At 34.8% G+C, this 57671-nt stretch carries 46 protein-coding genes (2 of these 46 running past the window's edge); 28 read left to right on the top strand and 18 right to left on the bottom strand.

The window, feature by feature from the left end; all coding sequences use genetic code 11:
* The 7 genes in view from DMB65_RS09340 to DMB65_RS09310 are tightly spaced (at most 47 nt apart) and all read left to right on the top strand, a layout consistent with a single transcriptional unit that may run on beyond the window.
* Nucleotides 1–1199, top strand: the 3' portion of a protein-coding gene (locus tag DMB65_RS09340) for a fasciclin domain-containing protein (protein WP_110306383.1). It extends 1006 nt beyond the left edge of the window; only the last 1199 of its 2205 coding nucleotides appear in the window; its start codon lies beyond the left edge, outside the window; its stop codon occupies nucleotides 1197–1199.
* Nucleotide 1200: 1 nt separating this feature from the next.
* Nucleotides 1201–4488 carry a SusC/RagA family TonB-linked outer membrane protein gene (locus tag DMB65_RS09335; protein ID WP_110306382.1) on the top strand — a complete coding sequence of 1096 codons (3288 nt, stop codon included), beginning with the start codon at nucleotides 1201–1203 and terminating at the stop codon, nucleotides 4486–4488.
* 16 nt (nucleotides 4489–4504) lie between these two features.
* Nucleotides 4505–6004, top strand: coding sequence for a RagB/SusD family nutrient uptake outer membrane protein (locus DMB65_RS09330; protein WP_110306381.1), 1500 nt, complete (start codon nucleotides 4505–4507; stop codon nucleotides 6002–6004).
* A gap of 12 nt (nucleotides 6005–6016) precedes the next feature.
* Entirely contained in the window at nucleotides 6017–7717 is a 1701-nt protein-coding gene (locus DMB65_RS09325; RefSeq protein WP_110306380.1) for a fasciclin domain-containing protein, read from the top strand.
* 47 nt (nucleotides 7718–7764) lie between these two features.
* On the top strand, nucleotides 7765–9246 hold the full coding sequence (locus tag DMB65_RS09320; protein WP_110306379.1) for a fasciclin domain-containing protein: 1482 nt from the start codon (nucleotides 7765–7767) through the stop codon (nucleotides 9244–9246).
* A 2-nt stretch (nucleotides 9247–9248) separates the two neighbouring features.
* Nucleotides 9249–12428, top strand: a complete 3180-nt coding sequence (locus tag DMB65_RS09315) for a SusC/RagA family TonB-linked outer membrane protein (protein ID WP_110306378.1) — start codon at nucleotides 9249–9251, stop codon at nucleotides 12426–12428.
* A gap of 30 nt (nucleotides 12429–12458) precedes the next feature.
* The gene (locus DMB65_RS09310) at nucleotides 12459–14201 is read left to right on the top strand and encodes a RagB/SusD family nutrient uptake outer membrane protein (RefSeq protein ID WP_110306377.1); all 1743 of its coding nucleotides are present in this window, start codon (nucleotides 12459–12461) and stop codon (nucleotides 14199–14201) included.
* A 220-nt stretch (nucleotides 14202–14421) separates the two neighbouring features.
* On the opposite strand, the gene DMB65_RS09305 is transcribed toward DMB65_RS09310, so the two are convergent.
* Complete coding sequence (locus DMB65_RS09305) at nucleotides 14422–15066, bottom strand: NrtR DNA-binding winged helix domain-containing protein (protein WP_110306376.1); 645 nt, start codon at nucleotides 15064–15066, stop codon at nucleotides 14422–14424.
* 376 nt (nucleotides 15067–15442) lie between these two features.
* Here DMB65_RS09305 and DMB65_RS09300 point away from each other — a divergent pair, with 376 nt between their 5' ends.
* The 5 genes from DMB65_RS09300 to DMB65_RS09280 all read left to right on the top strand — a co-directional run bounded on the left by DMB65_RS09300 (nucleotide 15443) and on the right by DMB65_RS09280 (nucleotide 21892).
* On the top strand, nucleotides 15443–15796 hold the full coding sequence (locus DMB65_RS09300) for a hypothetical protein (protein WP_230470635.1): 354 nt from the start codon (nucleotides 15443–15445) through the stop codon (nucleotides 15794–15796).
* Nucleotides 15797–16067: 271 nt separating this feature from the next.
* A complete protein-coding gene (locus DMB65_RS09295; protein ID WP_110306374.1) occupies nucleotides 16068–16763 on the top strand; it encodes an ABC transporter ATP-binding protein in 696 nt (231 codons plus the stop codon).
* A 28-nt stretch (nucleotides 16764–16791) separates the two neighbouring features.
* A complete protein-coding gene (locus tag DMB65_RS09290) occupies nucleotides 16792–19095 on the top strand; it encodes a TonB-dependent siderophore receptor (protein WP_110306373.1) in 2304 nt (767 codons plus the stop codon).
* Nucleotides 19096–19101: 6 nt separating this feature from the next.
* A complete protein-coding gene (locus DMB65_RS09285; protein ID WP_110306372.1) occupies nucleotides 19102–20538 on the top strand; it encodes an ABC transporter permease in 1437 nt (478 codons plus the stop codon).
* 1 nt (nucleotide 20539) lies between these two features.
* Nucleotides 20540–21892, top strand: a complete 1353-nt coding sequence (locus DMB65_RS09280; protein WP_110306371.1) for a DUF3526 domain-containing protein — start codon at nucleotides 20540–20542, stop codon at nucleotides 21890–21892.
* Between the two features lie 335 nt (nucleotides 21893–22227).
* Here the strand turns inward: DMB65_RS09280 and DMB65_RS09275 are convergent, their stop codons facing one another.
* From DMB65_RS09275 to DMB65_RS09255, 5 genes are all read right to left on the bottom strand, one after another.
* Nucleotides 22228–22671: a hypothetical protein gene (locus DMB65_RS09275; RefSeq protein WP_123955306.1), complete on the bottom strand. Its 444-nt coding sequence runs from the start codon at nucleotides 22669–22671 to the stop codon at nucleotides 22228–22230.
* A gap of 413 nt (nucleotides 22672–23084) precedes the next feature.
* Nucleotides 23085–23783 (bottom strand): RloB family protein, encoded by a 699-nt coding sequence (locus DMB65_RS09270; protein ID WP_230470634.1) that lies wholly within the window; start codon nucleotides 23781–23783, stop codon nucleotides 23085–23087.
* 7 nt (nucleotides 23784–23790) lie between these two features.
* Entirely contained in the window at nucleotides 23791–25098 is a 1308-nt protein-coding gene (locus DMB65_RS09265) for an AAA family ATPase (protein ID WP_110306368.1), read from the bottom strand.
* A gap of 640 nt (nucleotides 25099–25738) precedes the next feature.
* Complete coding sequence (locus tag DMB65_RS09260; RefSeq protein WP_110306367.1) at nucleotides 25739–26044, bottom strand: hypothetical protein; 306 nt, start codon at nucleotides 26042–26044, stop codon at nucleotides 25739–25741.
* A 215-nt stretch (nucleotides 26045–26259) separates the two neighbouring features.
* On the bottom strand, nucleotides 26260–26883 hold the full coding sequence (locus DMB65_RS09255) for a leucine-rich repeat domain-containing protein (RefSeq protein ID WP_230470633.1): 624 nt from the start codon (nucleotides 26881–26883) through the stop codon (nucleotides 26260–26262).
* Between the two features lie 194 nt (nucleotides 26884–27077).
* Here DMB65_RS09255 and DMB65_RS09250 point away from each other — a divergent pair, with 194 nt between their 5' ends.
* Nucleotides 27078–27566, top strand: coding sequence for a DUF1761 domain-containing protein (locus DMB65_RS09250; protein ID WP_110306365.1), 489 nt, complete (start codon nucleotides 27078–27080; stop codon nucleotides 27564–27566).
* 120 nt (nucleotides 27567–27686) lie between these two features.
* Entirely contained in the window at nucleotides 27687–28832 is a 1146-nt protein-coding gene (locus tag DMB65_RS09245; protein WP_110306364.1) for a GNAT family N-acetyltransferase, read from the top strand.
* 2 nt (nucleotides 28833–28834) lie between these two features.
* Here DMB65_RS09245 and DMB65_RS09240 read toward each other — a convergent pair whose 3' ends face one another.
* Nucleotides 28835–29704 carry a diacylglycerol/lipid kinase family protein gene (locus tag DMB65_RS09240; RefSeq protein ID WP_110306363.1) on the bottom strand — a complete coding sequence of 290 codons (870 nt, stop codon included), beginning with the start codon at nucleotides 29702–29704 and terminating at the stop codon, nucleotides 28835–28837.
* Between the two features lie 119 nt (nucleotides 29705–29823).
* On the opposite strand from DMB65_RS09240, the gene DMB65_RS09235 reads away from it, so the two are divergent.
* Nucleotides 29824–30786 carry an App1 family protein gene (locus DMB65_RS09235; protein WP_110306362.1) on the top strand — a complete coding sequence of 321 codons (963 nt, stop codon included), beginning with the start codon at nucleotides 29824–29826 and terminating at the stop codon, nucleotides 30784–30786.
* A 230-nt stretch (nucleotides 30787–31016) separates the two neighbouring features.
* Here the strand turns inward: DMB65_RS09235 and DMB65_RS09230 are convergent, their stop codons facing one another.
* Nucleotides 31017–32930 carry an ABC-F family ATP-binding cassette domain-containing protein gene (locus DMB65_RS09230; RefSeq protein ID WP_110306361.1) on the bottom strand — a complete coding sequence of 638 codons (1914 nt, stop codon included), beginning with the start codon at nucleotides 32928–32930 and terminating at the stop codon, nucleotides 31017–31019.
* Nucleotides 32931–32995: 65 nt separating this feature from the next.
* Between DMB65_RS09230 and DMB65_RS09225 the strand changes: the two genes are divergently transcribed.
* Complete coding sequence (locus DMB65_RS09225; RefSeq protein WP_110306360.1) at nucleotides 32996–33379, top strand: DUF983 domain-containing protein; 384 nt, start codon at nucleotides 32996–32998, stop codon at nucleotides 33377–33379.
* Here DMB65_RS09225 and DMB65_RS09220 read toward each other — a convergent pair.
* From DMB65_RS09220 to topA, 7 genes are all read right to left on the bottom strand, one after another.
* Nucleotides 33360–34433, bottom strand: a complete 1074-nt coding sequence (locus DMB65_RS09220) for an NAD(P)/FAD-dependent oxidoreductase (protein WP_110306359.1) — start codon at nucleotides 34431–34433, stop codon at nucleotides 33360–33362. The genes DMB65_RS09225 and DMB65_RS09220 overlap by 20 nt on opposite strands.
* A gap of 81 nt (nucleotides 34434–34514) precedes the next feature.
* Complete coding sequence (porN, locus tag DMB65_RS09215; protein ID WP_110306358.1) at nucleotides 34515–35504, bottom strand: type IX secretion system ring subunit PorN/GldN; 990 nt, start codon at nucleotides 35502–35504, stop codon at nucleotides 34515–34517.
* A 44-nt stretch (nucleotides 35505–35548) separates the two neighbouring features.
* The gene (gene porM / locus DMB65_RS09210) at nucleotides 35549–37087 is read right to left on the bottom strand and encodes a type IX secretion system motor protein PorM/GldM (RefSeq protein WP_110306357.1); all 1539 of its coding nucleotides are present in this window, start codon (nucleotides 37085–37087) and stop codon (nucleotides 35549–35551) included.
* 51 nt (nucleotides 37088–37138) lie between these two features.
* The gene (gene porL, locus DMB65_RS09205; RefSeq protein WP_110306356.1) at nucleotides 37139–37786 is read right to left on the bottom strand and encodes a type IX secretion system motor protein PorL/GldL; all 648 of its coding nucleotides are present in this window, start codon (nucleotides 37784–37786) and stop codon (nucleotides 37139–37141) included.
* 60 nt (nucleotides 37787–37846) lie between these two features.
* A complete protein-coding gene (porK, locus tag DMB65_RS09200) occupies nucleotides 37847–39250 on the bottom strand; it encodes a T9SS ring complex lipoprotein PorK/GldK (RefSeq protein ID WP_110306355.1) in 1404 nt (467 codons plus the stop codon).
* Nucleotides 39251–39511: 261 nt separating this feature from the next.
* Nucleotides 39512–40663, bottom strand: coding sequence for a formimidoylglutamase (locus DMB65_RS09195; protein ID WP_110306354.1), 1152 nt, complete (start codon nucleotides 40661–40663; stop codon nucleotides 39512–39514).
* A 3-nt stretch (nucleotides 40664–40666) separates the two neighbouring features.
* Nucleotides 40667–43183 (bottom strand): type I DNA topoisomerase, encoded by a 2517-nt coding sequence (gene topA / locus DMB65_RS09190; RefSeq protein ID WP_110306353.1) that lies wholly within the window; start codon nucleotides 43181–43183, stop codon nucleotides 40667–40669.
* Between the two features lie 478 nt (nucleotides 43184–43661).
* On the opposite strand from topA, the gene miaB reads away from it, so the two are divergent.
* The 8 genes from miaB (at nucleotide 43662) to groL (ending at nucleotide 51603) form a co-directional block, all read left to right on the top strand.
* Nucleotides 43662–45107, top strand: a complete 1446-nt coding sequence (gene miaB, locus DMB65_RS09185) for a tRNA (N6-isopentenyl adenosine(37)-C2)-methylthiotransferase MiaB (protein WP_110306352.1) — start codon at nucleotides 43662–43664, stop codon at nucleotides 45105–45107.
* Nucleotides 45108–45213: 106 nt separating this feature from the next.
* On the top strand, nucleotides 45214–45546 hold the full coding sequence (locus DMB65_RS09180; RefSeq protein WP_230470632.1) for a GxxExxY protein: 333 nt from the start codon (nucleotides 45214–45216) through the stop codon (nucleotides 45544–45546).
* Between the two features lie 196 nt (nucleotides 45547–45742).
* Nucleotides 45743–47002: a sigma-54 interaction domain-containing protein gene (locus DMB65_RS09175; RefSeq protein WP_110306350.1), complete on the top strand. Its 1260-nt coding sequence runs from the start codon at nucleotides 45743–45745 to the stop codon at nucleotides 47000–47002.
* A gap of 91 nt (nucleotides 47003–47093) precedes the next feature.
* Nucleotides 47094–47597 (top strand): LptE family protein, encoded by a 504-nt coding sequence (locus DMB65_RS09170; RefSeq protein WP_110306349.1) that lies wholly within the window; start codon nucleotides 47094–47096, stop codon nucleotides 47595–47597.
* Between the two features lie 85 nt (nucleotides 47598–47682).
* Complete coding sequence (locus tag DMB65_RS09165; protein WP_110306348.1) at nucleotides 47683–49125, top strand: tetratricopeptide repeat protein; 1443 nt, start codon at nucleotides 47683–47685, stop codon at nucleotides 49123–49125.
* A gap of 3 nt (nucleotides 49126–49128) precedes the next feature.
* A complete protein-coding gene (gene secG, locus DMB65_RS09160) occupies nucleotides 49129–49470 on the top strand; it encodes a preprotein translocase subunit SecG (RefSeq protein ID WP_110306347.1) in 342 nt (113 codons plus the stop codon).
* A gap of 141 nt (nucleotides 49471–49611) precedes the next feature.
* A complete protein-coding gene (locus DMB65_RS09155; protein ID WP_110306346.1) occupies nucleotides 49612–49887 on the top strand; it encodes a co-chaperone GroES in 276 nt (91 codons plus the stop codon).
* A gap of 84 nt (nucleotides 49888–49971) precedes the next feature.
* Entirely contained in the window at nucleotides 49972–51603 is a 1632-nt protein-coding gene (gene groL / locus DMB65_RS09150) for a chaperonin GroEL (RefSeq protein WP_110306345.1), read from the top strand.
* Between the two features lie 101 nt (nucleotides 51604–51704).
* Here the strand turns inward: groL and DMB65_RS09145 are convergent, their stop codons facing one another.
* The 3 genes from DMB65_RS09145 to DMB65_RS09135 all read right to left on the bottom strand — a co-directional run bounded on the left by DMB65_RS09145 (nucleotide 51705) and on the right by DMB65_RS09135 (nucleotide 54596).
* Nucleotides 51705–53234 carry a SulP family inorganic anion transporter gene (locus DMB65_RS09145; RefSeq protein ID WP_110306344.1) on the bottom strand — a complete coding sequence of 510 codons (1530 nt, stop codon included), beginning with the start codon at nucleotides 53232–53234 and terminating at the stop codon, nucleotides 51705–51707.
* Nucleotides 53235–53359: 125 nt separating this feature from the next.
* The gene (locus DMB65_RS09140) at nucleotides 53360–53572 is read right to left on the bottom strand and encodes a hypothetical protein (protein ID WP_110306343.1); all 213 of its coding nucleotides are present in this window, start codon (nucleotides 53570–53572) and stop codon (nucleotides 53360–53362) included.
* Between the two features lie 34 nt (nucleotides 53573–53606).
* A complete protein-coding gene (locus tag DMB65_RS09135) occupies nucleotides 53607–54596 on the bottom strand; it encodes a hypothetical protein (protein WP_110306342.1) in 990 nt (329 codons plus the stop codon).
* Nucleotides 54597–54758: 162 nt separating this feature from the next.
* Here DMB65_RS09135 and DMB65_RS09130 point away from each other — a divergent pair, with 162 nt between their 5' ends.
* The 4 genes from DMB65_RS09130 to DMB65_RS09115 all read left to right on the top strand — a co-directional run.
* Complete coding sequence (locus tag DMB65_RS09130) at nucleotides 54759–55757, top strand: sensor histidine kinase (protein ID WP_110306341.1); 999 nt, start codon at nucleotides 54759–54761, stop codon at nucleotides 55755–55757.
* Nucleotides 55730–56440: a LytR/AlgR family response regulator transcription factor gene (locus DMB65_RS09125; protein ID WP_110306340.1), complete on the top strand. Its 711-nt coding sequence runs from the start codon at nucleotides 55730–55732 to the stop codon at nucleotides 56438–56440. Before DMB65_RS09130 ends, DMB65_RS09125 begins: the two co-directional genes overlap by 28 nt.
* Nucleotides 56441–56800: 360 nt before the next feature.
* Nucleotides 56801–57097, top strand: a complete 297-nt coding sequence (locus tag DMB65_RS09120) for a hypothetical protein (RefSeq protein ID WP_110306339.1) — start codon at nucleotides 56801–56803, stop codon at nucleotides 57095–57097.
* Between the two features lie 2 nt (nucleotides 57098–57099).
* A protein-coding gene (locus DMB65_RS09115; protein ID WP_110306338.1) for a hypothetical protein crosses the window boundary here: on the top strand, nucleotides 57100–57671 show its 5' portion. The gene runs 565 nt beyond the window's last position; 572 of the gene's 1137 nt are visible here — the first part of the coding sequence; it begins with the start codon at nucleotides 57100–57102; its stop codon lies off the right edge, out of view.

Below are 57671 nucleotides of genomic sequence, written 5' to 3'. Positions count from 1 at the left end.
CTTCCCTAAATGTACTTCCACAATACATTTTTCGGGATTTTATTAATGCCCATATGGTTCAAAATGCTGTTTGGCCATCTAAAGGACCCGCTTACAGCAATGCTCTGAACGAAAATTTAAGATTTAATTTTAATAGTGACATTGTTGAAGCTAAAATACTCAGCAACGGATTCTTTTACGGTACTAATAAAATTCAAAAATCGAATTTGTTTTACAGTGTTTATACTTCGGCATATTTAGATCCAAAATTTACTATGGCTACCAGAATAATGAATGATGGGTCCGGACTAAAGGAAATGATTAGTAATATCAATACAAAATATACCCTGTTCTTACCGTCGGATGCGAAACTTACGGAGATGGGATTTGGATATAATGCCACTCTTTCAACATGGACATATGTTAATCCCGCAGTTGGGGGAGCATCTGCCACAAGTGCCATTGCCCGCGCCCGTTTATTGCGTATCCTGTATAATGGAATAGTACAAACTCCAAACGGGGAGTTAAATGATTTGTCCGGCTCAGGAATTATTCGTTCAGGAGATATTGACCTGCCTGGTGAATATATCAAATGGAACAACAATAAATTATATGCTGCAGGAAATGAAGTAACAGGTGGTGTGCCAGTTGGAATTGTTGGTTACGAAGATCAGCAAAATGGCAGAACGTATTATGTTGATAATTTACTTCAGTATAGTGAGGAAATGCAGGGATTAAAAATAAAACGCTTATCTGAAACGGCTAATTCTCAGTATCTTTCTTTCTTTAATTACCTCAAAAATTCTTCTCTGTATGATGCTGTTACGGGTAAAATTCAGGGAGTTGAGTTAGGGACTTCTTACACTTTTGTAATCCCAAATAATGCTGCAATTGCAAAGGCAGTAACAAAAGGTGCCTTACCTACATCTGTTTCACCAACTCTTCAACCTGATAAGGATTTAGTTACAGACTTTATTAAAGCTCATATTTTAGTAAATAAAACAGCTTCTGATGATGGATTGACAACCGGGGAGTTTGAAACGCTAAAAAAAGATGGTTTTGGCGAAAAAATCTATGTTCTGGTTCAAAGTACTCCAGGGACTTTGTCTTTCAGGGATTCGTATTTAAACTGGGCTCATTACATACCTGCACAAAGCAATAATCTGGCAGACAGATCTTTAATTCATTTAGTAGATAACTATCTTACATATCAACAATAAAATGAGACAAAAAATTACAAATATATTTTACAGTTGTACTTTTGCCCTAGTGCTACTAGCTGCTTTTCCAGCTTTGGCGCAACAAGCAAATAAAACTTTTTTAGTTCGTGGTCAGGTTATTGACTCAAGTGATAAACTAAGCATTCCCGGAGCAACAATTGCAGAACAGGATTCTGAAAACCGTACTGTTTCCGGTGCCATAACAGATATTGATGGAAATTTTGCCATACGTGTTAAAGATCCAAATAATAAATTATTCATTTCTACAATAGGATATAAGTCTCAGCGCATTGAAATTAAAGGTAGGGAATCAATTAAAATTGCACTTGTCTCTACTGTAGAATCATTAACTGAGGTAGTTGTTACCAGCACAAAAAAATCTGACAATGGTTTAATGAAAATTGATGACCGAAACAGAACGACCAGTTCTGTTTCTATAAATGCAGCAGATTTAGCCTATACACAAGCTCCTACTATTGATGAAGCCTTACAAGGACGTCTGGCTGGTGTAGACATCACAGCTACCAGTGGTGATCCGGGAGCAGGGATGCAAATCAGAATTCGAGGAACTTCTTCTATTTCCGGATCTTCGGATCCTTTGATTGTTGTGGATGGAATGCCTTATGAAACGGCTGTTCCGGATGATTTTAACTTCGGTACAGCAGATTCAGAAAGTTATTCTGCTTTATTGAATATTGCCCCTACAGATATTGAAAGCATCACCGTTTTAAAAGATGCAGCTGCAACTGCAATGTGGGGATCACGTGCTGCCAGCGGAGTGTTATTAATTACTACTAAACGTGGAGGCGTGAGTGCTCCTAAAATCTCTTACACGTATAAATCAACTTATTCTAAATTGCCTTCTACTATTCCAATGTTAAGTGGGGATCAGTATTCTCAATTAATTCCTGAAGAATATATGAACAGAAACGGAGTACCATTGAATACCTATCAAGTTAAAGAATTTCAATATGACCCTATTGATGTTTATAACTATAAAAATTACGGGCAAAATACAGACTGGGTAGGTGCTATTTCGCAAACAGGTTTAACCCATGAACACAACCTTTCTTTACAGGGAGGGGGAGAAAAAGCACGATATTTTAGTTCTGTTGGTTACTACAAACAAAAAGGAGTAACAGTAGGAACTGGCCTGGAAAGATTAAATGCCAGATTAAATTTAGATTATATCGTTTCTGACCGTATTAAATTCAGAACCGATATCGCTTATACGCATACCAATACGCAACGAAATTATGTAAATAGTTTTGATGCTAAGGATGGAGACCGTTTGCGTGCTGTAGCCTTCACTAAAATGCCAAATATGAGTATCTATGAATATGATGAAATGGGAAACCTTACACCAAATTATTTTTCTCCGGCTTTTAATATTCAAGGAACTTATTCTAGTACTTATAATCCACTGGCAATGGCTGAATACGCTACGAACGATCAGGTACAGGATCGTATAACTCCCCATTTTAATGTGAATGTGGATATTATACCTAAAATATTTATTTCGACTTTTGATTTACAATTTGACTATAAAAGCACAAAAACCAAATCATTTTTACCACAAAACGCAACAGGACGCCCTTTTACTGAAACCACTGTAAACAGAGCCTCTGATGCCGATAGTGACGAATCTAATATTGTAACAAAAACAAACTTTATCTGGACACCAAATATTGGGGCAAAACAAACTTTGCAAACATTATTATCATTGCAGACCAATGATTTTATGTATACCACACACCGATCCATGACATCCAATACAGCTTCGTCTGTATTGACAGATCCATCAATTCCTTCAAGAACTCAAAATTCTGAATTATTTTTATATACCAATAATGGTCAGGCCAGGACTGTTGGTGGCTTAATGAGTGTACAATACGGTTTATTAGATCGTTACATTCTTAATGTAGGTGTACGTGGAGACGGAAGTTCTAAGTTTGGTCCCGAAAACAGATATGGTTTTTTCCCTTCAATATCCGGTCGCTGGAGAGTTTCAGGTGAATCATTCATGAAAAATATTACGTTTCTTGACGATTTGAGTATCAGGGCGAGTTACGGGGAATCCGGAAGAGCTCCAAAAGCAGATTACACTTATTTCAACACCTATTCAAATTATGCCACTCAGTATTTAGGTCTCAATGGGGTCATCCCTTCTAATATCGAATTGAGTAATCTTCGCTGGGAGACCCTAAAAGGTCTAAACCTGGGTTTCAACTTACAACTTTTCAAAAACCGTGTAACACTAGATGTAGATTTGTACAAAAACATTACTGAAGACCTGATTTTTGACGATCTTCAATTAAGCAGCGTTTCGGGCTACAATAGTGTGGATCAGAACGTAGGAACATTACAGAACAGAGGCTTCGAAATAGCTCTTAATACTACTCCTATCAAATCTAATAAATGGAAAGTAGATTTTAATTTCAATATTTCAAGTAATGAGAATACTGTTAAGGAAATCTCTGAATATTATCCTAGTGAGAGTGGAAACACAGACAGAAATGGAGAATACAAGCGTTTTCTGCAGGTAGGTAATCCTTTCGGTTCATTTTACGGATACCGTTTTAAGGGAGTCTATACAGATCTTAATGCAACTAAAGCTAAAGATGCCAGCGGCAATACCATAGTAGGCCCTAATGGTGAAGAAGTATTTATGCGTTTCAACTATCCAATTACAAATTATGTGTTCCAGCCGGGTGATGCCATATACGAAGATGTAAACCATGACGGAAATATTGATAGCCGGGATGTCGTTTATTTAGGAAATAGTAATCCTAAATTCTCCGGTGGTTTTGGTCCTACAGTAACTTTTAATAACCAATTCAGATTATTGCTTTATTTCACATACAGAGTGGGCTATGAAGTTGTAAATGAAACCGATATGAAAACGACTAATATGTATGGATACAGCAACCAAAGTACTGCTGTTTTATCCAGATGGCGCAACCCGGGTGATGTAACCAATATGCCAAGGGCTGTTTATGGAGCTGGTTATAACTGGTTAGGTTCAGACCGTTATGTTGAAGATGCTTCTTTTGCCCGTCTTCGTTCCGTTACCTTCAGTTATAATTTTAGCAAAAATTTAATCAAAAAGTTAAGACTGGGTGATTTAAGCTGTTACATAACTGCTGATAATTTAATCACCTTTACTAAATATAGAGGTCAGGATCCTGAGGTAACTATGAAATCCGGAGATCCATTTGCTATTGCAAAGGATAATTCCAGTACTCCGCCAACAAAACGTGTTACGATAGGAGCTTCTATTCGTTTCTAATACTAAAATTTGAATTATGCAAACTAAAATAAAAACAATTCTAGCCATCTTTACCCTGTTTATCTCTGTAACATCATGTGATGATTACTTAGATTTACGTCCGCAGGACGGAATTATCCGTGAAGAGTTTTGGAAAACCAAAGAAGACATTCAGGCCGCTGTTATCGGTATGTATTCTTCTTTGTTAAGTTCACCTCCTGGAGTACGTGATTTGCCAATGTCTCAATATTTATTTATGCACGGTGAATTAAGAGGCGACATGATTGCCCCGGGGCCTAATGTTACCGAAGACGAAAGAGACATTATGAATTCTAATATTATGGCTTCAAATGATTTGACTAATTGGGCTATCTTCTACAGAACCATTAATTATTGTAATACCATAATTGATCTTGCACCTGCTGTCAGAGAAAAAGATCCAACTTTAACACAGGTCCAGTTAAATCATTTTCTTTCTGAAGCTTTGGCAATAAGAGCCTATTTGTATTTTACATTGGCTCGTACTTTTAAAGATGTGCCTTTAAAATTAACAGCAACACTTACTGATGAAGACAATTTTCAATTGCCAGTTACTCCTCAAAAAGATGTATTTGAACAGGTTATCAAAGATCTAAAATTAGCAGAAGGGTACGCTGTTGAAAGTTATGGCGACATTGCTTCTGATAAAGGACGTATTACAGTTTATAGTATTAATGCAATGCTGGCAGATGTTTATCTGTGGAATGATAATTTTCAGGAAGCTTATGATGCAGCTGACAAAATAGTGAAATCCGGAAAATTTGGTTTAATCAAAGCTTCAAAAAACAGCTGGTTTAATACCGTTTTTGCGAAAGGAAACTCAATTGAAAGTATTTTTGAATTTCAATATACTAAAACAAATTTAGGCCCATTTTATAATATATTAACTTTTAGACAAGAGTTTTTGGCCTCAGCTACAGTTTTAGATGATGTATTTGGGGTTGACTTTCAAAATCCTGCCAATAAAGATATTCGCGGTGATCGTACTGCCTTGGTAGCCGGAACGAATGAAATTTATAAATATATAGGTTTAGATAACGACACCCGAAAAGATTTTCAGGAAGCAGATACCCATTGGTTTGTATATCGCTATGCCGATGTGTTACTGCTTCAGGCTGAAGCACTTGCTGAACTAAACAGAGGAACAGAAGCAGTCGCAATTATAGATTATGTCAGATTGCAACATAATGCAATCGAACTGACTGCTGAGTCTATTGGTAATGATAACAAAAAAGAAGTTATAGATTATATATTAGCAGAGCGTTCACGTGAACTAGCATTTGAAGGCAAACGCTGGTTCGATATGCTTCGTAATGCCAGAAGAAACAATTACGCACGATTAGATATTTTAATTGATGCTGCTCTTTTAAGCGCACCTCCTGAACAACAGCAGTCCATTGTCGCAAAATTAAAAGACTCAAATAGCCATTATTTACCTATTAATACTTACGAGCTTTATACCAATAAAAAACTTGTACAAAATCCATTCTACAAATAAAAAAAACAAGACATGAAAAGACTATTAAGATTACCCGACCTCTTGAGATTTACTTTAGTGTTTTTGATTGCATTAGTGTTTCAAAACTGCACTGAGCAAAAAATTAAGGAAAGTACAGACGAAACTCTTAACATTACTGATTATTTAAGAGATACTCCTGATTATTCTATGTTTTTAGAAGCTCTGGAGATTACAAATTATGCTCCATTTATGAATACCTATGGAACTTACACCTTATTTCTTCCTACCAATGATGCGATGAAAGCGTATTTAAAAGATGTAGGTGCCAATTCATTAAAAGAAGTCCCGTTGGCAGATTTACAGAATGTTGTAAAGCTTCACATCTTAAACCAAAAAATAAATACAACATCTTTTACTGATGGGAAAATAGCCACACCAAGTTTATACGGCCAGTTTTTAGTAACCGGTGCTACAAATAAAAATGGTGAATCCAGTACAACTGTTAATAAAACAGCCAGTATCCTTAAATCTAATGTTCCAGTAGGAAACGGGGTAATTCATGTGATCGATAAAGTACTTCGTGTGGCTGATAAAACACTGGCACAGACTATTGAACAAGATCAAAGTCTTTCTTTGTTTACAGAGGCGCTAAAAATTACAGGATGGTATGATGTACTCAATAAACCTATTGATTATACAAAAAATGATATAGATAGTTATCTGACCGTTTTGGCTCAGACTAATGAAGCTTTCAAAACAGCAGGTATCAACAATATTGAAGAATTGAAAACAAAGTATAGCCATTTGCACGAGCCCTTAAATCCAAAAGACAGTCTAAACTTATTTGTGAGCTATCGTATTTTACCAAAATTACAATATTTAGCAGATTTAGCAATAACACCTGCCCTGGAAACCAAAGCTCCCCTTGAAGTTATAAGTGCAAAACTTGATAAGGATGTAATCTTATTAAACGAAGAGGTTTTTAATGGTGTATTAGAAAAGGGAGTAGCTATTACCAGAGAAAAAAGTGATGTTACAGCTACAAACGGTGTATTGCATTTTGTAGGAGCTAATTTTGCGATCAAAAAACGCTTACCGTCACCTGTTTATTTTGATTTTTGTGATCAAAATGAATTTAGACAGTTAACCTCTGTTTTCAGAATACCCGGAGCAGCCCCTAAAACATCCTTAGCAAAAACTTTATTTAAAGATGTTACCTGGGATCATAATGATCCTATTACTTACTTTAAAGATGCTGCCAGAGGAGGAACGGTAGGTTTTGGATGGCACGGTGATTGTCTTGAAATAAACCGTTTCAGAGATGGAAATTGTCAAAATATCACTTTTACCACACCGGTCATTATAAAAGGAAAATACAAATTATGGATTTCCTACAGAGGACAAGATACAAAAGTAGGACTTGTAAAAGTGTTTGTCGACGGAGTAGAAATGTCAAGACAAATCAATATGCTCGAAAACGGGAACAAATTCAGCAGTATAGAAGCAAGAGTATTAGAGTCGCAAGGCTACAAACGTCATGTTTACCCTCATACTACCAAAATGAATTGCAGATTAGTGGGCACAGTAGATATTATCACTACAGGAAGACATAAACTCACCTTACAATCCCAATCGTCATTCTCTGCCCAGGCATGGTTTGATGTGGCCGAGTTTCGTCCTATAGATATGGATCAGTTATACCCACAATTTGATTCAGGCGGAGATGGTTTTTACACTCCTCCAACTCCATAATTCCAGAATTAAACCAAAAATCTAATTTCAAACTTAATTAAGTAAAAATGACTTTATTAAAATATAAAAAACTTCTTTTTGTCATTCTCATACTCGGATTGGTTTCATGTTCCAGTCCGTGGGATGACAAAGGGGATAATGGTGATGCAAACCTAAATGAGACACTAAATGAAGCTATCAGCAGTACACCGGAAACAACTGAATTTGGTAAATTATTAACTCAAACCGGGTATGACAAAATATTGGCCGGCTCTAAAACCTATACTGTTTTTGTACCTACAAACGAGGCACTGAAAGCTGTTAGTACAACCATATTAAATAACCCGGAAGCACTTAAAAAATTTGTTGAAAACCATATTGCATTAACTTCTTATTCATCTGTCAGAAATACAAACGAAGAACGTATCAAAATGCTAAGTGATAAATACCTGACATTCGAAGGAAGTGCACTAATAGGCGATGCAACTATTACTACACCAAACCATTATACTGCCAATGGTGTGTATCATATCATCAATAAAGCACTTGCTCCAAAACTGAATATCTGGGAATATATCAATACTCAGACCGGTACTTCGGCAATGAGTAATTATTTATTAAGTCTGAAAGAATTTAGTATTTACAATGCTGATGCTATTGCTAAATCTACTGCAGTTCCGGGATTTCTTGCGGATTCATTATCAAATTCGTATTTAAAAAATGTTTATAATCTTAATAACGAAAAGAATTCCTACACACTTTTCTTAATGGAAAATGATGGTTTCGATGCTGAAGTAACCAAAATGAAAGATTATCTGATTAAACCATCTAATAATCCTGCAGTAGATTCGACTGCTATTTACTCGAAATATTTTACAGTAAGGGACATGGCCTTTCCAAAAGCCTATACAAAAGATGAACTGCCTGCTGCATTAACATCGAGATTTGGTGTTGAATTTGACGTTGATAAAACCCAGATTGTAGGTGAGCCAATTGTGCTTAGTAACGGAATTATTTACATCATGAAAAAAGTCGAGGTTAAATTGGAAAAACGTTTGGTTACTACCATAATACAAGGAGAAAAAAATAATGGAGGATATTATGGAGTTCGAAGCAGGATACTTTATCGGGATAAAAAAGGCCCCGCTAACCCACTCTACCCAGATGGTCTGTACAATGATATTATGGTAGAACTTCCTAACCTGGCTAAATTCAGCCTGTTTTATCAGGCAAATGATATGTTTAGTACCAAATACAAGATCTACTGGAGAGCAATAAATGACAGAACGGCAAATCTTTTTGAACAACAATTAGCTATTGGCGGAAAAATAGATCAGGCTGCTACAGGATTCCCTTTAGTCAATATTACGAAAACGTTTCCAATTGTTATAGTGCCGCTTAATAATTATGAAGAGGTCGAAATAGGAGAGTTTGAATATACTACCGCAGGCAGTAGTGGCCTGATTTCTCTTATAGGCGGGACAAAATCAACCAGTGCCCTTACCCTTGATTATTTGAAATTCGTTCCTGTCGTTAAAATAAAAAATTAATTATGTTAAAAATTATAAAACTAACCTGCCTTGTAAGCCTCTTTTTTGCCGGCAGCCTTGAAGCACAATTATACGCCCAGGACGCTCAGGATTCAACTGCAACAACTCCTCAGAAAAAAGTACAGAGAATTTTAGTGCAGGGTGTTGTTAAAAGCGCAAAAACAAAAGCACCTCTATCAGGAATCAACATCACTGTCGAAGGATTCTCGGCAGCCATTACAGAAGATGATGGTAGTTTTGAAATTGGAGTGCCCAATTTAGAAGCACTTCTTACCATAAGTGGTCAGGATTTTCAAACGAAAGTGTATGCCATTAAAAACAGAAAAACAGGTTTAGAAATATTCTTACATGAGACCAACTACTCTGCCACCTATCAAATAGCTAATTTGCCATCCGGAAATGTTATGCAGTATAACAATACCCATGCTTCTAGTGTTATTGACTTCGAAAAAAACCAATGGTCCAGTTCTGTAACAGAATCAGTAGCAGGATTTCTTCAGGGCAGAGCAACCGGATTAACCAGTATCAGAAGCTCCGGAGCGCCAAATGCCGGAAGTTATCTGGCTTTGAGAGGTTTTAATTCTCTATATGGAAGCAACAAACCTTTAATTATTGTAGACGGAATGATTTATGATGATGAAGATTACGGCTCAGGAATCATACAAAACAACAGCTCTTCTCCATTGACAAATATTGATGTTAAGGATATAGAAGATGTAACGATTATGAAAGACGGTACTTCATTATACGGAACTAAAGGTGCCAATGGAGTGATTAATATTACCACTACCCGTGCCAGCGAGTTATCAACTAAAATTGATTTCACGATGTATGGCAGCTTCAATCAAACTCCGGATGAATTACCTGTGATGGGTGCTGATGCCTATCGCACACATATCTCTCAGTTAGAAGCTAGTCGTGGTTTGTCTCAGGACCAGATTGCTGCTTTGCCTTACATGAACGACGAGGTTGGTTCTCTGGGATATTACAAATATCATAACCAGACCAATTGGCAGGATCAGGTTTTTAAATCCAGTTATAATCAAAATTACTTCCTAAAAGTTCGTGGAGGTGACGATATTGCAAAGTTTGGTCTGTCTGTAGGTTACTTAGACAGCCAAGGAGTTATCAAAGGCACTGATTCAAAGCGTTATAGCGTTCGTTTAAATGCTGCTTTACGACTAACAGAAAAATTAACTGTAGATGCTAATCTTTCTTTTATTGACAACCAACAAAATCAGTGGAATCAAGGTTTAGCTTATAAAACAAGCCCATTATATTTAGCATTGACAAAATCTCCTTTTGTAACTTACAACGATGTTAGCGATGCCGGAGAAGTTTCACCAAATTTTGCCGATACAGATTATTTTAATGTTAGTAATCCAAATGCGATCCTTGCAAATGGATTTGCTAAGAACGATAACTATCGCTTTTTCGGTAACTTAAAATTCAACTATGCCTTAAACAAAGCATGGAATATTTCTTCTATAGTAGGTTTGAGTTATAATAAAGAAAGAGAATCGTTTTTTCTTCCGGATATGGGAGTTGCAGATCTTATCTTGCCTACTGCTATTGGAAAAAACCAGTCAGGAAGTGAAGTTCAGATTTATAACGGACTTTATACGGATACTTTTGCGAGTTATTTGAAAAACTTTAATAATGATCATAATTTAGATGTTCGTTTCGGATTCAGGGCTCAAAGTAATAAAACAGAAAGTGATTTAGGTTTAGGATACAATTCTTCTACGGATGATTTTACAAGTGTAGGAGCCGGTTCGAACTTATTACGTCAGGTAGGAGGAGCATTAGGCGAATCTCACTGGATGAATATGTATGCTAATGGAAACTATAATTTCCGTAATAAATATTTTCTAACGGCAAGTTATGCTGTAGATGGCTCAAGCCGTTTTGGAGATGATGCAGCAACAGGAAAAAGTAAATATGCATTGATGACTTCAATTTCGGGTGCCTGGCTAGTATCTTCAGAAAATTTCATGAAAGATATAAAAGACATCGATTACCTTAAACTTAGAGTTGGTGTAGGTACAAGTGGAAACGATGATATTGGTAATTATACGGCTCAAACGTATTATGTTTCTCAAAATTTATTGGGAATGCAAGGTTTGGTTCGTGGCAATATCGGAAACCCTGATTTGCAATGGGAAACTGTTTTAAAAAAGAATTTAGGCTTGGATTTAGGCTTGTTCAAAGAGCGTATCAATCTTTCTGTGGATTATTATCTTAATAAAACATCCAATATGATTACATACGAAACAATCACTGCTGAAAGCGGATTCGACTATGTAGTTACCAACGGTGGTGCAATGCGTACCTATGGAACTGAAGTTGCTTTGAATGCCCGTGTTTTCAATACTAAAGATTTTACTTTTGACTTTGGCCTTAATTTAAGCCATTATAAAAATAAAGTAGAAAGTTTGCCAAGCGGAGACATTCTTACGCAATTTGGCGGAGCTACTTACTTAACTTCTGTAGGCAAAGATGCCAATTTATTTTATGGATTAAATAGTAATGGAGTATATACTACAACTGCAGAAGCCAATGCTGACGGACTATCTAGACGTTTAACAAATGGGAGTTTAGTTCCGTTTAGTGGCGGAGACATGCGTTTTACAGATGTTAACGGAGACAAAGTAATCGATGATAAAGACCGTATGGTTATCGGAAACCCAAATCCGGATGTAATAGGAAGTTTTAGTACAAATTTTACATACAAGCGATTTAGCCTACAGGCCTTGTTTAATTTCTCTGTTGGTAATGATCTTTATAATGGAGTACGTTACAATCTTGAAAAAATGAGCGGCTACGAAAATCAAAGTATAGCTGTTGCAAACCGATGGAGAGCCGAAGGCCAGCAAACAGATATGCCAAAAGCAGTCTGGGGAGACCCAATGGGCAACGCTGAATTTTCAGATCGATGGATTGAAGATGGTTCTTACCTGAGATTAAAAACGTTAGTGTTAGGATATAATATTCCTATGAACAGTAAATATGTAAAATATATTCAACTGTACGCTACTGCCAATAACTTGGTTACTTTCACCAAATATCTTGGATATGATCCTGAATTCAGTGCTACCTCATCTATTTTTGGACAAGGTGCAGATATCGGTCTGGTTCCTCAGTTTACAAACTATCAGCTTGGATTACGCTTAGGGCTTTAAAATTATTATTACAATATACAGAACAGACCAATGACAACAACAATAAAAACAAAGACAAAGAGAGCTACCAAAGCCATGTTATGGGCGTCAGTGCTGTTACTTAGCTTAGGCGCTTGTGAACAATATCTGGATGTAGAACCTCAGGACAAAGTAGCTGAAGAACAAATGTACCGCAACGTATATGATGCCGATGCTGCTGTTATAGGGATTTATGGGAAATTTATGGGACTTGCAAAAAAGTACGTTATACTTAATGAAATGCGTGCAGACCTGATGACAACAACCAGCAATTCTGATCCTTATTTAAAAGAACTTTCAGAACAAAATATTTCGGCAGGAAATCCATACGTGAATCCAAAAGATTTCTATCTCGTGATTCAAAACTGTAACGATGCCCTTAAAAATTTCGATATTATGGTTGCCGAAAAGAAATTTACGCAATCGCAATACGAACAGCGTTATGCAGATGTTGCGTGTATCCGTACCTGGATTTATTTACAATTAGGAATTCAATATGGTACCGTACCCTACATCACGGAACCTTTGGCTAACATTGACGATGTTAAAAATATTAATAAATTTCCGAGACTTTCTTTTAATCAGCTTCTGGATGAACTGGTGAAATTTACTGAAGGACTGAAGTATAAAAAAATATACGAATCCGGCAGCAGCTTATTAGTAACAGTTGACGGCTACAATACAGAGAAGTTTTTTATCAATAAAGAATGTTTGTTGGGCGACTTACAACTTTGGAAAGGGAATTTCCTGCAGGCGGCCATGCATTATAAAAACGTAATGGAAACAGGTACACCAAGAAACGATGTTGATATGTACAGAGTAAAATTTGCTGAAGTCGTTACAAATAATGACTTAGCAGTTGGGTATTTGAGATTTTACGAACAGGATGCTACAACATTGGTAGATAACAATACACAAGGCTGGAGATCTATTTTTGGAAGGGACAGAGATGTATTATGGAACACCGAATGGATTTGGTCATTACCTTTTGACAGCGATTTTGCCCCAAAAAATCCATTTATTGAAATTTTTTCAAAAACAGGCGGAAAATATTTAGCAAAACCATCCAAACGTGCAATTGATCTTTGGAAAAGCAACACACAAAGTAACGGTTTTCCTTATGATGCGCGTGGGCAAAAATTTACTTACAAAGAGATAGGCGGAGATCCTGTCATCATGAAATATATTTACAAATACGAAGCTGCTGCCAATACCTTTAAAACAGATGGAGATTGGTTCTTATATCGTGCAGCCAAATTGCATTTGCGTTATGCCGAAGCAGCCAACAGAGACAATCAGCATAAAATTGCTGATGCCCTTTTAAATTTTGGAATAAGAGATGCCTATACTCCTGCAGGATATAATACAACTACAGGAAATGCAACAGATATCATGCAAACCAAAAAAGCTTTCCCTTATGATTTTGATGCACGTATGGGCGATTTCCCTTCGTTTAGAGCAATCTGGCATCGCGGGGGTGGTATTCGTGGCCGTGCAAGACTTCAAAGGGCTGCAGTTGTTGGAGATAGTCTGACTTCTATTGAAAATAATATCATTGATGAAGCAGCTCTAGAATTAGCCTACGAAGGAAATCGCTGGGAGGATCTCGTACGTATTTCTTTACGTAGAAATGACCCGTCTTTCTTAGCTGATAAAGTTTATGAAAAACTGAGCAAAGAAGGAAACGCAAATGCTGATGAAGTACGTTCTAAATTAATGAATGTCAATAACTGGTATTTGCCATTTATCTGGTAATACCTCATAAACGAAACAAAATTCCTAACTATTTACAATAAAAAAACCTTGGCAGTAAACGAATTTCTGCTAAGGTTTTTGTTTTTTCAGGAGCTAATCCAGCCATCCACTATATCTTTGCCTGCTTAAAGAAAGCAGTCAAAGGATGCCGTTTCTGTCTGGGCTAAGACAATTGTTATCAAAAGAAATTTAATTTTTAAAAGAATTATAGCTTAGAATATTAAAAATCCAAAATAAAATGATCTAAACCGGATTTTTCATAAAAAGCGGCATTAAACTTATACAGTTGATCTTCCTTTTCAGAAACAGTTTCTTTTTTCTCTTTCAAAGGAACTAAAACTTTTTTCTTCAAAAACGCTCTTCTAAAACTTTCTTTATCCGTTTCTATTCTCAAAATTCCCTTGTAAAGATTCATTAATTCTGATATTGTGAATTTCCTCGGCAAAAGATTAAAACTAAAAGGAGACTCACGTACACATGTTTCCAATTGACACAAACTATAATCCAGTATTAAATTGTGATCATGAATTAAATCAGGTATTTCAGTTGCTTTAAACCATCTTTGATACAAATCAACTACACCAAATTTTACCCTGTATTCTTCAATATTAATAATCGTAAAATAGCACAAAGTTTGAGAATTAGAACCAGCTGCCTCTGTCAGCTGTTTAAGGGACACATTTTCAAAGTTGCCAAATTCATTGAGTAATTTCAGGGTAGCCGCGTCTGCATTTTTTACATCCTTTACAATTCCGGATATAAGCCTCCATTTTGCGCCAACTCCTTTATTTTCCCTTGATAAAAGTACTTTTAGACTTCCGTTATCATAACCGAAAACTACACAATCAATTGTGACCTCATTCATAATTAATCGTTTTAGTGTTAATAAAATAATGAATGACAATTTTAACTAAAAATTACTAATCAGCTCTCTTTATAGCAATTGTCGCCACAAACTTATTCGATTTAAATAAAACAACTGTCCTGAACCGAGCTGGCACACGGTTTTTGTGTAGCTGAAAAAATTCAAATAGCTGACACCTTTAACTTCATTCATTTTTTTTCTAAAACAATAGTCGCAGCAATTGCTACTGCAGCTAAACCTGATTTTAAAATGGTACTTTTCATGTTTGCTTTTTTTAGTAAATCTTTTTATTTCTTAAAAATAAAATTTTAACCATTAAGTTTTATACATTTGCAACTCAGTTGCGTTATTTACCGCTAAGATTTCCAAATCCAGAATGAATAAAAAGAAATTTTTACGAATTAATCTTTTCATGTCTTTAATGGTATTGTTCGCAATGCTTTTTCAGACGATTCACTCTTACGAGCATATTTACACGCAAATCCACGAAAAACATTGCGATCATAAATATACTCCCCATCAAAAACAGATCACGCATAGTCATGCTGTCGATACTAATTGTCCTGTCTGTCATTTTGCATTCAGCACTTTTATTTCAAATTCTTTTCATACTTTTTCATTTCATAAACAAGACGTTGTAACTTCTGCTGTTTTCTTTTACAGCAAAACTAGCTCTACATTTTTCAAAGGCAGCCTCTTTGCTTTAAGAGCACCTCCTGCCCTATTTTAGTTGACCGGATTTCTTACTATTTAAATCTTGAAATCATTTCTTTTTGTTTAAACAAAAGGTAATGGCTGCTATTTCAAATCTTCAGCTGATAAAATCTATTTTGGCAGATAGGTTCATCAGACAAAAGGGATGATTTTCCATTTTTAAATTTAAAAGTATCAGAGTCCTCAGAAAACTTCTTCTTACAATAAAAAAAACAGCTTTGATTGTTCAGTAAAGAACGATTGGAAACAGCTGTATCTTAAAATAAATAATTCTAAATCCATACATTATGCTCACAGCAGTAAACCTGACCAAAAAATACGGCGATCGGATTGCTTTAAACGGCTTGAATTTAACGATCAATAAAGGAGCTATTTTTGCTCTTTTAGGACAAAACGGTGCCGGAAAAACCACTACCATAAACCTGTTTCTTGGATTTATAAAACCTACTGAAGGCGACATTAAAATAAACGATATTTCGGTCGTTACCGCTGCAGATAAAACAAAAAAAGATGTCGCCTACATTCCGGAAACTGTAATGTTGTACCCAAATCTGACGGGACTAGAAAACCTGAAATTCTTTTCTTCCCTTGCCGGTTTTAAATATTCGACCGGCGAACTGACTTATTTTTTGACCAAAGCCGGTCTGCAGGTTACAGCCCACGATCAAAATTTGAGTGGCTACTCAAAAGGGATGCGCCAAAAAGTAGGCATTGCCATTGCCATTGCCAAAAAAGCAAAAGTGCTTTTACTGGATGAACCTACAAGTGGTCTGGATCCTAAAGCTTCAAATGAATTCTCTCAAATCTTAAAAGAACTTTCAGAAGACGGAACTGCAATTTTAATGGCGACGCATGACATTTTCAGAGCCAGAGAAGTAGCAACACACATTGGCATCATGAAACAGGGAAATCTGGTAACGGTTATAGAAGCCGAAAAAATCTCTGCCAACGAACTGGAAAATCTGTATTTACAAACTGTTTAAAAGGAAAAAATTATTTCCATCAATCAAAATGAAACATCTATTTTTATTTGCCTTATTATTTCTAACAGGCATACAATCTATACAATCCCAAACCATTAACGAAAAAATACGGGACAGCATCGCAAAAGATTCTATTAAAATGGAAGCGAAGCAAAATGAACTGCAAACTGTTGAAATCATTGGACGTTCTACCAAAAAATATTACAGCGACTATTCTTTTGCAGCGACAAAAACGGCCGCATTGAACAAAGATATTCCACAATCTATTTCGACTGTAACCAAGGAATTAATTGCTGATAAAGCGGCATTCTATCTGGCCGATGCCGTAAAAATGACGAGCGGTGTTATTCCGGCCAGTTACTATAATCAATATACGATTCGCGGTATCAGTCAAAATGAAGAGGGTCAGATTATCAACGGAATGCGAACAAGACAATATTATTTTTTACAGCCACTCACCACCAATATTGAACGTGTTGAGGTAATAAAAGGACCTTCGAGTGCTACGTTTTCATCAGTAGATCCGGGTGGAAGTATCAATATGGTGACTAAAAAACCTTTGGCAACAGAGCATAAAGAAGTCAGCATGAGTGTTGGAAGTTTCAGTACGCTTCGCGGAACTTTGGATTTCACAGGGCCACTAAACGAATCAAAAACATTATTGTATCGGGTAAACGGTGCTTATCAGGAAGCCAAATCATTTCGTGACCTGGTAAACAATAAATCATTCCTGATCTCGCCATCTTTCAGTTATATTCCGAATGAAAAAACGGCTATCAATACTGAATTGATCCTAAGCGACATGAAAGGAATCTTAGATAGAGGACAGCCCATTTTTGGTGCCGTAGCCGGAGTGACAGATTTAAACAAAACCCCAATAAGTTTGAATCTGGGTGCTCCGAGCGATTTTTTCAGGTCTAAAGAAATGATTCTGATGACAAATTTTGTGCATAAATTCAATTCTAAAATTGGCTTTAATGCCTCGTACATGAAACAAACCTGGACAGAAGATCTTCAGGAACACAGAACCACCAATGCTTTTGCGGTGGACATGAATAACCAGCCGGTAACCAGCCTGGCGATGATGCAATTTGTACAACGCCAGCAAAATTGGGATATTGATAACTTAAGTACCTACCTAAATTTCGACTTACAAACCGGAAAACTGAAACATAAATTGTTAACGGGTTACGATTTAAGCAGCTGGAATAAAAACAAAGGCGGCGGACAAAATGCAGCCAGAGGTTATCTTTTAAATGACGGAACAGTAGCCGGTTCTTTCGTTTTGGCAAATGCTTCAAATTACCAAACCACCACTATCGACGGGATCGTTCTGCCAAAACCAAATGTCAATTATTTCAATTTAAACAATCCGAAATATACTGTTACTAGCCCGGAAGATTATACTTTAAATGTTAGAACCGCTTTGCCATCAGCCTTGACCACTACAAATGCCATTTATATTCAGAATCAGATTCAGTGGGCAAAATTTAGCTTTTTATTAGGTTTACGAAACGAATGGTTTGAAGACATCACCAATTACAAAACAAACAACGAACTCACGGTAAAAAAATCGGCTTTGCTGCCAAGGGTTGGGGTTACGTATGCGGTAAACCACTCTATTAATATTTATACAACTTATCTCGAAGGCTATCAGCCACAATCGAACACAGTGACTTTGATGCCGCAAACCGGAAGTTTACCAGCCGGAAGCCAGTTTGATCCTTTAGAAAGTAATTTGAAGGAAGTTGGAATTAAAGCTACTTTCCTTAATAATTCAATGAGTTTTAATGCTGCGGTTTACGAAATCAATCAGCGTAATATTCTAATGAACGCCAATGATCCTGTAAATCCTGATTTACTGGTAACAAGAGGAGCCGAAAGAAGCCGTGGATTTGAGTGTGATCTCGCTGGTTACATTATTCCGGACTGGCAAATTAATGCTTCTTATAGTTATATCGATGCCGAAATTACTAATGACGGTAATGCTTCTTTAATTGGCGCCAGAAAGCAAAATACGCCAAAAAACAGTGCTAACTTATGGACCCGTTACAACTTTAACTCTGATTCTGCTCTGAATAATTTCGGAATTGGTGTGGGAATGCAATACCAAAGCAGCAAAATTCCGTGGTTTACCAGAGATTTTATAATTCCGGATTTTACGGTTTTTGATGCTGCCGTTTATTACAAACCTACTAAAAGCAATATGCAGATTGCTATGAATGTGGGGAATGTTTTTAATCGTACGTATTGGCTTGGCGCACAAAATTACCTCCGCTTATTTCCCGGCGCGCCACGAAATGCGACGCTTACCGTAACTTATAAATTTTAACAAAGCATGTCTTTACACCTAGCAATTTTAATTGCAAAACATTTAAAAAATTCAGCCTTTAAAAATAAGGCTGTTTTTATCATCACCCTTTTTATTAGCCTTCTGCTGGTTTATGCTGTTTTATCAGGCTGGGAAAATTATACGAATCAAAACCAGACCAGTGAAAAATACCAGCATGAATCGCGTGAGGACTGGCTGAAAAACCCGGATAAAAATCCGCACAGAATGGCTCATTACGGAAATTTTGCTTTTCGAAAAAGTACTTCGCTGAGTGTTTTTGAATTTGGAATGGAACCTTTTTTTGGAAATGCTATATTTCTGGAAGCACATAAGCAAAATACAGCCAATTTTTCTGAAGCCGGATTCTCGAACAGCATGCTGCGTTTTGGGGAAATCAGCACGGCTATGGTTTTTCAAATCTTATTGCCTTTGCTGATTTTTTTCCTTGGATTTAATTCGGTCGCAGCCGAAAGAGAAAACGGAACACTAAAACTGATTTCAAGTCAGGGAATCAACTGGAAACAGCTTTTAGCAGGTAAAACACTCGGCATTGCTTCTGTAATTATGATACTGTTTCTTCCGGCGGTTCTTGTTTTGGTTTTCATCTGGTTATTGCTTCAAAACTTTAGCATTTCATTTGATGAGACACTTAAAATGATCTTGTTTGTCGGCTTTCATTTTATATATCTCTTATTATTTTGCGCCATTGCCGTTTTGGTTTCTGCCTCATGCAAAACTTCAAAAAAAGCGCTGATCTCATTAATTGGGATTTGGTTGGTTTTCACAATTATCTTACCGAGAACAACGCAGGCAATTGGCGCTTATATTTATGAAGCTCCTTCGAAAATTCAATTCAACAGCGATATCGAAAAAGATATTTTAAAACAAGGGGACAGCCATAACCCGAATGATTCGCATTATAAAGCGATAAAAGATTCTTTACTGTTGGTATATAAAGTCGATTCGGTTCAGAAACTTCCTTTCAATTATTCCGGTTTTATCATGACCGAAGGCGAGAAGATCAGTTCCAAAATTTACAATAAACATTTAGAAAACCTGCTTCATATTTACGAAAAGCAAAACCGTTTTTCAAGAGCAGTATCATTTTTGAATCCGTATATCGCGATGAAAAACCTGTCAATGGCATTATCAAATACCGATTATGATTCGTATATCGATTTCCAGAAAAAAGCCGAATCGTATCGTTATGATATGGCACAAAAAATGAATGCCTTACAAATTAAATACATTAGCAATCAAAAAGACAAGCCGGCTGTCATTGATAAAAATCATTGGGCAGAAGTTCAGGAATTTCATTATGAGCCCAAAGGAGTCCTGAGCGTTTTAAAGAACGAAATTGCCTCTGTTATTTCACTTTTTAGCTGGATTATTTTATTGTTTATTTTAATCCGGTTAGCTTCAAAAAACCTTAAAGCCATTTAATATGTTAGCATTAGTATTTAAAAATTTCATCCGCTCTAAGGGAACAAAAGTGGGGTTATGGTTTCTCCTGATTATTGGTTTTATCAGCCTTTTAATTGGACAGCAATTCCAGCAAAAGCAAAACAAAAACATCACCGAAGCGGCAGTTTATCAAAAAGAACACATTGTCCGAAACGCTTCCTTTCACAAAGACGAAATGGGACTTTTGCTTTATTATGTAAAATTTTCACTGGTAAATAAGACGTTTCCCTTAAACAGCCTGGCAATTGGTCAGCGTGATGTCAACCCATCGGTTCAGAGCGTTACGATTCGGGGTCTGGAAGGTCAGAAATACGATTCAGAACTTAACAATCCTAGTAATCTTTTGTTGGGAAACCTCGATTTCAGTTTTGTGCTCCTTTATCTTTTTCCGCTTCTGATCGTTGCTTTTACCTATAATATTGTTTCTGAAGAAAAAGAATCCGGGACCTGGAAAATTGTAGCCACGCAAAGCAACAATACTTTTTTCTATATCCTGAAATTATTCTGTATCCGGATTTTAAGCCTGATTGTATTGCTGACAATTATCCTCTTTATGGCAGCCCTGCTTTTGGATATTCCATTTAAGAGTTCACTTCTCACTTTTTACATTATCAGTATTTTATATATTCTTTTTTGGTTTGCCGTTTGTTTTTTTATCGTTTCACTTCAAAAAGATTCAAATTTTAATGCCGTAATCTTATTGACAATCTGGCTGTTCCTGATTATCATTCTGCCGGCAGCCATTAACACTTATATTGTCAATAAATATCCGGTTCCCGAGGCATTAGAACTAACGCTTAAACAACGAAATGCCTACCACGAAAAATGGGATATGGATAAAAAAACGACGATGGATAAATTCTACCGTCATTATCCGCAATTCAAAAATTACGGCATTCCTGCCCAGGAGTTCAGCTGGCTGTGGTATTATGCCATGCAGCAAATGGGCGATGATGAATCAGCAAAACAGTCTGAGGAATTACAAGAAAAATTAAAGCAACGTAATCAGGCGAGCCAGACGATTGCGCAATTCATTCCCACGCTACATACCCAAATCCAACTGAATGAGATAGCAAAATCAGATTTGGAAAACCAGCTTTTATTTATGCAAAAAACCAAAGCGTTTCATGAAAAATTGAGGCTGTACTTTTACCCGAAAATTTTTGATAATGCTGCTGTAGCGAAAGAAAACTGGTCCAAATTTAAAGTAGAAACTTTTGAAGACAACTCTCAGACAAACCTGGCAAAAAGTTTGCTGCCTTTATTGTTTTTTAATCTTTTATTGATTGTTCCGGGCTGGATGAATTTCAGGAAAAACCAAGCTGTAATGTAAAAATCAATATTGACTTAGAACGATTTTAAAGTAATGCTGTTGCTTTCAAAATTCCCTAGACATAAACCTCGCTGATGGCGAGGTTTGTTTTTTTATATGCTTTGTCGATTCTCTTTTTTAGGTATGAGTATGACACTCTCACGAGCGATTGTGATTATTTCTGCTCGTACATGCCTTGGGATCCAAATCCTCTGGAAATCCTACTGATTGTTTTATGATAACCTCTAGTGACGGAGTCTCAGCGGTTCCGTTCGACATGGATTTCATTAGTTCGTCAGTTCGTCAGGCTCCGGTGTTGGCTCTTCGAACCCAACCCTAGTTGGTAGCAAAAGACATTATTTGTTCACCTTTAGTATTCCGTAATTTTTAGGTTCAATTTTTTCAGTAAATGTATAATAACTGTCAGGTTCCCATTTATTATTTCTAAAAATGAAAGATAAAAATTCTGTCCAATATTTATTTCTTTGAAAGTTTATTTGCAAGTTATCGCCTTCATTTGGTTTGTAGTCGAAGTCAAAACAGTTTTTAGTGTTAATTTCATCTAAAACAAATTCTTCTGATAGACTAAATCCAATTTTATCACTGGGCATATTTAATAAACCCATCTTTCCGCTATCTTCACTTCCTTTATATTCGTAGAGAATCCAACTAAATGGCTCTTTAGATTTTGGAAGTTGCTTTTTATGAAATTTGTCTAGTCTTTTTTGAAAGTTAATGTTTTCAATATTTTTTTCGTCGAGACAAGTACAAAATTTTAGTTGATTGCTTATTTCACACATTTTCTGCGGATTTTTGGTTATGCTTTCTGCTAATCGAGTCACGGAAGAGAATTTCACCCTTACCTTCTCACGGAACCGTACGTGAAAGTCTCCCTTCACAGGGCTCTTCATGTTCATAAATCACGCTAAATTAATTTAATTTATGGATATTCCGCTGGCAAAATCTGAAAAAGACTGCGCAGCGGGATTGATTTATGGGTAAGGGATCTATGCCTAAAAGTGAAGGAAAACACGAGAAAACCAAGCAGAAACTACTTCCAAAAAAAGAGGCGCGAGCCTCTTGAAATTCTTATAACTCATTTATCGAAAAACCCATAGTAGCGGAATATCAGCGGTTCCGTTCAACACGGGCTTCATTGTTCGTGCTTCACACGCAACGAATCCCTTGCTGTTGGTGTCTGGCATTTTTTCTATTATAAATATTTTAATAATTCTCTTACTAATCTGTAAACCGTTGTTGATGATTCTTCATTTGCAGGATTATGGTGGTCAAATCTGTTGTAAATTTTTTCAGCTCTTTCAATAGCTAGAATTTTTCGCTCTTTTCCAGATTTCTGATCAATTCCATCAAGTAAATCAAAAATTTCTTCGGTTATCATTTTACTTTTTTTGCCATCATAGGTAATATTAAATTCTTTCAAAGATTTATTTAATTTCTCGTTATACTCATCTCTATGCATTCCACCACCTTGATGGTCATTAAAATGAAGTAGAATCCAATATTCAAATGCTTGATTAGAATATGCTATACCAAAACCATTTGCATCAGCTAGTAAAATTGCATTATTAAAGTCAATATTATCAAAATCATCTTTATCAAAAACACACCAAACTTGTTCGTAACTAGTTTGATTTGCTAGTTGTATTGCTCGATTAACTAAAAATATTGTATTAAATCCTTCTCCAACAGGTTCGATTGTAGCTGATGTAAGTCTAAATTGATTAAAGTATGATGGTTCTGTATTTTTACCTTCACAAACTATTAGAATTGTTGGTTTTTTGGTTAATACAGGTTCTAGTCTTTCAATACTGGTTTCTGCTCTACGTTTAGCTTTTAATTGTGCTCTATGCTTTTCTTTATCTAGAGCCTGTTCTGCTTTTTTATCCTTCATTCTCATATTACGGCAGAATATTATCAAGATTATTAAAAAATCCTAAATATGGAATCGCTCCATATTTACCCTTAATGTAATTTTCTTCAAATGATTCGTTTTTTCTGACTTCGTCAGATTTAAAATCCGCTAAAGAATAAAGTTTGGCTTCGCCAAATTTATTTTTATCAGTAAACCAAATTTGGTCACGTCTAAATAATCCAGAACTTAGAAGGTTTGTATCGTGAGTATTAAAAATTAATTGCGCATTCTTTTTATTAAATTCTTTTGAATTAAATAAGGAAACGATTTTACAAACTAGATTAGGATGTAGTTTTGAATCAAGTTCATCAACAATTAGAGTGTAACCATTTTCAATAACATCTAAAATAGGACCAGTTAAAGCAAAGAATTTTTTAGTTCCAGATGATTCATCATCAAACAATGAAAAATTAATAAAGTCAATAGCTTTTTTGTTAGAATCAAATTTTTTGTGAGAAGTTAAAACGTCTGAAAGAATTTCTTTCTTGTCGTCAATAACTTCTTTAGTAATTCTATCTTTGAGTTCCTTTGGCATATCTTTAGGAAGATTTGCTAAATCAATCTTTTCAAGATTAATATCTTGAATTCCCAAATCAGCGGCTTTTAACAAATTTAAAATTTTTACTTTTTGATTAGGATCATCAGTTTTGCTTAATGTAAAACCTCTATAACCAGATTCATTGAGTCCCGAGATAGTTTTAAGTTCTTTGAACCAATCCATTACTTCAATAGAAGTTTTATCGTTAAATTGAGCAGAAACAGATAATAATAGAGCGTTGTTTCTCACAAGTCCTTCTTTAATAACTGTTTTTCCTTTAGTGAAGTTTCTAGAATGTGTTTCAAAAATATCACCATCTCTGTAAAAAAGTTCAATTTCTTTAGTTTTAGGTTTATAATAAAGCCATTCAGAAATCACACTTTTTTTATCAACCTCAAAGCCATAGCGGAACATCACATCATTTTGTGTAAATACAACTTCAAATTCTGATGGAGAATTTTCAGTTTCGCTACTTAATTTAAATGGCTCAGTATCGATTTCATCTCCTTTTTGGCTATCTTTTGAGCTTGAAATAACAAAAAATTTCATGAAATTTAGCGCTTCAAAAAATTTGCTTTTTCCGCTAGCATTTGCCCCATAAACTACAGCGCTTTTAAGTAGTCTAATATCGAATTTATTGTCATTATAAATATTATCGACTTCTCGGGTATCTTTGTCATAGTTTGACGCAACAAGGTTTAAAGAAGTTTTCTCTTTAAAAGTTTTGAAGTTCTTAACTGAAAATTGCAACAACATAATAATTGTATTTATTGTAAATAATAAGCAAATATATATATATTATTTTACACTAAAATGTAAAATTAACATAGTTTTTGAAATTTTGTCGTTTAAAAAGGGTTCTATTGTGCAGTTTTCGTGCGCTTGCCACCAACTTGTATATAGTCGCTACTTTATAGCGACTATCCCTCCTTTTTAGGAAGCAAACCCGCTATTCAGTAGCGTATACTTTGTAAATATACATTTTAATTATTATCCTACAAATCATCAAATAGAAGTGTTATTTTTCGAATACTTTTATCGCTCACTTCGGTATACAGCAAAGTGAGTTTGATCGTATCGGGAAGTTAAAGGCTGCGGTTATACTTTAAACAGCAGTATATTTGATTTGCAAATGTGAACTCTCTATTTCTTATGAAAATCAATGCCTTAGCCCAACTGTACACGATAGCGAACTGACGAAGTAAATAGCTCCTGATACCAATTATATATTCCAATATTGTGTAATAAAAATTAGCCTGTTTTTATATTGTATCGGTATTATTCCGGAAAGTTTCCGAGTTGTTAAATGACTATAATGGGTATAACAGCAGTCCCGGATTATAAAAATCCTAACTTAGATACAAAAAAAGACTGCGAATTGCAGCCTTTTTTTAGTTTAAGCCCTAAACAAAGCATACTTATTATAATCGTACAACACCTTGTCATAAGGCACCAACAATGTTTCGATTTTTTCTGAAGATTCTTCAAAAGTGATTCCGTTGTATTTCCTGAACAGATAGATCTCTCTAAGGCAATTAGATAAACTCTGATGAATTTCAGAAGTAAATAAAGGTAACCGCTTGTCTGCTACCAACAAATCTATCTGGTAGTTGGAACTGCTTTTCGAAAGATTGTTACCAATTATTCTGATAGTGAATTTAGTACTTTTTCCGTGTTGTTTTCCCTGATAATGTATTACCATGACTTTATTATTAAAGGTTAGAATTTATTTTATTTTTAGTCAAAATGCTTTTTAATTCATTACTTAAAGTTATGAAAAAAAAGCAAAATGTTACTGTTCCTGTGTTAAATTATACTTTTTGGCATAAAAAAACCGTAACGAATTACGGTTTTTTCACAATTAACTAAATATATTAATCAACTTTTTTCACGAGTAAAATTCATTCATAAGCACGATTAATTTACGGTAATATTACTACTATCTTTTTCTATATTTTCGTCAAGCAAAAAAGGATATCCTTTTTCATCCAGCATGGTCATATTTAAAGCGTCAAGCAAAGTGAGCTTTTTTGAAACGGAACCTTTAAATTTATTATACGAAAGGTTCATTTCGGACAAATGATGAAGTTTTTCCAGTTCTTTTGGTACTTCACCATGAAAATTATTATCAAACAAACTCAGGTTTTCTAAAAAATTAAGGTCGCCTATTTTATGACTTAAACTTCCTGAGAATTTATTATTACTTAAAAGCAATACTCTCAAAGTTGAAATTTCATATACAGAATCTGGCAGACTCCCTTCTATTTCATTATTAAAAAGCGCAAGTGTTTCTAAATGCTCTAAATCTCCAATAGTTGAAGGCAATTCGCCTTTAAGATTATTACCTGCTAAATTAAGTCCGACAACCTGACCATTCCTAATTTCGACACCAAACCAGGCAGAAACTGAAGATGTTAAATCCCATTTTATTTTCCACTCCCCTCCATTTGTTGCCTGATATATTTTAATCAGGGCGTATTTCTCTTTATCAGAAACCGTATCTGCAAAAACTGAATTTGATAAAGCAAATAGTACAAACAAAAAACACAATTTTCGCATAGTTGGGGGGGGCTCAATGTTTGCTGCAAAATTATATGATTTAAACCTTCAGCACAAGCAATGTCAATAAAGTGTTAATAAGTAAAAAAAAACAGGATTTTAATACTCTAAATAAAATATCCTTCACGCTAAATTTTTAATTAAATTTGACTAACTAATCATAAACACCTTATTTTATGGAAATTAACTTTATTACATTTCTGGCATCAGCAGTTGTGACACTGGTAGTCGGATTTATCTGGTACAATCCAATGGTATTTGGAACCATCTGGATGAAAGAAAATAATTTTACACAAGACGATCTAAGAAAAGGCAATATGCTCAAAATATTTGGCTTTACTTATATTTTCTCCGTATTGATTTCAATGGCTTTAATGTCGTTTACAATTCACCAGTCGGGAGCCTTGGGGATGATTGGCGGACCTACAATGATAGCAAGTGCCAAGCCATCTTATCATGCTTTTATGGCAGATTACGAAACAGCTTACCGCACTTTTAAACATGGAGCCCTTCATGGTTTTATGTCGGGTTTATTTTTTGCTTTTCCTCTAATTGGAATTAATGGTTTATTCGAAAGAAAATCATGGAAATACATCTTTATTCACGCCGGATACTGGATGCTCACCCTTACCATTATTGGTGGAATTGTTTGCGCATATGCCTGATAAAACTACAGAAACAGAATCCGTTTGAATTTAGATTTCAAGCGGATTCTCTTAATAATAACTTAAAGAAAAAAAATTATTGCAACTATTATCTAATTTTGAAGAAATTAGCTCACAATCTTGAATACAACTTATTCTTTCCAAATATACAAAAGCGTGTTATCACTGCCTTTAGAATGGAACTTACTGGCTGCAGATAATATTTTTTTGACCCGAGAATATCTGGAAGTTCTGGAAAATTCTTCTCCGGTAAATATGACGTGTCATTTTATCGGCTTTTTTGAAGAAGAAAAACTTATCGGCATTGCCCTGACCCAATTTTTATTTGCAGAAAAACTCGAATCATTTGGAGAACGTGACAAATGCTTGAAAACTTCTGTCCGGAATTTTGCCCTTCGAAATTTTGCTTCACATGTATTATTCGTTGGCAACAATATGCTGACAGGACAAAATGCTTTTGCTTTTGCTAAAAACATCAAAGAGTCTAAAGCTGTAAAAACACTGCATAAAGCCATTAATCAGCTCAAAAAAGATTTAAAAGCGACTGGAAAAAAGGTTCATATTACCAGTCTAAAAGATTTTACTGCAAAAGAAATCGCGCCTCTGCAAACTGAATTCAAAAACAATTATACGTTTTCTACCCAACCCAATATGGTTTTTAAAATCAATAAAAACTGGAAGACTGAACAGGATTATATTGATGCTTTATCCAAAAAATACCGGGATCAGTACAAACGTGCCAGAAAAAAAGCAGACGGAATCGTAAAACAAAAAATGTCCTTTTCTGATATTAAAAAGTATGAAGATGTAATTTACGACCTCTATTTTCATGTTGCAAAGAATGCGCCTTTTAATACTTTTTTCCTCGCCCGCAATCATTTTAGCTTTTTTAAAGAAATCATGAAAGATGACTTTCTGCTTTATGGTTATTTTTTAGACGAAAAACTCGTAGGTTTCAATACACTGATAAAAAACGGAACTGTGATGGATACTTATTTTTTAGGTTATGATGAAAGTGTGCAGCGCGAAAAGATGCTTTATCTAAACATGCTTTACGACATGATCGGATACTCCATTAAAAAAGGTTTTGAAACAATTGTATTCGCCAGAACTGCTCTTGAAATCAAAAGTTCTGTGGGAGCCAAACCCGTAAAAATGTACGGATTAATCACCCATAGCAATGCTTTGATCAATCATAACATTGCCCGCTTTTTTAATTACCTGGAACCCAAAACCGATTGGCAGGAGCGAAATCCGTTTAAATAATTTTACGGTATCGCAATCTTCATTTGTTTATGCAGAATATGAATTTCCAGTAAAGTCTGAGATCCGCAATATTCACCATCAATCTGAAAGCTCACCGGATAATCGGTTTGAATTGTTGCCTTGTCTGTAGAAATAATGACAACATCTTCAGAATCAACAGGCATATTACCTGTAATAATTTTTCCAATTAACAATAAATCCAGATTTTTCAGGATAACCAATTCAAATTTTCCGTCATTCATTGCGCCTCTTGGATTGATAGTTACGCCTGTTCCGTACTTTTGTGAATTGGCAATTACGATCATTCTCGCAACATGGTCAACCGTTTCTTTGTTTGCCGTAATTGTGGCAACAAACGGTTCATTGGATTCTGTGAGAGTCGTAAATGCCTGCAAGGCATAACCCCAAAAACCGCGTATATCGCTTTCTTCATAATTTTTTACCAGATCGGCATTGAGACCTAAATCACTTAAATGAATACTTTTTTTGCCATTGATGCAAATCATATCCATTTCGATATAATGACTCAAAAAAGCTATTTTCAGGTTTTCATCAATTGTTGATGGTAAATTTAAATCGACAGACAAACCGTTAGCAGAGCCGGCAGGCAAAATACCAATGATTACATCGTGCTGTTCCATCGCCTCTGCTACCATTTTAATAGTTCCGTCTCCACCGGCTACAACAATTCGTTCCGGATTATACTGCTTGTGTAAGGCTTGTATTTGTTTTGCATCACTTTTCCCTGTGGTTTCATACACCGCCAACTCAAAATGATTTGTGGTTGCAAACTCCTGAACCGCTTCTATCAAATCAGATTTATCAAGGTCTCCTGAAATCGGGTTTACAACGAATATGATATTCTTTTTCAAAATTTTCTATTTAAAAACCAATTAAAATAATTAATTTAACTCTTACGTGTTGGGTTTGAATTCGTTTTTGATAATACTTTCAGCCAACAGATTAACTCTTATATAAAAATACACAATAAATGAAACCAATCTTACAATTATATCGTGGTTACGCCAATGAACAGGAATTAATTGTAATGGGTCATGTTTTTAAAAGAACTTATGAGTATGATTTTCAAAAGAAAAACTTAAAAAATGCACGTTCGATTATTAATCAGTTTAGGATAAAAACCATTCTAAATTTTGATGTTTACCTGAAATTGGGCGAAAAAGAAATCCATACTAAAACTTTGAACGACGGTTATTTTAAGTTTTGTATTCCACTCGAAAAGGAATTTCATTTTGGATGGTTGGAATACGAAGTGAACATTAAATATAAAACAGAGATTATCTCTTGCAAAGGCAGTTTTATCAGGCCTCATGAGGGAAATCTTGGAATTATTTCTGATATCGATGATACCTTTTTGATTTCTCACACCAGAAATGTTTTTAGGAAAATTTATATCCTGTTATTCAAAAATGTAAATGACCGGAAAGTTTTTAAAGATGTAGTGCCGCATTATCAGGCGTTAAGTTCAGCCGGAAGGAACAATAAAGACGAACAGAATGCTTTTTTTTACATCTCCAGCAGTGAATGGAACCTGTATCGGTTTATTGTAAAATTCACCAAAATACATCAGTTGCCACGAGCTGTTATTTTGCTGAAAGACATCAAAAGAGGTATTACTGATTTTTTTCTGAGCGGAAGAGGCAATCATAACCATAAATTCGATAAGATAAAACATGTTTTAGAGTTCTATCCGAATCTAAAATATGTGTTATTAGGCGATGATTCACAACATGATCCCTTTTTGTATGAGCAAATCTGCAAAATTTTTCCGGTTACTGTAATTGCAGTTTACATCAGGCAAACTGGTAAAATGCAAAAATCAGAAGTCAAAAAAATTATGAACAATTTAGAAACACTTGATGTTTCGGCCTGCTATTTTAAAGAAAGCAGTGAAGCAATCATGCATTCAAAATCTATTGGTATTATTAAATGAGGGATATTAGGCTGAAAAAGTTATGATTTGAGAGCCTGAACCCGAAACAATACATATTGAAAAAACGAAAATTCTTTTAGCCCAGATTAGAGTGAAAAGCCCGGAGCAAAAAAGGTTGTATTTCCTGTTGAAAAAAAGCGACTGGAAGAAGCTCTTTTTGCAACATTAAAAATACAGCCTTTTTTGTGAGGACTTGAAACGGAAAGCTGGAATAGCTCCTGAAAATTATTTTAAGCGTTGAAATTATCGATTTCTTCCTGAACGATTTCCCAATCGAGAAGCAATTGATCCAGATCGGCTTTCTTTTTGTTGTATGCGGTAAAAAACGAAGCGTCTTCAATATGCTTATCATAATTTGAAGCGAGCATTTTATCGTCGTGCTGAATGTCTTTTTCTAATTGTTTAATCTGGCTTTCGACTTTGCTTAAACGGTTTTGCAAAGCTTTTACTTTTTTCTGATCTTCGTAAGAAGTTTTGTTATTTTCTTTTGGAGCCGACGTTTTAATAACGTCTTTTTTCTCGACTTCACGCATGTTTTCAAGATTGCGTTGCTCTAAGAAAAAGTTGATATCTCCCAAATATTCCCTGATTTTTTGATCTTTGAATTCGTAAACGATATTCGACATTCCCTGAAGAAAATCCCTGTCGTGAGAAACTAGTAATAATGTTCCGCCGAATTTTTGCAAGGCCGCTTTCAGGACATTCTTGGATTTGATATCTAAGTGGTTCGTAGGCTCATCCATTAGTAAAACGTTGATGGGCTGAAGCAATAATTTACAAAGTGCCAAACGGTTACGTTCACCTCCTGAAAGTACTTTTACCTTCTTTTCGACATCATCTCCACGGAACAAAAAAGAACCTAACATGTCACGCACTTTAGATCGGTTCGTATCTGTTGCAGCATTTTCCATAGTTTGCAACAAAGTAATTTCACCGTCTAAATACTCTGCCTGATTTTGAGCAAAATATCCTAACTGCACATTATGTCCTAATTTGATATTTCCCTGATATTCGAATTCGTTTACCAATGCTTTAATAAAAGTTGATTTTCCTTGTCCGTTCTGCCCCACAAAAGCAATCTTACTTCCTCTTTCAACCAATAAACTAATATCTTTCAGAATCGTTTTGTCACCGTAACTTTTGGTTACGTTTTCAGCTTCAATAACAACTTTTCCAGGCTCTTTTGAAACCGGAAAGGAAATATTCATTACTGAATTATCGTCTTCGTCAACTTCAATTCTTTCTACTTTATCCAGTTTTTTAATCAATGATTGCGCCATGGAAGCTTTTGAAGCTTTGGCACGGAACTTCTCGATTAATTTTTCGGTTTCTTCAATCTTTTTGGCCTGGTTTTTTTGAGTAGCCAATTGCTTTTCGCGGATTTCATGTCGCAATTCCAAATATTCAGAATAGGGTTTATTAAAATCGTATGCTTTTCCTAATGAAATTTCGATTGTTCTGTTGGTCACATTATCCAAAAACATCTTATCGTGTGATACGATCACCACAACTCCGGGATAATTACGAAGAAAATTCTCGAGCCAGATGATACTTTCTATATCTAAGTGGTTGGTAGGCTCATCGAGTAATAAAACATCATTGGATTGCAATAATAATTTAGCCAGCTCAATACGCATTCTCCAACCTCCTGAAAATGTTTCGGTCTGGTTATTAAAAACCTCTCTCTTGAAACCTAAACCTAACAGGATTTTTTCTGTATCACCGACATAGTTATAGCCTCCAAGAAGATCAAAACGATGTGTATAATCAGAAAGATCTTCAATAATCTGACTATATTCCTCACTTTCATAATCGGTTCTTGTAACCAGTTGATGATTGATTTCTTCCAGCTTTTTTTCCACTATCTTAATTTCAGTGAAAGCTTCATAGGCCTCCTCCAAAACTGTTCTTCCCTGTTCAAAATCAATGTCCTGACGCAAAAAGCCCATTCGGATATCTTTCTCTTGCGAAATAACTCCTGAATCTGGTTTGAAGTCTCCTGCAAGCATTTTTAACATGGTCGATTTACCGGCTCCATTTTTACCAACAAGACCTACGCGGTCTCCTGCACCCAAACGAAAAGTAACTTCTTCAAATAAATAAGTTCCACCAAAAGAAACCGAAAGATTGTGTATATTAAGCATAATTTGTGACTATTGTTACAAGGAGTAAAGGTTCAAAAATGTACCTTTGTGAAAATTTTTTGCAAATGTTAAAAAAAGGATCCAAACTAAATAGTATTTTAACAGGAAGTTGTCCAAAATGTCAAAATGAGAGTATGTATTCGGACAAAAACCCACTTCATTTGACCAAAGTTCTCAAAATGAATCAAAAGTGCAGTCATTGTGGTTTAAAATACCAACTTGAACCCTCCTTTTTTTATGGGGCAATGTATGTAAGTTATGGACTAAATGTAGCTTTGGGTATTGCTGCTTTTATTGTTTCATTTGTGTTTTTCGGTGTCAGTATAGAACAATCATTTTTAGCGATTGTCATAACTTTAATTGTTTTATTTCCCTTTGTTTTAAGACTTTCCAGAAACTTATACATCAATATGTTTATCTCATATGATTCTAAGGCCGCCGGGAAATAAGAGATTTCAAATACCTTTTATGAAATCGCTTAATATCAGCTTCAGGATCGACAGGAATTCCGGTTTCAATATGTTCAAATAACATTTTTGCCAGGGCTGGACCAAGCATAACACCACGTGTACCTAATCCGTTAAGTATATGAATAGATTTATACATATCATGTGTTCCAACTAAAGGTCTTCTATCGGCAACCGTAGGCCGTACCCCCGCAAAGTGTTTTATAATTTCAAAATCACAAGTGATGATCTCCCTGATACGTCCTAAAAGTTCCTGCTTCCCAGCTTCTGTAGGCAAAGGAGTTTTATCATGCCAATTATAAGTTGCACCAACTTTAAATAAATCACCTCCCAGTGGTAAAATAAAAACACTTGTATTAACTATAACGTCAAGATTTAGGTTGGGAGCCTTAATTAGAAATAGTTCGCCTTTTGTACCATCCAAGGGGAGATAATTAAAAAAAGGATTTTTATGCAACCCGAAGCCTTCAGCAAAAATAATATGCCGTGCCCGAATATTTTTATACTCAATTCCAAATTCTAAAAACTTAATATCACTACAATCAAAAGATTCTTCAAGCAATAATTTTTTTTTAAGCAGATATGCTTTGTATTTCACCAATAATAAAGCTGTATCAACGTAGCCTGTATGTAAAACTTCACCATAATCATATGGAGAATCAATACCATCAAATTTTGTAGAAATTAGTTTTGTGGATAAAAAATCTGAAAGATTTATTTTATCAGAAGCAGCAAACCAGTTGTTTTGTTCTTCAATGGAGAAAAATTTTCTTAAAATCGGCATTTTAAAATTAAACTTCTCATTCAATTTATCTTCAACCTGACTATAAAAATCATTCATCAAAACTAACTGCTCTTTTGCATTCCAAACTTCGCTAAAACGCTTTAAAATAACCGGATTATACAAACCTCCGGCAATTTTTGAAGAGTTTTGAGATTTATCATCAATAAGCAGAATAGCTTTATTGCTTTTAAGAGCAACTTCAGCAAAAGAAATTCCAGCTAATCCAGATCCGACAATTAAATAATCAAGCATATAATAAGTATATAATATAGAAAAAACTCTTACTACAAAGGTAGCAAGAGTTTTTTCTATATTAAAATTTGAATTGTCTATTTAGTAATTCCACATATCCTGCTCAAAATTACGGATCTTTTCTTTTACTCTTTCAGATTCCAACAATTGATTTTGTGCATTGTCTTTCATGTATTCTTTAATCTCACGATCTCCGTACAGGTTTTCTTCTTTGTACACAATAGCGTTGAAACGTCTTGAATTTAGAATTTGATCGAATGAAATTGGAAGTGCTGAGTTGCTGTCGTTAAAAGCTTTGGCTTCATGCAAAGCAGTTCTTGAATTAGGATAAAAAATCCAGAACAACTCAATATAATCCTTTTCATCACTATTCATTGTATACACATCAGGAGTTACCGGACAAATTCCAAGTAAACGATATTTTAACTCACTTTGACGTTTGTCAAAATACCAGTAACCTTTTATTTTATACTGAGAAACATCAGCAGCAGTAAGATCCTGCTTTAAAATATACTCAGAAGGCACAGTTCTTGTAGGACCTACAGTTTCATCAACATAAGTAACTACTTTCTTTTTTCCGGTACCAGTAACTACTTTTTTCTTCACAACGTGTGATTTGTAATCATCTGGATATTGGTTAATAAGTTCTCTACCTGCATCTGTTGTATCAATACGTGACAATGATCCTTCGATGTCTTTCAAAGATTTTTTAGTATTGAAATAACTATCAGAATAAACTTCAGTTATCTTGCCATTTTTCATAGCCTTCGTCAAAACATCATAAAGAGAACGTCTGTCAGAACCAATATTAGCAGTATCTACAGGAAAATAGAGTGGAAAGTTGATTTTTTCATTCAAATCAATAATTTCCCAAGTAGTTTTTCCCATTAATACATCTCTATCATCTACATAACCATAAGCCAAAGGCTTGTCATTGTCTGAGATAAGCTGTGCAGGAGTTTTAAGTCCTATCTGATCAGGTGTTTTTGCATTAAGCAAATTAGATTGCGCATTAGAAGCAAATGTCCCTGCGATAGAAATAATAGCTATTAAAAAATTTCTTACTTTCATCATGATATCATTATAAGATATTGAACGTAGTTTTACCTACTTTATTATTGTATTTCATAAATTACAGGAGCAGTTCTTGGCAATAAATAACTACCCGCTCCAACAAGTTTTGTTTTAATTTCAGAAATAGTAACCTGATCACCTCTACCTGCTTTAGAAAGAACTGATTTACATTGTGCATTTAACCTGTTACCACTAACAACCACAGTTGGCTGACCAGCAATTTTCATGTTAAATCCAACAACATCCAAACCAACTTCGAAATCAAAATCTTCTAATTTAGCACCAATAGTTGCTATTTCAAGATTAGATTTAGGTCCTTTAACAACACCTGTTTCACCTCTAATAGTACCTGTTGGTCCAGGAATACCTTTAATTCTGAATGTTTTCTTATCCGTAACTTTATCTCCGTTTGGTAATGTCCCAGTAACAGAAATAGTAGTTTCAGTACCTGAACTAGGGCTCATGTTATATTTACCAGGTTTACCAGCAGAATTTAATCCAGGTGCACTTGCAACAATTTTGTTAGCATCAACACCAGCAAATGAAACAGAGATTGGGTTAACAACTCCTCGGTATACTACATTCATTTTATCTGCAGAAATTGTAGCAGAGTTTGGTCTTGGCACTACAACATATTTTCCTGCAAATTTAAGTGGAATGTTTTTACCATCTTCCAAGAATGTAAATTGTCCGTTAATATCTTGTTCTCCTACACCTCCTGCTGTTAAAGAGATAACAGCCTGACCGTTTACGATTTGACCAGGTCCTTGGAATGAAGTTGGTTTTGTGTTTTCGTCATAACGACCTAAAACTACTTTACCAGTTACTTTTTCACCTTGGAAATAAGCGTTTTTATCTAATACAACAATAGCCTGATAATTACTGTAAGAAGCAGCAGCTACAGCAGCTTTTCCTAAAGCAGCACTGTAAACATCCGATTCTGCTTTCTGAACGTCATTTTGCCAAGCTGAAAGTTTAGCTAAAGAAGCCACAGCTGGGAAACCTTTAAAATGATAAGCCAAATACTTATCTTTTAAGCCTTCTTTGTTTTTAACATCAGAAACATCGAATTTCTTTTCAACTTCAGCTAAAATTGCAGCATACTTTTTATCAGATAAAGCAGCTTTCATGTCGGCTTTGTACTTTTCAATTTTAGAAATGATATCCTTACCTTTAGCTGTATATCCCTCACCAGTAAACCAGTTGTCGATATTATCACCTTTATCCATCGCCTCATAAGGTAATTTTCCTGTTTCTTTATCAGTTTCAAAACCTTTTAAAACATCGCCTTTTAATCCACCGATGTATGCATAAAATTCTTTTGAAGCTGTTTCAACTTTATGAGCTGTAACCGCAGCAACGGCAAATTCTCCTTTTGCTTCAGCGGCTTTTTGATCTAGTGCTGATAATAATCCAGCATTTGTTTGCTCTGAAGAGGTATTTGCACTTTCAAACTTTTCATTCATTAATCCAAAAGCAGATAAAACTTCTTTGGACATATTCATTGCTAACATTGCGATGAAAACCAGATACATCAGGTTAATCATCTTCTGTCTAGGGGTTAATTTTCCTCCTGCCATTTTTTTCTAATTAGTTCTTATTAATAATTTAATATAATAGTTAAAAACTAATTATCCTTTGTTACTCATTGCAGAAAGCATACCACCATAAACATTGTTTAAAGAAGCAATGTTTGCAGTCATAGATTGCATTTGCTCTTTTAATTTAGATGCATTCTCAGCTATTTCGGTATTTGCCTGTGCGTTTCTTGAAGCGCTTTCTAATTGTACTTTATATAAACTGTTCAATGATTCCATTTGAGCAGCAGCCATTGACAATTCTTCAGCATATTTCTTTTGTCCTGCAATAGAATCTACTGTTGGAGAAATTGCTTTCGCAGCTCCTTCAAAGTTTTTAATACTGTTTCCTAAACTTGACATTAATTCTCCGTCAATTTTAGCTTCTTTAAGCATTGCATCTAATTTTTGAGATAACAATCCTTGGGCATCAGCTGTAGTCTCAACTTTATCTGCTTTCTTTTTTGCCTGTCCATTCGCCAATTCAGGATAAACAAGGGTCCAGTCTAATTCATCTTCCACAGGTTCGAAAGCTGATAATGCAAAAATTAACGCCTCTGTAACTAGTCCGACTGATAGCATTAATGTACCAGTTAAAGGTCCAATCTCAAAGTGAGTAATTTTGAATAAAGCTCCAATAATTACTACTGCCGCTCCCATACCATAAGCGAAATTCATTGCTTTTTTACTTAATAATGCCATAATAATACTCTTTTTTAGGTTTTAATTTAATTTAGATTTGGTTATTGAATTGAATTTAATTTACTTTTTACTTCCGGTTCCGGTCACCTGAGTCCCCATGTAATCCTGTACAGTTCTGAACCCAATATAACTTCTCGCAGAATCTGCATATTCATGATCACGCGTACCAACCTGTAAGAAGTAAGCTACATCTTTCCAAGAGCCTCCTCGAACAACTTTTCTCTGATTATTTCCATCAATCACGTTTGGATTCATTGTAGAAACATACTCGTATGCATTTGGATTGTAAGCCGAATCTGTCCATTCAGAAACGTTTCCAGCCATATTGTACAATCCATAACCATTCATTTCGTATGATTTAGCTTCAACTGTATATAAAGCTTCATCAGCAGCATAATCTCCTCTACTTGGCTTGAAGTTCGCTAAGAAACAACCTCTGTCACTTTTCGTGTAAGGTCCTCCCCAAGGATATGTTGCAGATTCCAGACCTCCTCTTGCAGCATACTCCCATTCAGCTTCAGTTGGTAACCTGAAAGCATTTACTAAATCACGTCCTTTTTTCTTTGATTTAATATAACTGTTTTTATTTAAGGTTCTCCAGGCACAGAATGCTTTAGCTTGTTTCCATGTTACCCCCACAACAGGATAATCACCGTATGCTTTATGCCAAAAATAATCATTATGCATAGGCTCATTATATGAATAAGCAAAATCTTTAATCCAAACAGCTGTATCAGGATAAATTGGCACCTCTTCTGTTTTTACAAAATCTTTTCTCTTACCAACTTTAGCCTTTGCTGCAGCCTGAATATCCATCCATGAATAACGGAACTTTAATTTATTTACATCAATTGTTCTTAGACCATTATATGACTCTTCAATTGGTAAATACATCGAATCCATTACTTCAGTATAGTACTCATCCGGATAAGCTTTTGTATCTTTTATTAATTTAACTTTTTTATTTAATTTTCTTCCAGCATAAGGATCATCTTTTGTTCCAACACTATAATAATTATCATACATATATTTATCATAAGCTGTCATTTTATCAGGCTCTGAATCATTAAATGCATAATCGGCAATACTTCCGGCATTTTTACCTTTTCCAGTTCCTGCCGCTGATTTTTGACCCGTTTCGTCTGCTAAAATAGCTAAACGAACTCTCATTGTAGAATCTTTTACCCACTCTACAAACTGACGGTATTCAGAATTTGTAATCTCTGTTTCATCCATGTAAAAAGAACGAACGGTTACTGTTTTTGTAGGAGCATCTTCTACTGCGGCTAAATCAGCATCGGATTTACCCATGATAAAAGATCCACCTGGAATTAAAGTCATTCCATAAGGTTTTTCAGGATGCCACTTTCCTCCTTGCACACCAACTAATTCTCCTTTATCTCCTGATTTACCACAGCCAATTACTAGTGTTAACATTGTCGCAAATGCAATAAACTTCTTCATATAAATTTGGGATTTCTATTCATTATTATAAGTCGTAAACGTATTTATTATTTTTTAAAAAAACAATACTATATCTATATTTATTTCAGCGGTCAAAATTAATGTTAAAAAAAATAAAAAAAAAATATTTCACAGTCAAACTGTTAAAAATATTCAGTAAAAAACGTTAAATTTTATGTTTTAAACATCTAATCCTACTAATTAAACCAAAACAAAATCATTATAAAATCAAAAAATTAAGATTTTTAAATAAATTATTACTCACAAAACGTTTTTTCTTTGCGCTTTCCACCATCTTTCCGGCAATTCCTGATTGCAAGCACATAAATACTCATCATAAGAACAAGGTAACAACGTATTTCTTTTTAATTTATTATTTCCATTTGACAAAAACGGAATTTCAATCCACCAGCGGTCCGTTTTATCACTTTTGTAAAAAATCAGCTCTTCATTTTCAAGCGGTACGATATATTTTAAATAATTTGTTCTGCTTCCAAAAGGATATTCTTTAGAACGATAATGATACCCTTCTATAAAATACCAAATTATCTGAGCAATCATTGCTGATTCATGTAAAGTGCTATTATGATTAAAAACACCAAATGATGAAACTTTATCACTAATTCCTGCATAGCGGGCTAAAGAACAAATCTCTTTTCCATTGAAACCGTTCGGTTCAAAAGACATCATATTTCCTGAATCTGAAGACTTAACTGAATTCAGGTCAATACTAACCAAATCAGCATCTCTGAAAACAGGCTCAGCCAAAGCTATATTATTTGAAATTTCACCCAATCGATAGGCATCAAAAAACAATTTTTCAATCAAATCAATTTCTTCCTGAGAATTATAATAAGTTTGATAGCCAATATTACAGTAATTAAAAAGATTATTAGGCTCGTCAATTATAATTTTTGTCAAATAAGAATTAGAAGAAACCGTTTCATTTTCTTTACCAAAATCAAATCTGTTATCTACAGTAACCAAATTGACCATTTGTTCCAGATCATCATATCCACGATACATAGCATAAGTCAGATCCTGTGAGCCTCCCAGAACTAACGGAATCACTTTATTTTTTATCAGTAATGAAATTACTTTTTTTAGAGCAAAATAAGTATCCTCTACCGTCTCCCCTGCTAAAATATCCCCTAAGTCGGCAATAGATGCATCCCAATTACCCGGAAACATGCTGTATAGTTTTTTACGAACAGCAGTTAGACTAACTTCATTAACAATATCAATATTCCTGCGATCTTCTAAAACACCAATGATAGCAATATTTATTTTACCAACATCAGGAAATTGATCCAGAGTATGCAAAACAATTTTACTACCCAACTCTTGAGAAGATAACGAATTAATGAATTTTAATGTTCCTTCGTTAACTGGTTGCAGAAAATCAAATTCCATTTTTTATTTCTTTTTAGCAGCTGTTTTTTTAGCCGGAGCTTTTTTTGCTGTTGTTGCTTTTTTTGCGGTCGTTTTCTTGGCTGGCGTTTTAGCTGCAATCATTTCCTGAACCTGAGCTAATGTTAATTTTGTTGCATCAACATCTTTGCTTAATTCAATTTTGATTTTACCTTTTGTAATAACCGAGCGCCCCCATCGGGCTTTTTCAACCAAAATACCTTCTTCTTCCCAGTTATGGAGGACTTTGTCTATATTTTTCTGTAATTTATCTTCAATTAGTTCTTCAACATCAGCCTGGGATAAATTATCAAAATTGTATTTTTTACTTACGTTAACAAAAAGACCGTTCCATTTAATGAAAGGTCCAAATCGGCCAACTCCTTTTTGAACCGCTTCTCCTTTATATACTGCAATTGGAGCATCAGCAAGGGCTTTTTCGTCAATTAATTCCTGAGCTCTTTCTTTAGTAACAGCCAGAGGATCCTCACCTCTTGGCAACGAAATAAAAACACTTCCATGACGCACATAAGGCCCGTAGCGCCCATTGCTTACTTCAACTTCTTCTCCTTTATATTCTCCTAGGTTTTTAGGAAGCAAGAATAGATTTAAAGCTTCTTCTAAAGTAATGTTTCCAATATTCTGATCAGCCATTAAACTGGCGAATTTTTTATCTTCGTCATCTGCCTCTCCAATTTGAGCCATAGGACCAAATTTACCTAAACGAACAGAAACCTGTCTTCCATCTGCATCTTTCCCAAGAATTCTTTCACCACTTTCTCTTTCCGCATTTGCTTCAACATCTTTCACATTTGGATGAAACTTATCGTAGAATTCCTGCATCATAGTTGCCCAGTCGATATTTCCTTCAGCAATTTCATCAAAATCCTGTTCTACTTTTGCAGTAAAATTATAATCAAGGATATTCCCAAAATTCTTCACTAAGAAATCAGTAACGATGGTTCCGATATCTGTAGGAACTAATTTTCCTTTATCTGAGCCTGTGTTTTCTTTAAGCAATTTCTCTCCTACTTTACTGTTTTGTAAAGTAAGTTGTGTATAGTTACGTTCCTGCCCTTCAAGTGTTCCTTTTTCTACATAATTTCTGTTAATAATAGTAGAAATTGTTGGCGCATAGGTAGAAGGACGTCCGATTCCTAATTCTTCCAGTTTTTTTACCAAAGAAGCCTCTGTGTATCTGGCTGGTGGTCTTGAATATCTTTCAGTTGCTGTGATGTAATTATTAGCTAATTTTTCATTCACTTTTAAAGCCGGCAACATTCCTTCCTGTTCTTCTTCATCATCGTCATGACCTTCAAGATAAACTTTTAAGAAACCTTCAAAAAGCAAAACTTCTCCGGAAGCTGTAAAAACTTCATTGTGATTATTCGCTTCAATTTTTACGTTGGTTCTTTCTAATTGTGCGTCACTCATTTGAGACGCCAGTGTTCTTTTCCAGATCAAATCGTATAAACGAGCCTGATCACGGTCAATATTTACTGTATGCCGCGACATATCTGTTGGACGAATTGCTTCGTGTGCTTCTTGTGCTCCTTTGCTTTTATTTGCAAAAGTTCGGGGCTTAGAAAACTCTTTTCCGTATGATTTTATGATTTCTGCTTCAGCAGCATCCATTGCATCTTTAGAGAGGTTAACACTATCGGTTCTCATATACGTAATAAGTCCCGCTTCGTATAAACGCTGTGCAAGCTGCATTGTGATACCTACCGGCAAATACAATTTTCTTGCTGCTTCCTGTTGCAATGTAGAAGTTGTAAATGGCGCTGTTGGTGATTTTTTGGTAGGTTTAGTTTCTAAATCTGCTACTTTATATAAAGAACCGATATTTTTCTGTAAAAAATCTTCGGCTTCTTTTTTAGTATTAAAATTTTTTGGCAGTTTTGCTTTGAAAGCTTTTCCGGCTTCATTTACAAATTCTGCAACAACCGAATAAGTGGCAACTGCATTAAAATTCTGGATTTCACGTTCTCTTTCTACAATCAGACGAACAGAAACCGACTGCACACGTCCAGCAGAAAGTCCTCCTTTAATTTTTCTCCACAAAACCGGAGACAATTCGTAACCTACCAAACGATCCAAAACACGGCGTGCCTGTTGTGCATTTACTAAGTTATAGTCAATTTCTCTCGGATTGTCGATTGCTTTAAGAATCGCAGTTTTGGTAATTTCGTGAAAAACAATTCGTTTGGTTTTTTTAGTATCTAGTTTTAATTCTTCCGCCAAGTGCCATGAAATAGCCTCTCCTTCGCGGTCCTCATCACTTGCCAGCCAAACCGTTTCGGCATTTTTAGATAGTGTCTTAAGTTTACTTACTAAGGCTTTTTTATCAGGAGAAACTTCATATTTAGGTTTAAATCCATTTTCTACATCTACTCCTATTTCTTTTGATGGTAAGTCGGCTATGTGTCCATAACTTGACTCTACCTGAAAATCGCTCCCTAGAAATTTCTCGATCGTTTTCGCCTTTGCAGGTGATTCCACTATTACTAAATTCTTTGCCATTGGTCTATTTTTCTGCAACAAAAGTAGAAGTTTTTTTTAAATATCAACCCTGATAATTTATTTTTGAAGTATTTTGACTTAATGTTTCTAAAAATTGAAGATTTATCTGTAAACATATTGATTATATATATAGGTATAGTTTTTAAAGGTTTGCAACACTAAATACTCTTTTTTTGAGTACTACAGTTTTAGCCCGGATTGCAGTAAAAAGCCCAGAATAAAAAAAGCTAATTTTTCGTACCAGAAAACAGCGACCAGCGGAAGCTCGTTTTTATGGTATAGAAAAATAGCTTTTTTTATGAGGACTTGAAACGGAAAGCCGGAAATAGCTCTTAATAAGTAAAATGCAATTTGTAAAATGTAAAATGTATTTACAAAACAATGTTAACGAATGATTCTGAAAACATTGTTAATTCTTTATCTGACATCTTGTCACATTGACCGTATTTACGCTATCTTTGCACTTTGAAATTTTACAATGGAAAAGATTATTGAAGAAAGCAAACAGGGCGAAAGTCTTGTTTTAGAAAATAAGCCTGAGAATACTAAAAAACTTTTCATAGAGAGTTACGGTTGTGCGATGAATTTTTCGGACAGTGAAGTCGTAGCTTCCATCTTATCCGGAAACGGCTACAACACAACTCAAACCTTAGAAGAAGCCGATTTGGTTTTGGTTAACACTTGCTCAATTCGTGACAAAGCTGAACAAACGATTCGCAAACGTCTTGAAAAATACAATGCGGTAAAACGTACCAATCCAAAAATGAAAGTGGGTGTTCTTGGCTGCATGGCGGAACGTTTGAAAAGTCAGTTTTTGGAAGAAGAAAAAATTGTCGATCTTGTTGTTGGTCCTGATGCTTACAAAGATTTACCCAATTTACTGGCAGAAGTTGAAGAAGGACGTGACGCTATTAATGTAATTTTATCAAAAGAAGAAACGTACGGAGATATTTCGCCTGTTCGTTTAATGAGCAACGGAATTACCGCTTTAGTTTCAATTACCCGCGGTTGTGACAATATGTGTACCTTTTGTGTTGTTCCTTTTACACGCGGGCGTGAGCGTAGTCGTGAACCACAAAGTATCATGAAAGAAATTCAGGATTTATGGGAAAAAGGATTTAAAGAAATTACACTTTTAGGGCAAAACGTTGATAGTTATCTTTGGTACGGTGGTGGTTTGAAAAAAGATTTTGAAAATGCTTCTGAAATGCAAAAAGCTACTGCGGTTGATTTTGATCAGTTGCTCGAAATGGTTGCTATTGGTTTTCCAAAAATGCGTATTCGTTTTTCGACCTCCAATCCACAGGATATGCATGAAAGTATTTTGCATGTTATAGCGAAATATCCGAATATCTGTAAGCACATTCACTTGCCTGTACAATCCGGAAGTAACAGAATCTTAAAAGAAATGAATCGTCTGCATTCTCGCGAAGAATACATGGCTTTGATTGACAAAATCAGAGCAATTGTTCCAGATGCTTCGATTTCGCAGGATATGATTGCCGGTTTCCCAACGGAAACTGAACAAGATCACCAGGATACAATGAGTCTTATGGAATATGTAAAGTATAACTTCGGTTATATGTATTCGTATTCTGAACGCCCTGGGACTTTGGCCGGAAGAAAAATGAAAGATGATGTTCCGGAAGAAACAAAATCCAGAAGATTACAGGAAATTGTTGACTTGCAACAAAAGCACGCCTGGTTTAGAAGCGAAGAATTTGTTGGAAAAACGGTTGAAGTTTTAGTTGAAAAAGTTTCTAAAAAATCAAAAGAAGAATTCTCCGGAAGGAACTCGCAAAGTATAACGGTGGTTTTTCCAAAAGAAAATTATAAAATTGGTGATTTTGTAAACGTAAAAATAACAAGCTGTACTTCAGGAACGTTGAAAGGTGAAGCAGTGGGCTATTCTGAAATGAATTAGTTTTTTAACCGCAAATTTCACAAATTTTCGCAAATCATTTTTCATGATTTATATGAACGAATATTACTACGAGAAAGATCAAGATTATCAAATTGTAGGCATATGTATGGAAGTACATAGATTATTGGGGCCTGGATTACTTGAAATTGTGTATAAAGACGCGTTAAAAATTGAATTTAAAAATAACAAAATTCCGTATCATCGAGAAAAGGAATTTTCAATAGAATACAAAGAAGTTATTTTACCTCATAAATTTTATGCCGATTTTATAGTTTATGAAGATATAATATTAGAATTAAAATCAGTTAAAGAAATTAGCAATGATCATCTTGCTCAAACATTAAATTACATGAAGCTTGCAGATACTCCTGTTGGAATAATTGCAAATTTTCAAAACAAAATCATTAGTACACAAAAGATTGATAAATTCCTAAACTGAATTTGCGCTAATTTGTGTAATTTGTGGTTAATTTAATAAATAACATTTCTAACCGATTTAAAAAAAATCTGTGTTAATCATTTTAATCTGTGGCAAAGAAAAATATAAGCCAAAGCTTTAGGCATAACTTGACACAAGGCTGAAAGCCGAACTGACGAAGTAAACCTGAAACGAATAAAACTTGAAACAAAAACAAATGGAAACAGTTCAAGCAATAAAACAACGATTTGAGATTATTGGGAATGACCCAAAATTAAATCGCGCCATTGAAAAAGCCATTCAGGTTGCTCCTACTGATATTTCGGTAATGGTAACCGGAGAAAGTGGTGTTGGTAAAGAAAATATTCCGAGAATCATTCATTCGCTTTCACACAGAAAACATGGAAAATATATTGCGGTAAACTGCGGTGCCATTCCGGAAGGAACTATCGACAGTGAGCTTTTTGGTCACGAAAAAGGGGCTTTTACAGGTGCTACAAGTACCCGAGAAGGCTATTTTGAAGTAGCTGACGGCGGAACTATTTTTCTGGACGAAGTTGGAGAACTGCCTTTAACAACCCAGGTTCGTTTGCTGCGTGTGCTTGAAAATGGCGAATTTATAAAAGTAGGTTCGTCTCAGGTTCAAAAAACAAATGTGAGGATTGTTGCAGCAACAAATGTCAATTTATTTAATGCAATTGAAAAAGGAAAATTTCGTGAGGATTTGTATTATCGCCTAAGTACGGTTGAAATTACCTTACCTCCTTTAAGAGAAAGAAATGAAGACATTCATTTATTGTTCCGGAAATTTGTGGCTGATTTTGCGCATAAATACAAAATGCCTCCATTGAAACTGGATGATGATGCCGTGCAGCTTTTACAAAAATTCAGATGGAACGGAAATATTCGTCAGTTGCGAAATGTTGCCGAACAGATTTCAGTTCTGGAAACCAATCGCGATATCACCTTATCTACTTTACAATCGTATTTACCAACTGAAGGAAGCAATTTGCCATCTGTAATTAGTGATAAGAAAAAAGACAGTGATTTTAGTACGGAAAGAGACATATTATATAAAGTACTTTTTGACATGAAAAGTGATTTAAATGATTTGAAAAAACTCACTTTGGAATTAATGAAAAACGGCAATTCTAAAGTACAGGACATCAATCCGAATCTGATTCAGAAAATATACGGTTCACAGGAAAATGACAGCGAAATAGATTTTGAAGAACAACCCAGAACAGCAGTTATGACGCCAGCAGTGCGCGAAGAAAATTATCATATCCAAGAAGACAATAATTATTTAGATGCCGAAACGATTGAGGAAGAAGAGATTTTGCGTTTAGAACAAAAGGAAATCGAAATGATCAAAAAATCACTAGAGAAAAACAAAGGCAAACGAAAAGCAGCCGCTGACGAATTAGGCATTTCTGAGCGAACTTTATATCGAAAAATCAAACAATTTGACTTGTAATTTAACCTCAAAGATGCAAAATGTTTTAAACGAAAATAAATATCTTTGAACCAAACATCAGCGAACTGACCAAACAACTCTTAAAATAAAAATGAAAAACTTAAAATATATTTTAATTCTGTTAATCGCTACAACCTTTAGCAGCTGTTCTGTATATAATTTTACAGGTACCGGACAAATTGATGCCAAAACATTTCAGGTAAACTTTTTTCAGAATAACGCTGATTTGATTGAACCGGGAATCGACAGGGAGTTCACATTGGCTTTACAGGATTTGATTATGAATCAAACCAATTTAAATCTGGTTAGTTCGAATGGTGATTTACTTTACGAAGGTGAAATTGTAGATTACAGAATCACTCCGATGACAGCAACTGCTGACCAGCAAGCTTCTCAAAACCGCTTAACAATTCGTGTAAATGTTCGTTTTTCAAATAAAAATAAGGAAACTGACGATTTTGAAAAAACATTCGAATTCTATCACGATTATCCGGCACAGTCCCAACTTGTAGGAACCGTTTTAAATGAAGCTATAAAAGATATATTTGAAAGAATAACTCAGGACATCTTTAATGAGTCGCTAGCCAAATGGTAAAAAACTGATTTTTTTAATTGCTTAATCACTAATTGATAAGCAAGACCGATTAATAATTAAGCCTAGAAGATTAAAAACCAAATCAATGAACGTAGCCAATTATACTTACCTGATTAACAAACCTGATGCCATTACCGAAAAGCAGACAGAAGCATTAGGAAGTGTTTTGAATGAATTCCCGTATTTTCAAAGTGCGCGCGCATTGCGTTTAAAAGGGCTTTACGATCAAAATAGCTTTAAGTATAATTACGCTTTAAAAGTTACAGCTGCCCATACATCAGACCGTTCCGTTTTGTTTGATTTCATTACTTCTGAAGCCTTTACTTCTATCCAAGGCGAATTTTATGACCGTAAACTTAGAGATCTTTTAAACATAAACGTTTTTGACAGTGAAATTGTCTTGGTGGAAAAAAAGAAAAAAGCTGCTGAAATTCGTATTGATCCTATTGAGAAGTCTATTTTAGATTCAATTAAAGAGGCTGCAATTGTAAAAGCTTTTGAAGAACCTGTAAAAACTGACGAAAAAACAATTCCTGTAATTTCCGAACAATGGATTTTAGATTCTTTTCAAGAAGTCACAAATGTTACTTTTGAAAAACCAGTAAAAGTTGAAGAGATGCCAATTGAAGCGGTTTCCGAACAATCTATTTTAGATTCTTTTACAGAAGTAGGAAATACTACTTTTGAAGAATCTGAACAAACTGAAGAAAAACCAATTGATTCCATTATTGCGCAACCTGTCATAAATTCCTTTGAAGAAATAACCCCGATTATAAAGGAAACTCCTGCTCTTGAAACAGTGCCTGAACCAACTCCTGTCATTAAGGAACCTATACGAACCTTTTTTGATGAAATTGTAGACGATGAAATTGTAGACGATGAAATTGTAGACGATGAAATTCCGGAAGTAAAAGTTGAGCCAATTGAAGAATCAATATATAATGCATTACAACAAGCTTCAGCAGTTGTTTTTGAAGAAGTTTCTACTGAGGAAGTTCCTTTGGTGATTGAGAAATCAAAAGAAACTGAAATAGAGGACACAGTAAAAACGGCCGAAGAAAATCTGGAAATAGGAAAACCATTGGATTTCTCTGTTAATGAAAAACACTCATTTCAGGAATGGCTCCAATTAGCAAAACCAGAAGCAATTGACCGGACCAATGAAAGTCCAAAAGAAGCAGTACAGACAGAAACAAAAGTTGAAAACATAACAGAAAATAAAATGATTGATGAAGAGAAAAAGAAAAAATTAGAAATCATCAATAAATTCATCGAAACAAACCCTAAAATACCACCTATAAAACAAACTCCAATAATTCCGGCAATACCACCTGATTCTTACAGGGAAGATAATTCTTATTTAATGACAGAGACTTTAGCAAGAGTATATTTAGAACAAAAAAAATATACAAAAGCAATTCAGGCATATGAAATATTAATTTTGAAATATCCAGAAAAAATTACTTTCTTTGCAGACCGCATATCGGATATAAAGATTTTACAACAAAATAACAATAACAATAATTAAGTAATGAGCACATTTTCAATTTTTTTAGTTTTAATCACAATAGTTTGTTTTCTATTGATCGTAGTAATCATGGTGCAAAACCCTAAAGGCGGAGGATTATCTTCTACAATTAGCGGAACTCAAATGTTAGGCGGAGTACAAAAAACCACTGACTTTTTAGACAAAAGCACCTGGACATTAGCTACTATTCTGATTGCTTTAATTTTACTTTCAAGTTTAAGTTTTACAGGATCATTAAGTGATACTGAATCTAAAATTATTGAAAAAACCGAAGCCACAGCACCTACTGCTCCAGTTGCTCCGGCTCAACAGACACCAGCTCCGGCAACTCCTGCCGCTAAATAATAGTTTTGAAATAAATACAAAAATGCCAGCCTGTCAAAGCTGGCATTTTTTTTAGGAAAAAATGTCAGTTTTATAAGCATGGCATAATTTCTGAAAGTCTACACAACATTAAAAAACGTATAACTATAATAATATAAAATCATGGCCTTAAACATTAAACCGCTTTCAGATCGCGTACTTATCGAGCCAGTTGCGGCCGAAACCAAAACTGCCTCAGGAATTTTTATTCCGGATACTGCCAAAGAAAAACCACAAAAAGGAACTGTTGTTGCTGTAGGAAATGGTTCTAAAGACCACACAATGACCGTAAAAATTGGTGACACTGTACTTTATGGAAAATACGCAGGAACAGAATTAAAACTGGAAGGAACTGATTATTTGATCATGCGTGAGGATGATATTCTGGCAATTATCTAAAATTAATACGTATTAAGTACTCGGTATTAAGAATTAAGACTAAAGTAACTTGAAACAAATCGAACATTAAACAAAAAAGAAAAAATGGCAAAAGATATAAAATTTGATATTGAAGCACGTGACGGATTAAAACGTGGTGTTGATGCATTGGCAAATGCTGTAAAAGTAACTCTTGGACCAAAAGGTCGTAACGTAATTATTGGAAAATCTTTTGGTGGACCAACGGTTACTAAAGATGGGGTTTCTGTTGCAAAAGAAATCGAATTAAAAGACCCATTAGAAAACATGGGTGCACAAATGGTGAAAGAAGTTGCTTCTAAAACCAATGATTTAGCGGGAGACGGAACTACAACTGCTACCGTTTTAGCTCAGGCAATCGTAAAAGAAGGTCTTAAAAACGTTGCTGCAGGTGCAAATCCAATGGATTTAAAACGCGGTATCGATAAAGCCGTTGAAGCCATCGTTGCCGATCTTGCAAAACAAGCCAAAGTGGTGGGAAGTGATTCTGATAAAATCAAACAAATCGCTGCCATATCTGCTAATAATGATGAAGTTATTGGTGAATTGATCGCTACAGCATTTGCAAAAGTAGGCAAAGAAGGTGTTATTACTGTTGAAGAAGCTAAAGGAACTGACACTTTCGTGGATGTAGTTGAAGGAATGCAGTTTGACAGAGGGTATCTTTCTCCTTATTTCGTAACCAACCCAGAGAAAATGGAAGTTGAATTAGATTCTCCTTACATTTTATTATACGACAAAAAAGTTTCTTCTTTAAAAGAATTACTTCCGGTTTTAGAGCCAGTCGCACAATCAGGGAAACCATTATTAATTATTGCTGAAGATGTTGACGGAGAAGCGCTATCTACGTTGGTAGTAAACAAATTGAGAGGTGCCCTTAAAATTGCTGCTGTAAAAGCTCCGGGCTTTGGTGACAGAAGAAAAGCAATGTTAGAAGATATCGCCATCTTAACTGGTGGAACTGTAATCTCTGAAGAAAGAGGATACACATTAGAAAACACCACTATCGAAATGTTAGGAACTGCAAAAAGAGTTTCTATCGATAAAGACAATACAACTATAGTAAGTGGTGCAGGTGAAGCAGATATCATCAAAAACCGTGTGAACCAGATTAAAGGTCAGATGGAAACTACAACATCTGATTACGATAAAGAAAAATTGCAGGAGCGTTTGGCTAAATTAGCTGGTGGTGTTGCGGTTCTTTATGTGGGTGCTGCTTCTGAAGTGGAGATGAAAGAGAAAAAAGACAGAGTAGACGATGCATTACACGCAACCCGTGCTGCCGTTGAAGAAGGAATCGTTGCCGGAGGTGGTGTTGCATTATTGAGAGCTAAAGCAGCTTTGACTGAATTAAAAGCGGATAACGCTGACGAAGCAACCGGAATTCAGATTGTTTCCCGTGCTGTAGAATCTCCATTAAGAACTATTGTTGAAAATGCAGGTCTTGAAGGTTCTGTAGTTGTAGCTAAAGTTTCTGAAGGTTCAGGTGATTTTGGTTATAATGCTAAAACTGACGAATATGTTGATATGTTAGCTGCCGGAATTATTGATCCTAAAAAAGTAACTCGTGTTGCATTAGAAAATGCTGCATCTGTTTCGGGAATGATCTTAACTACAGAATGTGCGTTAATCGATATTAAGGAAGAAAATGCCGGAGGCGGAATGCCAATGGGGGGCGGAATGCCGGGAATGATGTAATCGTTGTTCACTTCTTAGAATTTAAAACGCCAGATAGATTTTTCTATTTGGCGTTTTTTAGTTTATAAAATGAGTTTGGATCTAATCGATACATTTTCTGATTAAGAAACCACTTTATAAGTTGGATCTTCAATAACATTTACATTAATAATCGCATCGGCATTTTTTAATAATTGACGAGAGTCTTCGCTTAAATGTTTTAATTCGACAACTTTATTTAATTGATTGTACTTTTTGGTCAGATTATTCAAAGCTTCAATAGCCGACATATCTGCAACACGACTTTCTTTAAAATCAACTATAATATGATTTGGATCGTTTTGGATATCAAAACTCTCAATAAAAGTTGTTGTAGAACCAAAGAATAATGGTCCATAAATCACGTAATGTTTTATACCATTTTCATCTATATGATTTTTGGCCTGAATTCTTTTAGCACTTTCCCAGGCAAAGACTAAAGCAGAAATAATTACTCCTATTAAAACAGCTAAAGCAAGATTGTGTAATACTATTGTAATCACAGCAACCAAAATCCCAACAAAAATATCATGTCGGGGCATTTTATTGATCACTTTAAAACTTGCCCGTTCAAAAGTGGTAATTGCGACCATCATCATCACTCCAACTAATGCTGCCATAGGTAATTTACCGATTACAGGCGCTCCAAAAAGAATAATCAATAAAATAGTCAACGCAGCAATAATTCCAGAAAGTCTGGCTCTAGAACCTGCTTCCAGATTAACCAGAGTCTGTGCAATCATCGGACAGCCGCCCATTCCGTAGAAGAAGCCGTTTAGAATATTTGAACTTCCCTGCGCTATACATTCTCTGTTACTATTTCCACGGGTTGCTGTAATTTCATCAACTAGATTCAGCGTAAGCAAACCTTCTGTCAATCCAACAGCTGCAACGATTACAGAATAGGGAAATATGACTTTTAAAGTTTCAAAAGACAAAGGAATATTAGGAAAATGAAAGGGTGGAAATCCGCCTTGTACAGAAGCAATATCCTGGACGGTTTTCGTTTCAATATTAAATACAAGCACAACAACAAAAACGACCATGATAGCGACCAAAGAGGCCGGAACTGTTTTTGTTATTTTAGGAAATACTAAAACGACACCAATGGTCAAAGCAACCAGCCCCAGCATAATGTATAATGGAGTACCCTGTAGCCACGAAACTTTTCCGTTTACAATTGTTTTAAATTGTTCGAGCTGAGACATAAAAATTACAACCGCAAGTCCGTTTACAAAACCAAACATTACGGGTTGCGGAACTAACCGGATAAACTTTCCGAGTTTAAAAAGTCCGATACAGATCTGCACAATTCCGCCCAGGGCGACGGCTGCAAAAACATATTCTATTCCGTGCGATTTCATCAGAGCAATCAAAACGATTACCGTTGCACCTGCCCCACCTGAAATCATTCCTGGTCTTCCTCCAAATATTGCCGTAACTAATCCGGCGATAAAAGCAGCATATAGTCCAACCAAAGGCGGAAAACCTGCTAAAATTGCAAATGATAATGATTCCGGAATCATGGTCATGGCAACCGTTAGTCCTGCTAAAATTTCATTTTTATAATTGACTTTTTGGGTGAAATCGAAGAGTTGGAATGCTTTTTTCATAGGCGACAAATTTAAAAAATAATAGGCATAAAATCTACAAACCTCTACACTCAAAAGCAACTTATGCATTTACAGCTGTTTCAACAATAGCTTTATACATCAAATACTAAAACTGATGATAATTTTTATTCTAACGGGACACAAATGTATCCCAGACAATTCAAGTGTTCTACAATATTTTCAGGTTTAAGTTTTGCGCCTTCTACCCGCAAAATTCTATCACAGTCCTCTAAATCAAAATTGATTTTATAATTAGGAAACAGTTTTTGAATAATAGCCAGAACCCGACTTTTATCTGATTCCTGCTGAACATTTGTTTTAAAAACTTCTACCATCATAATTATTAATTTAAATTATAAACTGAACTAATTTCTATTTTCGATTAAAAAGATTGTACGAAATTCCAAACCTAAAATTCCCTTGTGTATCTTCTTTCTGGTCATAAACATATTTGTTTGTACGCTCTCCCCTTTCTGTAATACGCGTACTTAAAACATTATTTACACCGGCTTTTAAAAATCCATTTATTTTTGGTGAAAAACTATATTCATAGGTAATTCCGGATTTTAACTCTAACTGATTAAGTTCATAAATACCTTTTAAATTGACAGAATTTACATTGAGATAAAAACTTTCAGTATTTAGTTCTGTTCCAAAAGAGATTCTTCCGTTCTCTAACAATTCTCTTCTAAACAAAAGACGCTGCGGCAAAATAAAATCCATATCCCATTTTGAATCTTTAAATTTATGATTGACCGTAAAAATTGGCGTTATCGGTACAATCGACGATGGATCTAATACTCCCAAAGTACCAATAGTTATGATTGTATTTGGTGTCCTTTTTACAACTATTATTGCCGATAGCATTCCTTTTAATCGTTGTAAATCATCTTCATTTCCGTCAACACTTACAGTTGCATTGTAAATAACCGGCTTTTTAAAAAGAGTTGACATATAAGTAGCGCTTACCGCACCCGCCCAATAATGAAAATCTTCCTTTCTTCCCGAAATTGTCTGTGTTGTATTATAATTGTAAATATTTCCAAAATTATAATTTTCATATTTATATCGAAGTGAAGTTGTCAATACAAGCTTTTTAGTTGTGGAAACGTAAAAAGGCATATTAAATGCCGCTTTAAACCGACTGTGGCTTTGGATTCGGCCTTTTTCAAATTTATTCCCAAATAATTCCGAATCATAATTGGAAGGGCCTAATGATTCATATTGCACATCAAAAGTTCTTGTCGTTGGAAATTTGTCTACTACTGCTTTTCCTAAAGTTTCAATGACAGGTTCTTTTTTCTGAGCTATAGTATGCAAAGATGACAATACAACGATTAACAAAATGATTTTTGATTTCATAAACTAATTTTGAATAAGGATTAAAACTCAGTCCAAAAGTAATTTAGCCATCCTGATTTTAATAGCAATTTTATACCAGTGGCTTATATTTTATACCAATGGCGTTTGTATAATTTATACTTAGTAAATAGTTATAAACCATAATTAGAGTAATTTTGCATTATGACAATCGCTAAAATTTATCAAAATTTTTTTCTACGCAATCTCATTGTAAATACTCTTGTTTATCTTGTTATTCTGGCTTGTATATATGATGAAATAAAATTGGATGGGCACGACTGGGCTTATATTCTCAGAAAAATAGCTATTGGTTATTTCCCTACTATTGTGTGGGTTACCTGCTTTAATATTTTTATTATCAGACCTTTTTTATTCCGTAAAAAAATAAGACTTTTTTTCACACTCCTTGTAACTTATTGGATTACTTTTTATTTTTTTATGGGCTGGTTTTTCCCAACAGCAGGACTTGGAGAATTAAGAACCCTTCAAATATTGTCACTTATCATCAATGGAACATTTTTCTATTTTATTCACATTATTATTACTAAAAAGGTAATGCAGGCTGATAAGGATATTATGAATTTCAAGTCTGAACTTTCGTTTTTAAAACAGCAGCTTAATCCACATTTTTTACTGAATGCGATGAATAATCTTTACGGAGAAGCATTATCAGAACCAGATAAAGTGCCAGACCGAATCCTAAATCTTTCCGATATGCTGCGTTACCAGATTGAAGCCTGCAAAAAAGATTATGTTTTGGTGGAAGAAGAAATTGCTTTCGTAAAAAAATACATTGAATATTATAGCTTTAGAAATGAACGTCTAACAGTTACACAAGATTTTGAAGGGGATTTTGACAAAATTGAGATTCCGCCACTGTTCTTTTTGCCATTAGTAGAAAACGCCGTTAAATTTTCTGCCGAAACTGCTGAACCCTTTATAAATCTGGATTTAAAAGTAAAATGCCGAAATTTGAGGTTTACCTTAAAAAATAATTATCTGGAGTCAGGATCACGACTTTCCGGTACTGGAATTGGGATTGAAAATCTCAAAAGGCGTTTAGAAGTGTATGGACTAAAGCACAATTTAAATTGTGAAAAAGAAAAAAATATGTTTATTGTAAAATTAAGTATATGGCAATTACCTACCGCTGTATTATAATTGATGACGAGTCGCCGGCACACAAAGCACTTATCTCACACATCTCAAAATTTGACAATCTGGAACACTCCGGAAGTGCTTTCAGCGGAATGGAAGCACTTAAAATGCTGAATGAAAATAAATACGATATTATTTTTCTTGACATTAACATGCCCGTAATTTCGGGTGTTGAATTAATGGAATCTCAACCAAACCGCCCGCTTACGATTGTCACCACTGCTTATTCTGATTTTGCGCTTTCTGCTTATCAAAACGATGCGATTGATTATTTGATGAAACCTATTTCATTCGAAAAATTCTCTAAAGCAATCGAAAAGGCTAAAATTTATTTCTCCGGTAACAGCGCAAAAAAAGAAAATATCTCAACCGGAAAAGTGCTTTCGCATCGTGTAAACGGTCAAATGACTGATATCCCTTTAAGTGATATTATTTATATCGAAAGTCTGGGCAACTACATGAAACTCTACAGTTCGAGGCACAATCTTCCGATGATTATTTACGGTTCTCTGGCAAGCATTTCAGCAGAAATTGACTGTACCGATTTTCTGCAAGTGCATCGTTCTTATATTGTAAATATCAGTAAAATCAGCACTGTAACTTTTAAAAATCTTACGATGTGCAATAATGAAATTATTCCGGTGGGAAGGAAATATAAAATTTTACTGGACAGCTTTTTTAAGTAATATTGTGTTAAAAAACCATATAAACACTCAACTAAAACCAGTTGAGTGTTTTTTTTTATAAAAAAACACCGTATAAATACTTGCTTCATATTTTAAAAATAGTAGTAATCTTGTTGAATATGTTAAAATAATTTTATTGCAAAAACAGAAGCTGCAAATGGACGTAATAGACAACTCTGCACTGTGAAATGCAATAGGTAAGTTAGCGAATGCCTCTAACTCCATGCATAAAATTAACACTGATAAAACTACAAGGAAAGAACAAAAAAATAGATGTATAAGAAGCCAACTATATAAAATAAAAACCTCGGAAGCCGAAAAGAGGATTACAGAGTAGGCAGAATTTTAAATTTAGAAATTATGGTAAATATTTCTGTAACTGTTTTTGGAGGATTACCTCCATTGCCAATCAAAGTCATTATCGATAATCTTGATAATAATCATGACATAAAATTTTCAAGAAATAATTCTTTTAGTGAGGATTACATTCTTCCACCCGGAAGGTATATGATTATTATTTCGGGAATGAACCCTAGTGGAGGGAAAACTGAAATGCACGTTCATGGAGATTTCAGTGAAGGACCTTTACCTACAGATGAGAAAACAACTGAGAAAACTTATTATTCTCAATTATTTTATGGTGTCATAAGTAATTAATTATGAAAAAATACACTACAACAATCGTTTGTTTATTGACATACATTTTAAATGCTCAAGTAAACTTAGTAGAGGTAAATGAGAATTCAAAATCTGGTAATTACAAAGATATTCTAACCTCATTTTATCAACTTGCGGTTAAAGATTTTTCAGGTGAAGAAAAATCCATAGGTTTTAATTCAACTCTATTTGCGTTAAAATCTAAAGCAAATCCAAATCTTTTAAAAGATGTAAATTATATTGAAGCAACTTTTTCAAGAAATTTTCAATTCAATTTCAAAATTGATTTGAATAAAGATTTAAAATACACAGGTTTTACAGGAGGAATATCTTATGCTCTCATAAACAATCGAAATGAAACACTTGCTAATTTCAGAGGAACACCACTTGAAGCGAAATACAACGATCTATCTGAATTTTTAGGCACGGTTCAAGCTACTATTGGTAATCAAATCGCTTTAGATGCAACAATATCTGACAAAAAGAAGGAATTTGAACTATTACAAAATGCTGTTGATGAAATTTTAGATTATAAAAGCGATTTAACATCAAGCAAAAATCCTTATGTAAATAA

The sequence above is a fragment of the Flavobacterium cheongpyeongense genome (assembly GCF_003202435.1).
GTDB classification, from domain to species: domain Bacteria; phylum Bacteroidota; class Bacteroidia; order Flavobacteriales; family Flavobacteriaceae; genus Flavobacterium; species Flavobacterium cheongpyeongense.
Note: the sequence above shows the minus strand (reverse complement) of the source record. Positions and strands in the feature narration are given on the sequence as shown.

Coding starts and splice junctions, on each gene's coding strand:
- DMB65_RS09270 (WP_230470634.1), bottom strand. CDS start 23,783: ATGAAGGATAAAAAAGCAGAACAGGCTCTAGATAAAGAAAAGCATAGA.
- DMB65_RS09125 (WP_110306340.1), top strand. CDS start 55,730: ATGGCAATTACCTACCGCTGTATTATAATTGATGACGAGTCGCCGGCA.
- miaB (WP_110306352.1), top strand. CDS start 43,662: ATGGAAAAGATTATTGAAGAAAGCAAACAGGGCGAAAGTCTTGTTTTA.
- DMB65_RS09140 (WP_110306343.1), bottom strand. CDS start 53,572: ATGATGGTAGAAGTTTTTAAAACAAATGTTCAGCAGGAATCAGATAAA.
- DMB65_RS09145 (WP_110306344.1), bottom strand. CDS start 53,234: ATGAAAAAAGCATTCCAACTCTTCGATTTCACCCAAAAAGTCAATTAT.
- DMB65_RS09120 (WP_110306339.1), top strand. CDS start 56,801: ATGGTAAATATTTCTGTAACTGTTTTTGGAGGATTACCTCCATTGCCA.
- DMB65_RS09170 (WP_110306349.1), top strand. CDS start 47,094: ATGAAAAACTTAAAATATATTTTAATTCTGTTAATCGCTACAACCTTT.
- DMB65_RS09175 (WP_110306350.1), top strand. CDS start 45,743: ATGGAAACAGTTCAAGCAATAAAACAACGATTTGAGATTATTGGGAAT.
- DMB65_RS09330 (WP_110306381.1), top strand. CDS start 4,505: ATGCAAACTAAAATAAAAACAATTCTAGCCATCTTTACCCTGTTTATC.
- DMB65_RS09300 (WP_230470635.1), top strand. CDS start 15,443: ATGAATAAAAAGAAATTTTTACGAATTAATCTTTTCATGTCTTTAATG.
- DMB65_RS09225 (WP_110306360.1), top strand. CDS start 32,996: ATGTTAAAAAAAGGATCCAAACTAAATAGTATTTTAACAGGAAGTTGT.
- DMB65_RS09230 (WP_110306361.1), bottom strand. CDS start 32,930: ATGCTTAATATACACAATCTTTCGGTTTCTTTTGGTGGAACTTATTTA.
- DMB65_RS09280 (WP_110306371.1), top strand. CDS start 20,540: ATGTTAGCATTAGTATTTAAAAATTTCATCCGCTCTAAGGGAACAAAA.
- DMB65_RS09315 (WP_110306378.1), top strand. CDS start 9,249: ATGTTAAAAATTATAAAACTAACCTGCCTTGTAAGCCTCTTTTTTGCC.
- DMB65_RS09130 (WP_110306341.1), top strand. CDS start 54,759: ATGACAATCGCTAAAATTTATCAAAATTTTTTTCTACGCAATCTCATT.
- porK (WP_110306355.1), bottom strand. CDS start 39,250: ATGAAGAAGTTTATTGCATTTGCGACAATGTTAACACTAGTAATTGGC.
- DMB65_RS09135 (WP_110306342.1), bottom strand. CDS start 54,596: ATGAAATCAAAAATCATTTTGTTAATCGTTGTATTGTCATCTTTGCAT.
- porM (WP_110306357.1), bottom strand. CDS start 37,087: ATGGCAGGAGGAAAATTAACCCCTAGACAGAAGATGATTAACCTGATG.
- DMB65_RS09325 (WP_110306380.1), top strand. CDS start 6,017: ATGAAAAGACTATTAAGATTACCCGACCTCTTGAGATTTACTTTAGTG.
- DMB65_RS09165 (WP_110306348.1), top strand. CDS start 47,683: ATGAACGTAGCCAATTATACTTACCTGATTAACAAACCTGATGCCATT.
- topA (WP_110306353.1), bottom strand. CDS start 43,183: ATGGCAAAGAATTTAGTAATAGTGGAATCACCTGCAAAGGCGAAAACG.
- DMB65_RS09295 (WP_110306374.1), top strand. CDS start 16,068: ATGCTCACAGCAGTAAACCTGACCAAAAAATACGGCGATCGGATTGCT.
- DMB65_RS09155 (WP_110306346.1), top strand. CDS start 49,612: ATGGCCTTAAACATTAAACCGCTTTCAGATCGCGTACTTATCGAGCCA.
- DMB65_RS09320 (WP_110306379.1), top strand. CDS start 7,765: ATGACTTTATTAAAATATAAAAAACTTCTTTTTGTCATTCTCATACTC.
- DMB65_RS09290 (WP_110306373.1), top strand. CDS start 16,792: ATGAAACATCTATTTTTATTTGCCTTATTATTTCTAACAGGCATACAA.
- DMB65_RS09310 (WP_110306377.1), top strand. CDS start 12,459: ATGACAACAACAATAAAAACAAAGACAAAGAGAGCTACCAAAGCCATG.
- DMB65_RS09250 (WP_110306365.1), top strand. CDS start 27,078: ATGGAAATTAACTTTATTACATTTCTGGCATCAGCAGTTGTGACACTG.
- DMB65_RS09260 (WP_110306367.1), bottom strand. CDS start 26,044: ATGGTAATACATTATCAGGGAAAACAACACGGAAAAAGTACTAAATTC.
- porL (WP_110306356.1), bottom strand. CDS start 37,786: ATGGCATTATTAAGTAAAAAAGCAATGAATTTCGCTTATGGTATGGGA.
- secG (WP_110306347.1), top strand. CDS start 49,129: ATGAGCACATTTTCAATTTTTTTAGTTTTAATCACAATAGTTTGTTTT.
- porN (WP_110306358.1), bottom strand. CDS start 35,504: ATGAAAGTAAGAAATTTTTTAATAGCTATTATTTCTATCGCAGGGACA.
- DMB65_RS09305 (WP_110306376.1), bottom strand. CDS start 15,066: ATGAATGAGGTCACAATTGATTGTGTAGTTTTCGGTTATGATAACGGA.
- DMB65_RS09335 (WP_110306382.1), top strand. CDS start 1,201: ATGAGACAAAAAATTACAAATATATTTTACAGTTGTACTTTTGCCCTA.
- DMB65_RS09265 (WP_110306368.1), bottom strand. CDS start 25,098: ATGTTGTTGCAATTTTCAGTTAAGAACTTCAAAACTTTTAAAGAGAAA.
- DMB65_RS09220 (WP_110306359.1), bottom strand. CDS start 34,433: ATGCTTGATTATTTAATTGTCGGATCTGGATTAGCTGGAATTTCTTTT.
- DMB65_RS09285 (WP_110306372.1), top strand. CDS start 19,102: ATGTCTTTACACCTAGCAATTTTAATTGCAAAACATTTAAAAAATTCA.
- DMB65_RS09195 (WP_110306354.1), bottom strand. CDS start 40,663: ATGGAATTTGATTTTCTGCAACCAGTTAACGAAGGAACATTAAAATTC.
- DMB65_RS09180 (WP_230470632.1), top strand. CDS start 45,214: ATGGAAGTACATAGATTATTGGGGCCTGGATTACTTGAAATTGTGTAT.
- groL (WP_110306345.1), top strand. CDS start 49,972: ATGGCAAAAGATATAAAATTTGATATTGAAGCACGTGACGGATTAAAA.
- DMB65_RS09275 (WP_123955306.1), bottom strand. CDS start 22,671: ATGTGTGAAATAAGCAATCAACTAAAATTTTGTACTTGTCTCGACGAA.
- DMB65_RS09235 (WP_110306362.1), top strand. CDS start 29,824: ATGAAACCAATCTTACAATTATATCGTGGTTACGCCAATGAACAGGAA.